The sequence below is a fragment of the Polaromonas sp. P1_G1 genome, from assembly GCF_056405595.1.
Genome location: NZ_JBFUBU010000041.1, coordinates 1 through 45,117 on the forward strand (window position 1 = coordinate 1; position 45,117 = coordinate 45,117).

General features: G+C 59.3%; 52 protein-coding genes. 17 read left to right on the forward strand and 35 right to left on the reverse strand.

The genetic code is table 11. The annotated features are described in order from the left end of the window. Positions 1-412 (forward strand): hypothetical protein (locus AC1D1Y_RS19570; RefSeq protein ID WP_477683795.1); only part of this gene is annotated, 412 nt, incomplete at its 5' end. Here the strand turns inward: AC1D1Y_RS19570 and urtD are convergent. The 7 genes from urtD to AC1D1Y_RS19605 all read right to left on the reverse strand — a co-directional run bounded on the left by urtD (position 364) and on the right by AC1D1Y_RS19605 (position 9,507). Further along, positions 364-1,248, reverse strand: coding sequence for an urea ABC transporter ATP-binding protein UrtD (gene urtD, locus AC1D1Y_RS19575; protein ID WP_477683796.1), 885 nt, complete (start codon positions 1,246-1,248; stop codon positions 364-366). The two genes, AC1D1Y_RS19570 and urtD, sit on opposite strands and share 49 nt — an antisense overlap. Beyond that, a complete protein-coding gene (urtC, locus tag AC1D1Y_RS19580; protein ID WP_477683797.1) occupies positions 1,245-2,384 on the reverse strand; it encodes an urea ABC transporter permease subunit UrtC in 1,140 nt (379 codons plus the stop codon). The genes urtD and urtC overlap by 4 nt, the downstream gene beginning before the upstream one ends. Positions 2,385-2,386: 2 nt before the next feature. Continuing rightward, positions 2,387-3,964, reverse strand: coding sequence for an urea ABC transporter permease subunit UrtB (urtB, locus tag AC1D1Y_RS19585; protein ID WP_477683798.1), 1,578 nt, complete (start codon positions 3,962-3,964; stop codon positions 2,387-2,389). A gap of 257 nt (positions 3,965-4,221) precedes the next feature. After that, positions 4,222-5,484 carry an urea ABC transporter substrate-binding protein gene (gene urtA / locus AC1D1Y_RS19590; RefSeq protein ID WP_477683799.1) on the reverse strand — a complete coding sequence of 421 codons (1,263 nt, stop codon included), beginning with the start codon at positions 5,482-5,484 and terminating at the stop codon, positions 4,222-4,224. A 266-nt stretch (positions 5,485-5,750) separates the two neighbouring features. Continuing rightward, positions 5,751-8,063 (reverse strand): NACHT domain-containing protein, encoded by a 2,313-nt coding sequence (locus tag AC1D1Y_RS19595; RefSeq protein WP_477683800.1) that lies wholly within the window; start codon positions 8,061-8,063, stop codon positions 5,751-5,753. Between the two features lie 7 nt (positions 8,064-8,070). Continuing rightward, the gene (locus tag AC1D1Y_RS19600; protein ID WP_477683801.1) at positions 8,071-8,646 is read right to left on the reverse strand and encodes a hypothetical protein; all 576 of its coding nucleotides are present in this window, start codon (positions 8,644-8,646) and stop codon (positions 8,071-8,073) included. 39 nt (positions 8,647-8,685) lie between these two features. Continuing rightward, positions 8,686-9,507 (reverse strand): type I restriction enzyme HsdR N-terminal domain-containing protein, encoded by an 822-nt coding sequence (locus AC1D1Y_RS19605; protein ID WP_477683802.1) that lies wholly within the window; start codon positions 9,505-9,507, stop codon positions 8,686-8,688. Positions 9,508-9,871: 364 nt separating this feature from the next. On the opposite strand from AC1D1Y_RS19605, the gene AC1D1Y_RS19610 reads away from it, so the two are divergent. Then, positions 9,872-11,374, forward strand: coding sequence for a hypothetical protein (locus AC1D1Y_RS19610; RefSeq protein WP_477683803.1), 1,503 nt, complete (start codon positions 9,872-9,874; stop codon positions 11,372-11,374). A 179-nt stretch (positions 11,375-11,553) separates the two neighbouring features. Here AC1D1Y_RS19610 and AC1D1Y_RS19615 read toward each other — a convergent pair whose 3' ends face one another. Then, entirely contained in the window at positions 11,554-12,429 is an 876-nt protein-coding gene (locus tag AC1D1Y_RS19615; protein ID WP_477683804.1) for a LysR substrate-binding domain-containing protein, read from the reverse strand. 151 nt (positions 12,430-12,580) lie between these two features. On the opposite strand from AC1D1Y_RS19615, the gene AC1D1Y_RS19620 reads away from it, so the two are divergent. The 4 genes from AC1D1Y_RS19620 (at position 12,581) to AC1D1Y_RS19635 (ending at position 15,264) form a co-directional block, all read left to right on the forward strand. Beyond that, entirely contained in the window at positions 12,581-12,997 is a 417-nt protein-coding gene (locus AC1D1Y_RS19620; RefSeq protein WP_477683805.1) for a nuclear transport factor 2 family protein, read from the forward strand. 63 nt (positions 12,998-13,060) lie between these two features. Next, positions 13,061-13,711 carry a dihydrofolate reductase family protein gene (locus AC1D1Y_RS19625; RefSeq protein WP_477683806.1) on the forward strand — a complete coding sequence of 217 codons (651 nt, stop codon included), beginning with the start codon at positions 13,061-13,063 and terminating at the stop codon, positions 13,709-13,711. A gap of 61 nt (positions 13,712-13,772) precedes the next feature. Next, positions 13,773-14,186, forward strand: a complete 414-nt coding sequence (locus AC1D1Y_RS19630; RefSeq protein WP_477683807.1) for a VOC family protein — start codon at positions 13,773-13,775, stop codon at positions 14,184-14,186. A gap of 148 nt (positions 14,187-14,334) precedes the next feature. Next, positions 14,335-15,264 (forward strand): alpha/beta fold hydrolase, encoded by a 930-nt coding sequence (locus AC1D1Y_RS19635; protein ID WP_477683808.1) that lies wholly within the window; start codon positions 14,335-14,337, stop codon positions 15,262-15,264. A 51-nt stretch (positions 15,265-15,315) separates the two neighbouring features. Here the strand turns inward: AC1D1Y_RS19635 and AC1D1Y_RS19640 are convergent, their stop codons facing one another. The 4 genes from AC1D1Y_RS19640 to AC1D1Y_RS19655 form a co-directional block, all read right to left on the reverse strand. Then, positions 15,316-16,101, reverse strand: a complete 786-nt coding sequence (locus AC1D1Y_RS19640) for a hypothetical protein (protein ID WP_477683809.1) — start codon at positions 16,099-16,101, stop codon at positions 15,316-15,318. Between the two features lie 36 nt (positions 16,102-16,137). Beyond that, positions 16,138-16,764 (reverse strand): hypothetical protein, encoded by a 627-nt coding sequence (locus tag AC1D1Y_RS19645; protein WP_477683810.1) that lies wholly within the window; start codon positions 16,762-16,764, stop codon positions 16,138-16,140. 110 nt (positions 16,765-16,874) lie between these two features. Then, positions 16,875-17,666 (reverse strand): type I methionyl aminopeptidase, encoded by a 792-nt coding sequence (gene map, locus AC1D1Y_RS19650; protein WP_477683811.1) that lies wholly within the window; start codon positions 17,664-17,666, stop codon positions 16,875-16,877. Beyond that, positions 17,666-17,920: a ParD-like family protein gene (locus AC1D1Y_RS19655; protein ID WP_477676250.1), complete on the reverse strand. Its 255-nt coding sequence runs from the start codon at positions 17,918-17,920 to the stop codon at positions 17,666-17,668. The genes map and AC1D1Y_RS19655 overlap by 1 nt, the downstream gene beginning before the upstream one ends. Positions 17,921-18,163: 243 nt before the next feature. On the opposite strand from AC1D1Y_RS19655, the gene AC1D1Y_RS19660 reads away from it, so the two are divergent. Together AC1D1Y_RS19660 and AC1D1Y_RS19665 are read left to right on the forward strand one after the other, a co-directional pair. Continuing rightward, a complete protein-coding gene (locus AC1D1Y_RS19660) occupies positions 18,164-18,838 on the forward strand; it encodes a glutathione S-transferase family protein (protein WP_477683812.1) in 675 nt (224 codons plus the stop codon). A 214-nt stretch (positions 18,839-19,052) separates the two neighbouring features. Then, positions 19,053-20,324, forward strand: a complete 1,272-nt coding sequence (locus tag AC1D1Y_RS19665) for an acyl-CoA thioesterase/bile acid-CoA:amino acid N-acyltransferase family protein (RefSeq protein ID WP_477683813.1) — start codon at positions 19,053-19,055, stop codon at positions 20,322-20,324. A gap of 184 nt (positions 20,325-20,508) precedes the next feature. Here AC1D1Y_RS19665 and AC1D1Y_RS19670 read toward each other — a convergent pair whose 3' ends face one another. The 3 genes from AC1D1Y_RS19670 to AC1D1Y_RS19680 all read right to left on the reverse strand — a co-directional run bounded on the left by AC1D1Y_RS19670 (position 20,509) and on the right by AC1D1Y_RS19680 (position 23,246). Next, on the reverse strand, positions 20,509-21,111 hold the full coding sequence (locus AC1D1Y_RS19670; RefSeq protein ID WP_477683814.1) for a cytochrome c oxidase assembly factor Coa1 family protein: 603 nt from the start codon (positions 21,109-21,111) through the stop codon (positions 20,509-20,511). A 539-nt stretch (positions 21,112-21,650) separates the two neighbouring features. Next, on the reverse strand, positions 21,651-21,959 hold the full coding sequence (locus AC1D1Y_RS19675; RefSeq protein WP_477683815.1) for a hypothetical protein: 309 nt from the start codon (positions 21,957-21,959) through the stop codon (positions 21,651-21,653). A gap of 390 nt (positions 21,960-22,349) precedes the next feature. Then, positions 22,350-23,246, reverse strand: coding sequence for a LysR family transcriptional regulator (locus AC1D1Y_RS19680; RefSeq protein ID WP_477683816.1), 897 nt, complete (start codon positions 23,244-23,246; stop codon positions 22,350-22,352). Positions 23,247-23,347: 101 nt separating this feature from the next. Between AC1D1Y_RS19680 and AC1D1Y_RS19685 the strand changes: the two genes are divergently transcribed. The 5 genes from AC1D1Y_RS19685 to AC1D1Y_RS19705 all read left to right on the forward strand — a co-directional run bounded on the left by AC1D1Y_RS19685 (position 23,348) and on the right by AC1D1Y_RS19705 (position 26,662). Then, complete coding sequence (locus AC1D1Y_RS19685; RefSeq protein ID WP_477683817.1) at positions 23,348-24,217, forward strand: SDR family oxidoreductase; 870 nt, start codon at positions 23,348-23,350, stop codon at positions 24,215-24,217. A gap of 36 nt (positions 24,218-24,253) precedes the next feature. After that, positions 24,254-24,748, forward strand: coding sequence for an SRPBCC family protein (locus AC1D1Y_RS19690; protein WP_477683818.1), 495 nt, complete (start codon positions 24,254-24,256; stop codon positions 24,746-24,748). Next, positions 24,745-25,413 (forward strand): NAD(P)-dependent oxidoreductase, encoded by a 669-nt coding sequence (locus tag AC1D1Y_RS19695; RefSeq protein ID WP_477683819.1) that lies wholly within the window; start codon positions 24,745-24,747, stop codon positions 25,411-25,413. The genes AC1D1Y_RS19690 and AC1D1Y_RS19695 overlap by 4 nt, the downstream gene beginning before the upstream one ends. Positions 25,414-25,442: 29 nt before the next feature. Then, positions 25,443-25,937, forward strand: a complete 495-nt coding sequence (locus AC1D1Y_RS19700) for an SRPBCC family protein (protein ID WP_477683820.1) — start codon at positions 25,443-25,445, stop codon at positions 25,935-25,937. A gap of 242 nt (positions 25,938-26,179) precedes the next feature. Next, complete coding sequence (locus tag AC1D1Y_RS19705) at positions 26,180-26,662, forward strand: GreA/GreB family elongation factor (protein ID WP_477653268.1); 483 nt, start codon at positions 26,180-26,182, stop codon at positions 26,660-26,662. 184 nt (positions 26,663-26,846) lie between these two features. Here AC1D1Y_RS19705 and AC1D1Y_RS19710 read toward each other — a convergent pair whose 3' ends face one another. Continuing rightward, complete coding sequence (locus tag AC1D1Y_RS19710) at positions 26,847-27,230, reverse strand: winged helix-turn-helix transcriptional regulator (protein WP_477683821.1); 384 nt, start codon at positions 27,228-27,230, stop codon at positions 26,847-26,849. Between the two features lie 111 nt (positions 27,231-27,341). On the opposite strand from AC1D1Y_RS19710, the gene AC1D1Y_RS19715 reads away from it, so the two are divergent. Both AC1D1Y_RS19715 and AC1D1Y_RS19720 read left to right on the forward strand, forming a co-directional pair. Further along, positions 27,342-28,076 (forward strand): SDR family NAD(P)-dependent oxidoreductase, encoded by a 735-nt coding sequence (locus tag AC1D1Y_RS19715; protein WP_477683822.1) that lies wholly within the window; start codon positions 27,342-27,344, stop codon positions 28,074-28,076. Positions 28,077-28,099: 23 nt separating this feature from the next. Further along, positions 28,100-28,699, forward strand: coding sequence for an NADPH-dependent F420 reductase (locus AC1D1Y_RS19720; RefSeq protein ID WP_477683823.1), 600 nt, complete (start codon positions 28,100-28,102; stop codon positions 28,697-28,699). 751 nt (positions 28,700-29,450) lie between these two features. Here AC1D1Y_RS19720 and AC1D1Y_RS19725 read toward each other — a convergent pair. The 9 genes from AC1D1Y_RS19725 to AC1D1Y_RS19765 all read right to left on the reverse strand — a co-directional run bounded on the left by AC1D1Y_RS19725 (position 29,451) and on the right by AC1D1Y_RS19765 (position 36,118). Continuing rightward, a complete protein-coding gene (locus AC1D1Y_RS19725) occupies positions 29,451-29,972 on the reverse strand; it encodes an NUDIX hydrolase (protein ID WP_477683842.1) in 522 nt (173 codons plus the stop codon). A 41-nt stretch (positions 29,973-30,013) separates the two neighbouring features. After that, positions 30,014-31,015, reverse strand: coding sequence for a phosphotransferase enzyme family protein (locus tag AC1D1Y_RS19730; protein WP_477683824.1), 1,002 nt, complete (start codon positions 31,013-31,015; stop codon positions 30,014-30,016). A gap of 88 nt (positions 31,016-31,103) precedes the next feature. Then, entirely contained in the window at positions 31,104-31,307 is a 204-nt protein-coding gene (locus AC1D1Y_RS19735; RefSeq protein WP_477676000.1) for a hypothetical protein, read from the reverse strand. Between the two features lie 49 nt (positions 31,308-31,356). After that, positions 31,357-31,911, reverse strand: a complete 555-nt coding sequence (locus AC1D1Y_RS19740) for a hypothetical protein (protein ID WP_477683825.1) — start codon at positions 31,909-31,911, stop codon at positions 31,357-31,359. A gap of 74 nt (positions 31,912-31,985) precedes the next feature. Beyond that, on the reverse strand, positions 31,986-32,375 hold the full coding sequence (locus tag AC1D1Y_RS19745; RefSeq protein WP_477683826.1) for a hypothetical protein: 390 nt from the start codon (positions 32,373-32,375) through the stop codon (positions 31,986-31,988). A 184-nt stretch (positions 32,376-32,559) separates the two neighbouring features. Further along, entirely contained in the window at positions 32,560-32,868 is a 309-nt protein-coding gene (locus AC1D1Y_RS19750; RefSeq protein WP_477683827.1) for a hypothetical protein, read from the reverse strand. A gap of 105 nt (positions 32,869-32,973) precedes the next feature. Further along, a complete protein-coding gene (locus AC1D1Y_RS19755) occupies positions 32,974-33,402 on the reverse strand; it encodes a hypothetical protein (protein WP_477683828.1) in 429 nt (142 codons plus the stop codon). 394 nt (positions 33,403-33,796) lie between these two features. After that, positions 33,797-34,771, reverse strand: coding sequence for a tripartite tricarboxylate transporter substrate-binding protein (locus tag AC1D1Y_RS19760; RefSeq protein ID WP_477683843.1), 975 nt, complete (start codon positions 34,769-34,771; stop codon positions 33,797-33,799). A gap of 183 nt (positions 34,772-34,954) precedes the next feature. Continuing rightward, complete coding sequence (locus tag AC1D1Y_RS19765; protein WP_477683829.1) at positions 34,955-36,118, reverse strand: mandelate racemase/muconate lactonizing enzyme family protein; 1,164 nt, start codon at positions 36,116-36,118, stop codon at positions 34,955-34,957. 105 nt (positions 36,119-36,223) lie between these two features. Between AC1D1Y_RS19765 and AC1D1Y_RS19770 the strand changes: the two genes are divergently transcribed. Continuing rightward, positions 36,224-37,135: a LysR family transcriptional regulator gene (locus AC1D1Y_RS19770; protein WP_477683830.1), complete on the forward strand. Its 912-nt coding sequence runs from the start codon at positions 36,224-36,226 to the stop codon at positions 37,133-37,135. A 34-nt stretch (positions 37,136-37,169) separates the two neighbouring features. On the opposite strand, the gene AC1D1Y_RS19775 is transcribed toward AC1D1Y_RS19770, so the two are convergent. From AC1D1Y_RS19775 to AC1D1Y_RS19820, 10 genes are all read right to left on the reverse strand, one after another. Further along, positions 37,170-37,736, reverse strand: coding sequence for a hypothetical protein (locus tag AC1D1Y_RS19775; protein ID WP_477683831.1), 567 nt, complete (start codon positions 37,734-37,736; stop codon positions 37,170-37,172). Between the two features lie 90 nt (positions 37,737-37,826). After that, positions 37,827-38,402, reverse strand: coding sequence for a hypothetical protein (locus AC1D1Y_RS19780; RefSeq protein ID WP_477683832.1), 576 nt, complete (start codon positions 38,400-38,402; stop codon positions 37,827-37,829). A 103-nt stretch (positions 38,403-38,505) separates the two neighbouring features. Next, positions 38,506-38,994, reverse strand: a complete 489-nt coding sequence (locus AC1D1Y_RS19785; RefSeq protein WP_477683833.1) for a hypothetical protein — start codon at positions 38,992-38,994, stop codon at positions 38,506-38,508. Positions 38,995-39,058: 64 nt separating this feature from the next. Continuing rightward, on the reverse strand, positions 39,059-39,475 hold the full coding sequence (locus tag AC1D1Y_RS19790) for a hypothetical protein (RefSeq protein ID WP_477683834.1): 417 nt from the start codon (positions 39,473-39,475) through the stop codon (positions 39,059-39,061). Between the two features lie 66 nt (positions 39,476-39,541). Then, positions 39,542-39,973, reverse strand: coding sequence for a GNAT family N-acetyltransferase (locus tag AC1D1Y_RS19795; protein WP_477683835.1), 432 nt, complete (start codon positions 39,971-39,973; stop codon positions 39,542-39,544). A gap of 62 nt (positions 39,974-40,035) precedes the next feature. Next, entirely contained in the window at positions 40,036-40,410 is a 375-nt protein-coding gene (locus tag AC1D1Y_RS19800) for a hypothetical protein (RefSeq protein ID WP_477683836.1), read from the reverse strand. 59 nt (positions 40,411-40,469) lie between these two features. After that, complete coding sequence (locus tag AC1D1Y_RS19805) at positions 40,470-40,757, reverse strand: DUF6881 domain-containing protein (protein ID WP_477683837.1); 288 nt, start codon at positions 40,755-40,757, stop codon at positions 40,470-40,472. 72 nt (positions 40,758-40,829) lie between these two features. Next, a complete protein-coding gene (locus AC1D1Y_RS19810; protein ID WP_477683838.1) occupies positions 40,830-41,078 on the reverse strand; it encodes a hypothetical protein in 249 nt (82 codons plus the stop codon). Between the two features lie 100 nt (positions 41,079-41,178). Next, positions 41,179-41,706, reverse strand: coding sequence for a hypothetical protein (locus AC1D1Y_RS19815; protein ID WP_477683839.1), 528 nt, complete (start codon positions 41,704-41,706; stop codon positions 41,179-41,181). Positions 41,707-41,861: 155 nt separating this feature from the next. Beyond that, positions 41,862-42,821 (reverse strand): Lcl C-terminal domain-containing protein, encoded by a 960-nt coding sequence (locus tag AC1D1Y_RS19820; protein WP_477683840.1) that lies wholly within the window; start codon positions 42,819-42,821, stop codon positions 41,862-41,864. A 683-nt stretch (positions 42,822-43,504) separates the two neighbouring features. Here AC1D1Y_RS19820 and AC1D1Y_RS19825 point away from each other — a divergent pair. After that, positions 43,505-44,848, forward strand: a complete 1,344-nt coding sequence (locus AC1D1Y_RS19825; protein WP_477683841.1) for a sensor histidine kinase — start codon at positions 43,505-43,507, stop codon at positions 44,846-44,848. Positions 44,849-45,117 lie beyond the last annotated feature (269 nt).

Consider the following 45,117-nt stretch of genomic DNA (forward strand, 5'->3'; position numbering starts at 1 on the left):
GAAGAAAGATACCAAAGAACAAACCAAGACAAACAAGGACTCGCCTTGGCGAGTCCTTGTTTCTTCAAGTATTTGGTATTTGTATTCCTGGTCTCCACCCCTTGTGGATGCGCCGAGGAGCGCAGGTTCAGGCGGATCAGGGATCGCGTTGTTTGAGCCGAAGGCGAGTTTAGCGAGACCCCGCCTGGACCGAGCACCGCAGGTTGCCCGTAGCGCAGCGGAGGGACGCAGCAACCAGGGTCGCCTTTTCTTTGCTTACTTTCTTTTGGCGAAGCAAAAGAAAGTGAGTCGCATGCCGGGCGACCCCGGCCAGCAGAACTCAGAAGAGCGCGCCTCGCCGGAGCAAGACCCGGAAAAACAAACTCAGCGCCCAAGGTACACCTCAATAACCCGTTCATCCGCCTGCACCTGATCAAGCGTCCCCTGCGCAAGCACAGCTCCGTCACAGAGCACCGTGACAATCTCCGAAATAGTCTTGATAAAACTCATATCGTGCTCCACCACCATCAAGGAGTGCTGCCCCTTGAGCGTAAGAAAGAGCTCAGCCGTCCGCGCCGTCTCCTCATCGGTCATGCCCGCCACCGGCTCGTCGAGCAGCAAGAGCTTCGGATCCTGCATCAGCAGCATCCCAATCTCCAGCCACTGCTTCTGCCCATGGCTCAGGTTGCCGGCCAGCCGCCCCACACTGTCGGCCAGGTGAATCGTCACCAGGATTTCGGCCAGGCGGTCGCTTTGGGCGGAGTCAAGCCGGAAGAACATCGAGTGCTTCACGCCCTTGTTGGTCTTCAGGGCCAGCTCCAGGTTTTCAAACACCGTCAGCTGCTCAAACACCGTGGGCTTCTGGAACTTGCGGCCTATGCCCAACTGGGCGATTTCGGCTTCCTTGTGGCGCAGCAAATCGATCGTGCTGCCGAAAAACACCGTGCCTTCGTCGGGCCGGGTCTTGCCGGTGATGATGTCCATCATCGTGGTCTTGCCGGCGCCGTTGGGGCCGATGATGCAGCGCAGCTCGCCGGGCGCGATGTCCAGGCTCAGCTTGTTGATGGCCTTGAAGCCGTCAAAGCTCACGCTCACGTCTTCGAGATACAGAATGCGGCCGTGGGTGACGTCGACTTCGCCGGCGGGATGGGCCACACGGCTGCCGCTGGCGCTGCGGCCGCCTGATTCGGTATTGGATTTGCCGGCTTCGAGCGCGGCCAGGCGCTCTTCCACGCGGCGCGCGCCTTGTTCGAGCAGGTCGGGGGTCATTTGGCACCGCCTTTGCGCAGCTTTTTCACCAGGCCCACCACGCCATCGGGCAGGAAGAGCGTGACGCTGATGAACAGCGCGCCCAGAAAGTACAGCCAGAACTCGGGATAAGCCACCGTCAGCCAGCTCTTGGCGCCGTTGACGATAAAGGCGCCGACTATCGGTCCAATCAGGCTGGCGCGGCCGCCAACTGCTGCCCAGATCGCGATCTCGATCGAATTGGCCGGGCTCATCTCGCTCGGGTTGATGATGCCGACCTGCGGCACATACAGCGCCCCGGCCACGCCGCACATCACGGCCGAGATCACCCAGATCGTGAGCTTGTAGCCCAGCGGGTTGTAGCCCGAGAACATCACCCGCGTTTCCGCGTCGCGTATCGCCTGCAGCACCCGGCCGAACTTGCTGCCCACCAGCCATTTGGCAAACAAAAAGAAGCCCAGCAGCGTCAGGCCCGTCAGCACAAACAGCGTCATGCGCATCGAGGGCGTGGCCAGCGGGATGTTCAAAATGCGCTTGAAGTCGGTAAAACCGTTGTTGCCGCCGAAGCCCGTCTCGTTGCGGAAGAACAGCAGCATGGCCGCAAAGGTCATGGCCTGGGTGATGATCGAAAAATACACGCCCTTGATGCGCGAGCGAAACGCGAAGAAGCCGAACACAAAGGCCACGATGCCGGGCACCGCGACGATCAGGAACAGCGTGGCCGCAAAGCTGTCGCTGAAGGTCCAGTGCCAGGGCAGCACCTTCCAGTCCAGGAAGACCATGAAGTCCGGCAGGTCGCTTTTGTAATTGCCGTCGCGGCCGATCTGCCGCATCAAATACATGCCCATGGTGTAGCCGCCCAGCGCGAAGAACACGCCGTGGCCCAGCGAGAGGATGCCGGTGTAGCCCCAGATCAGGTCCATGGCCAGCGCGCAGATCGCGTAGCACATGATCTTGCCCAGCAGCGCCACCGCATAGGTGCTCATGTGGAACATGCTGCCCTCGGGCACCCAGAGGTTGAGCACCGGCGCGATAGCGCAGACGGCGATCAGCGCCATCATGAAGGCGCTCCAGCCGCCGCGCGTCAGCAGCGGGCCCTTGGCGGGAAGATGCACGCGAGAGGCCGCGGTGTTGGGGGTTGCCATGGGGGTGCTCATGATCAGGCTTCTGCGCTACGGCCCTTCATCGCGAAGATGCCCTGCGGCCGCTTCTGGATGAAGATGATGATGAAGACCAGCACGGCGATCTTGGCCAGCACGGCGCCCGTCCAGCCCTCGAGGAATTTGTTGAGGATGCCCAGGCCCAGCGCGGCATACACCGTGCCCGCCAGCTGGCCCACGCCGCCCAGCACCACGACCATGAAGGAGTCGACGATGTAGCCCTGGCCCAGGTCGGGGCCCACGTTGCCCACCTGGCTCAACGCGCAGCCGGCCAGGCCCGCGATGCCGGAGCCCAGCGCGAAGGCGTAGGTGTCGACACGCGCGGTGTTCACGCCCATGCAGGCGGCAATCGGCCGGTTCTGCGTGACGCCGCGCACAAACAGGCCCAGGCGTGTGCGGCTGATCAGCCAGGCCACGCCCAGCAGCACCGCCACCGCAAAGACAATGATCACCAGGCGGTTGTATGGCAAAGAGAGGTTGCCCAGCACCTGCACGCCGCCGCTCATCCACACCGGGTTTTCCACACCGACGTTCTGCGCGCCGAAAATCGAGCGCACCAGCTGCTGCAGCATCAGGCTGATGCCCCAGGTGGCCAGCAAGGTCTCCAGCGGCCGGCCGTAGAGGAAGCGGATCACCCCGCGCTCCAGCGCCGCGCCCATCAGCGCCGAGGCCATAAAGGCCACAGGCACGGCGGCCAGCAGGTACCAGTCAAACAGGCCCGGCAAGTAACGCTGGAACAGGCCCTGCACCACATAGGTCGCGTAGGCGCCGATCATCATCAGCTCGCCATGCGCCATGTTGATGACGCCCATCAGCCCGTAGGTGATGGCCAGGCCCAGCGCCACCAGCAGCAAAATGCTGCCCAGGCTGATGCCGCTGAAAATCGCGCCCAGCTTGTTGCCCCATTCGAGCGAAGCTTCCACCTTGGCCAGCGCCGCCTGCAGCGCCACCTTGACGTCGGCATCGGTTTCGGTACCCAGGCGTTCTATCAGCACGGTCTTGGTATTGGGGTTTTTGCTGCCGGCCAGCTGCGCGGCGGCGGCCAGGCGCTTGGCCTTGTCGCTGCTGCCCAGCAGGATGGCCGAACGCATCAGCTCCAGCTGGTTCTTGAGCTCGGGCACGGTCTCGGCCGCGTAGGCTTTTTCGATCAGCGGCAGGCGCGCCTCGTCGTTGTCGCCGCCCAGGGTCTTGATCGCGTCGCGCCGTTGTTTTTCGTCTTTGGAAAAGAGCTTCAGCGCCGCCAGCGCGTTGTCAATCTCGCTGCGCATCAGGTTGGGGTTGATCACATCCTCGGCATCGGCCGGCAGCGGCGTCTCGGCGCCCGTGAGCGGGTCGTAGGCCTTGTCGTCCTTCACGACAAACACCTTGTCGCCTTTGGTCTTCACCGCGTCGTCCGACAGCGCCTGGATAAACGCCGCCGTCTTGTCATCCGCCACAGCCGCGGCTTTGGCCAAAGCCGCCACCCGCGCCTCCGTCTCGCCCAGGGCCATGCCCTTGACCTCGTCGGCGGTCAAGGCGTGGGCATGGGCTGCTAGAAGGAGCGTGAGGGAGAGAGAGAAAAAGTGGCGTAGCAGCATGTGGAAAGAACCTGTAGGTTGGGCGCGCACCAGCTTATCGGTGGGGCGCCCAGACTGCAACTTCCTTGTGGGCGCCGGTCTTGCTATCTCAGCAAGAACCGGGCCGAACCGTGTTGGGCTAAGGCCGTCGGGCCCCCATCCCAACCTTCCCCCAGCGGGGGAAGGAGCAAGAAAGAATGACTTGGGGTATTGATCCCCTCCCCCACTGGGGGAGGGTTAGGGTGGGGGCCAACCGGCCTCACCCGAACCCCAGCCTCTTACTTCTTCACAGGCTCATCAGGCTTCTTGTCGTTGCCTTCAATATAGGGAGACCATGGCTTAGCCTTCACAGGACCAGGCGTCTTCCACACCACATTGAACTGCCCATCCGCCTTGATCTCGCCGATAAACACCGACTTGTGCAGGTGGTGGTTCTTCTCGTCCATCTTGCTCACGATGCCCGAGGGTGCGTTGAAGGTCTGGCCGGCCATGGCGGCGATCACCTTGTCGGTGTCGGTGGACTTGGCCTTCTCGACGGCCTGCTTCCACATGTTGATGCCGATGTAGGTGGCTTCCATCGGGTCGTTGGTCAAAGGCTTGTCGGCGCCCGGGAGCTTCTTGGCCTTGGCGTAAGCAGACCACTTCTTGATGAACTCGGTGTTGGCCGGGCTCTTGATGGACTGGAAGTAGTTCCAGGCGGCCAGGTGGCCGACCAGGGGCTTGGTGTCCACGCCGCGCAGCTCTTCTTCACCGACCGAGAAGGCCACCACGGGCACGTCTTTGGCCTTCAGTCCGGCATTGCCCAGCTCTTTGTAGAAAGGCACGTTGGAGTCGCCGTTGATGGTCGACACCACGGCCGTCTTGCCGCCTTGCGAGAACTTCTTCACGTCAGCCACGATGGTTTGATAGTCGCTGTGGCCAAACGGGGTGTATTTCTCGTCGATGTCCTTGTCGGCCACGCCCTTGCTCTTCAGGTAAGCGCGCAGGATCTTGTTGGTCGTGCGGGGGTAGACATAGTCGGTACCCAGCAGCACCCAGCGCTTGGCGCCGCCGCCGGCCTTGCTCATCAAATAGTCGACAGCAGGAATCGCTTGCTGGTTAGGCGCCGCACCCGTGTAGAACACGTTCTTGGACAGCTCTTCACCCTCGTACTGCACGGGGTAGAACAGCAGGCCGTTCATTTCTTCGACAACCGGCAGCACCGACTTGCGCGACACAGAGGTCCAGCAGCCGAAAATCACGGCAACCTTGTCCTGGCCCAGCAGTTGTTTGGTCTTTTCAGCGAAGAGCGGCCAGTTGGAGGCCGGGTCCACCACCACGGGCTCGAGCTTCTTGCCCATCACGCCGCCCTTGGCATTGATCTCTTCGATCGCCATCAGCACGGTGTCTTTGAGCGTGGTTTCAGAAATCGCCATGGTGCCCGACAGGCTGTGCAGCACGCCGACCTTGATCGTGTCCTGGGCAAAAGCGGGCACGGCGCCCAAGGCGGCCAGTGCGACGGCGGCGGTCATCGCCTTGAGGGTAAATCGACGTTCTTGCATGTGATCCTCTCCGGTAGTAGATAGGTATGGGGGTAACTGAATCGCGTTTCGCTGCGCAAAAGCCTGTGAAACAAGGCTTTAGGGCAACGATGAGTGGATTCTGGGGACCGGAGGGGGATTGGGGAATACGCCGGGTGGCGTATGTGGGGCCAGATTAGGCAAGAAAAGCCCTTACCACGGGTGAGCATGATGAAGGCGGCTTGCTCACCAGACGTATGCGCGCGCCTATCTTGAACTATATGTATCTCTTCACCGAGCACGTGCTCCTATTGAACAGGTGCATCTTTCTTTGGGAACCTTAGTTCGAGCTCGTCCCACAACGACGATATTCTTGGATCATCCGTCACGCCGGGAAGTTGCCCTTGAAGGACAGACCAGATATCTACATGCCTTCGAAGAAAGACCTTCTGCGAACCTTTAGTATCTCGGCCCTCTCTCGACAAGATTCCATGCTTAACGAGAGCGCTTTCCAGATCGTGCCAAATGTCAGATCGCTTCAGCGCGATAAGTTTGTTATTTTCAGTGGTCACTGGATTGCTGCGGAGATACGCCCGAGCAAGCACGTCAAGCAAATGAATAACCTCGCTAGAAACCTGCTTAAGCTGAGGGCGCAACTGGTCTGGCAAAGCTCCTGTTTTAGCCAACGCACTTTGAATCTCTTCCGGCTCGTATGTTAGTTTTGAACTGTTTCCGCTATATACCCAGAGCCCTCGAAAATTCTCTAAGGCAACAGTATTCTGTAAATCGAGGTTAGTCCCCGCATCAATTGCGATTTCCACGAAGTTAGTTTGTGCAGCACTGCAACCCGTGAGGCGAGCCCCACAAAAATCCACGCGCCTAAACTCAACATTGTCGAAGGCAATATTCTCCAATTGACAATTAGCTAGTGATCCGCCAGGAACCACCACCTCAGAGAGAGCAAAGGCGTCGCCAGATCGGAATTGAGGTAACGCATGAAGCATCGACAAAGCAATGACGCCGCCACTCTCTCGCACTACTTGTTGATTGAACACTGCATTTCGGATAGCGGTGGAAAATCGGCTGAAGACTTGCTGCACAGCCTTTGACGAAGAGGCGGAAAGTGATTCGGCTGTCAAATCAGAAACTTCCTCAGGAATCACCGCTCGCCCGAGAAGCCTTTCCAATGGATAGGCATCCGAAATCAAACGCTCGGTGAGGCGAGCGCTTAGAAAGTAACTGAAGAATGTTTCATGCTCGAAGGCAACACTTCCTCGCCTAGCCCCATTGGATAAAAAAGCCATTGTCGGCATCCGCTGCACTACCGTTTGCAAGCTTCCATCTGGTGCATTCTCTGAAAGCAATACGAGCTCGGCCAATTCCCGGACACTTCGAGCATCAAGCTGTCGAGTTTCCTGATTCCACATCTCCTCTGCAAGTTCGACATAAAGCTGTCGAAGCTGACTCATAGAAAGCAGCGGCTTGCCATTTCTATCGAGCAATTTGCTCGCATGCTCACGTACGAGGTACGCATCCACCAGCCTCTCGAGCACGGAGCCGGAATCCTGAAAGCTTGTTCCGTTCATTACCAGATCGGTAACTCGCGAAACAAAGAAAGGTTTTGCTCTTAGCTCGGGATAACCTTTGAATAGCTCCCGGATCTTGTGAATCACCTCTTCTTTTGTATTCTCATCTAAACCGCTGCAAGCTTCTCCAATGTAGCTTTCAAATTGATCTTCGGACCAAGCGGATATCTCAATGGGATGCTGTGTCCAAGCATGCGCACCCAAACTAGATACGCGATTTGCGCGAAAGACGAATTCATGCTCGTAGTAACTACTACGCGCTGACGCGACAATTGCCCCCAAGCCATCTAGCTCTTCGAGAAAATCGGATAAAGAGCTAAACGCATCTTCATAGCCACCAGTACCCAGCAATTCATCAAATCCGTCCACAATCGGAACCACGAGCCCCAATCGAACCAACGTCGACACTGCGTGATATGTCAGCAGAGATCGGAGGTCTTGCAGTTCAGTTGCCAGCGCTTCATTAAATCGCGCAAGCGCTCGACCTTGAGCGTTTATATACAAGAACAAATGCGTCGATTTTCCCTCTAGAAAATCAGTTGCTGTTGATTTGACGACCTCCTCGAGTACCCTGGTTTTTCCCGCGCCTGGCTCACCAGTAATAACAAGCAGTCGAGTTCCATCATCTTCTTCGTTATGCAGAGTCTGAGTTTTGATAAGTGTGACAGCGTCAATTTCACCCGCTGAACTTTCGATCGATTGGTCTTTTATTTTCGCAAGGGTGCGGATATACAGTCGATCCTTTGCTTGTGCTTGGAGCATCATCTTGGCCAACCCCGTTAGGTCTCCCATTGATGGGCCGGCAAAGAATCCCGCATAAGAATCCGTCCGGTCTTCGGCTTGTATTCGGAGTGACCCTTCAAGCGCGCCCAACGCGGTCAGTTGTCTCGCCGAACCACGTTGTACCCAGTTCGCCACCAAATTCCGCCCAACCATTTCAACCTTCAGCTCTGTCCCCGGATCTGCAAAAGGATGCAAATCTCGAAGAAGACGGTCACGCCAAGTAGTTAACAACCGTTCAGGAAATGCCGACATATTGGTCCTAAGGAATTTGAAAAATCTTGATGCCTTTCTCAAGGCAAATAGAGTCATTCAGCGCCGTACCTGAAGCTCGTCTTCGAAGGAGATGTATGCTCTGCGTCGTTTCCGTAGACGCTGCAAGGCTACCGATCATCACATCATCGTCGTCAGACATCAATAAGATGGCTGCGCCACGAGCAAGGTAGACGGCATCGCAGCACATCACGGTGTCTACCATTTTTTGCTCAGCCGCTGAGCCATTTCGTCGGAACAGTCCTTTCAGCGTGTAACCGCCTACTGACGCAAGTGAAATTGCCAACTCAGGCAGAACCCGTACACGCCGTCGTAACCCTCGGATCTGCTGGCATCCAGTAAGTACCCATTCGGCCTGCTGAGTGTATCGACCGCCGCGATCCGTCCATCCACCATAAAGGCGCAACACTACCTCCGTAGCTCCTGTATTTGTGGACATATGAAGCACTGCTTGCTCCGCAATAGACTCTAAATTTTGTGCTACATCACCTAAATTTCGTTCAGGTCGTATGCTGCGCACATTGTCGTAGTCAATAAGCGCTATCAGAAGAGATTCGTTGGACATCGGCCTCTAGTGTTGAGATTTTTTTGCATGGCTACCGTACTACGTCTCAATAGGAGTAGGAGCCACTTCTGCTATTCCCGAAAGCTTGCTCAGTTGTTCCGCGATAGCTTGTTTCTCAATCACCTTTGCTAACTTATTTGTGACCTTCTTTATCTTGGCTTGCGTATCTTTGGCTTTGTCACCTTCAATAACCTCGCGCTTGAGGATTTCATTGCTGAGCATCTCAAAGATATGCTCTTGATCGACCTTTAGTTCCGGGAAAAGACGTCTCATCTCTCGTCGTATGGCGCCCACCACAGGCTCCGCCAGCACGATCTGCGCGACCACAAATTTGTTGAGTATTTGGGTGTGCTGGTGATACACATCCATCGCATCAGTCGTGATCCCCTCGCGACATAGCAAGAACAGCTTCTTGCAGTCGTCTTCATTCTTGAGATTGATGTCGGGTACTTTGAAAGAAGAAATTTCCTCAAAGTCGATGGGCTGGGCGAACTTGATGCGATAGAGCCGCCAATCAATTGCGTTGGTCAGGACGACCCATTCAATCCCTTGGTGCGCACCATAGTTCACCGCCTGGCGAAGATGCGAGTCATTCAGCTCTGTGCCGGCAGCCTTGACTTCAATCAAGTAATTGACCTTGCCCTCGATCTTCACGGCTAGATCGCAGTACGTACCGCGTATCTGGTGTTCACTCGTGAGTTCCTGGTATTTGTCGAACCCAAAGACATCGGCAAGCATGTCCTTGACCAAGGTCACGGTGTCTGCCTCGGAGACATCACGCGCTCTGTGTGAAACACCAATCGCCTGGAAGCCTTTCAGCGTTGCAGAGAAACGGTCCAGCACCTTCTTTGAAATCTTCATCCCATGCCCCTTTGTTCTACCTGTTACAGACTGTAGTGAGCGAAGCAGTTTCTGAGAAGGAGGTCCTGGATAGGTAAACCCTGAGTACCCGGATTTTTCTTAGTGGCCCGCCCTTTGCATCTACTACAAATAGATGAGGAAATTGCCGCCTCGGCCACGCCAAACTACGCTTCGTACATATCTCGGCCAAAACGCGAGTACTCTTAAATTTCGCCTTCTCACGCACAATTTCTAGAAGAAAAATTCACACTGCAGTGATTTGAGTGAGGAGCAGGTGAAAATCGTCAAGCAGATACATCGACGATTCAACATCGCCTTCACGACAAAGAATGTTTTTATCTTGCTGGGAGACTGAGAGATGACAATGGACGAAATTGGAGCGGAGGATGCCGTCAAGCTATGCGAATCCTGGGCTCAGAAAATCAGCTTAGAGACCAGTTGCTCTATCTACCTTTTTGGGAGCGCCATTAATGATGAAGGCGACCAGTTTGACAGCACCTTAAGCGATCTGGATATCTTGATAGTGGTTCCTGATTCGCTCGCAGCAGTTGAACGTTCCGCTATCGTCAGGAGATTCCGGAAGGCTAAGCATGATCTTGAAATGGCTGCAATATCGGATCTGGGACGCTCCGGCGCCGCAGATTCCGCGGCGAGCGTGGTTGTCGCTACGGCGTTTGAGATCCGAACAAACATTCACAAAAGCGCCGTCAGAACTTTTTTCACTAGAAATTTTTTCTACGACTTAGTAGCCAAGAAGCACACCTTTGGCGTACCAGGTGCAGGCACCCATACCCTTCCCGACGAACAACGACATGCGGCAGAATTTGTTCAAGGGATCAGAAATAAGTATCTGGCCATTGCAGCAAATAGGACTGGGGGTATCGATGAATACTACGGCCCTGATCCCATTCCAAAAGCATTTTTGCGAGTAGCAGCGCAGCTTCTGCCCGATTCGCCAGCCGGCAAGTGGTATGACGTAGGTTTTGGTCTTGAGGCAATGGAGGCTTGGATTCGTAAGCGTAAGGGCGAATGTACCGAATATGCGGCCCTTCACAAAAAGATTTCGACACGCAGGGGTGCTCRCGGGAGAAAACAGCCGTTGAGTGCCGAGGATCAACTCCTTCTTGCAGAGACAATCTTTGATATTGCGAAAGATATAACGCTTGAAGAGATGGCGATCTTCGAAGTAAGAATCAGCGACCCAGCTGTGACCTCACAGGATGTTGACGCAGCTTTCCGAATGATCAAATGGTTGATCCCCTCAGCGCTTCTTGTCGATCATCGTACGGGAAGCTTAATACTTCGCGTTAGGGGTCCGAAATCAGGTTATTTGCTTCTGGCAAGGCTGCAGGAGCTCGATGTGTTGGCGAAATTATTGGGCTACCTCAGATGTGAAATTTCAAGCCTCAATAGTGATGAGCGCTTAGCCTTTCAGTCCGAAAGTCTGCAAGACCTGATTGTTCACCGTATCGCCTCGTGGCAACCCGCCTCCCAACTGACGCCTGAGGGATATGAAGCAGCCCTAGCCAATTTTCTACAGAACGACCCCCACCTTTTTCACAGTGATTCGACTCGAAATATCGTTAAAAACTATAAGTTTTCAAATCGCTATCTCGGATTCAGAGACGTTGATCTGCTTATTCGAGAGAGAGACGGCGAAAAAGAACAGGAAGTTTGGATCGAAGTTTCAGTGGTACGTGAATCTTCGCAGTTCTACCGGAAACTCGAGCGGCTCCTGTCTCTCCCTGTTCCAGTGATTTTCGCGGTCATTGCGTCAAAGTCTATTTTGAGCAGTGTGAAGGATGACATTCGACGTGCCGAGCTTTCAAGCGGGCGGGTGCGCATAGTGGAAATTCCACTGACCTGATATTAGAACTCGCTCGCTAGACATCAGGCGAACGGATCGCCTGCGTTTTCCACGCCCAAGCCGAGCCTCAAACCGCCGCATAAGCCACGCCCGGCCAAGCCGGCAGCACCTCCGTTCCCTTGAAACCGCATGCAGGCAACAGATCAGACATGAGTCGGTGCTGCACAGCCAAACCGCCCTCACCCCCGCAGCACACCCAGCATCCACTCCTCAAACAGCCGAATACTCCGCTGCTCCCGCCGCTGAAGCGGATAAGTCAAAAAGTAGCCATTCCCGCTATCGACCTCGATGTCAAAGGGCCTCACCACCTTGCCCGACGCGATCAGGTCGGTAAACAGCGCAGCATCCGCAATCGCAACCCCCAAACCGCGCTCGGCACTCTGGACGCACATGTCCACCGTGTCAAAGAGTTGCTCACGCGCGCCCTGCAGGTCGGGCACACCTGCGCCGCGCAACCAGGTCAGCCATTCATGCCGGCTGGCCGTGGCATGCAGCAGGGTTGCGCTGGCCAGGTCGACCGGTTCGCGCAGGCCGGCGGCCAGCTGGGGGGTGCACAGGGGGACCAGGCGCTCGCGCATCAGCGGCACTTCGACCAGGTGCGGCCAGCCGCCCTTGCCGTGGGCAATGATGACGTCGGCATCGGTGTTGCTGAAATCGGGCGCGTCCGTCCAGTGGGTGGCGACGCGGATCTCGAGGCCGGGCAGCGCGGCCTGCAGTGCCGGCAGGCGCGGCAGAAACCACCTGACAGCCATGGTGGGCGGGAACTGGACGCGGAGGACATCTGCTGTGCCGCGCCGCACGCGGGCGCTGGCTTGGGCCAAAGTCTCCAGCGCCTGCCGCACGGGCGCCAGCAGTTGCTGGCCTTCGGCGGTGAGTGTGAGGCCGCGGGCCACGCGCACAAACAGCGGGCATCCGTAATATTCCTCGAGCAGTTGGACTTGCCGGCTCACCGCGCCCTGCGTCAGGTTGAGCCGGGTGGCCGCACCCGTGAAGCTGCCGCAATCGGCGGCGGCCAGGAAGGCCTGCAGGGCATAGAGGGGCGGCAAAGCGGGCATGCGCGCAGTTTATCGTGGCGGCCCCGTGGCGGCGGCAGTCAGCCATGCGCGCCGCACATGGCTGACCCCAAAATCTTTCGTTGGTGCTGGGGCGCGGGCGCTCCTACGATGGCGCCCTGTTCATTCATTTATTCCAACACGCCCCCACACCATGGTCATCAGCTCGAACGCACTTGCCTATATCGACACCATCCACAAGTACCTGGCCCTGCTGGCCGCGGGGGATATGCCCGGCGTCGTGTCGCTGTTCAGCCCCCAGGGCATGGTGAGCTCGCCCTTTCTGGGCATGCAGCCGGCGGGGGAGTTTTTTGACCAATTGAAGGCTGCCACGCGGCGCAGCGTGCTGGAGGATCCCGAGGTGTTTGTGAGCGCGGCCGGCTCGCGCCGGGCTACCGTCTGCTTTACCTACCAGTGGGAGCTGGCTGACGGCTCGCACGTGAGCTTTCGCTGCGTGGACCTGTTTGATTTCGACGAGCAGGGCCTGATAGCGACCATGACCATCATCTACGATACGGCGCCGATACGCGCGGAAGTGGGCGACAAATACCGCCGCGTGGGAGCTTCATGATCCTTCCTGATTGACTCTTGATTCATTCACCCCAACCCTTCAACCTGAGCAAAGGAGCACCCCATGTCACTTGTTCGCGTACAACACGTCACTATCTCGCTCGACGGTTTTGGAACCGGCGAGGGCCAATCCCTGGCTGCCCCGTTCGGCCATGCGGGCGAACGGCTGCACGAATGGATGTTTGAAACCCAGTGGGGCCGCCGGATGATAGGCAAGACGGGCGGCACGTCGGGCGTCGATGACGCCTTTCTCCGGCTTTTTTCGGTGGACATTGGCGCGGAGATCATGGGCGCCGGCAAATACGGCTACCCGGGCTGGCACAAGGACCCGGCGTGGAAGGGCCACTGGGGCCCCAACCCGATATTCCATACGCCGGTCTTTGTTTTGACCCATCACACCCGCCCGCCTATCGAGATGGAGGGCGGCACCACCTACCACTTCATCGACGCGTCGCCGGCAGAGGCGGTGGAGGCGGCGCGCAAGGCGGCGGGCGGCAAAGACATACGCCTGGGCGGAGGCCCGACCATGCTGCGCGAGTTCCTCAAGGCCGGGCTGGTGGACCACATGCACGTCGTGGTGGTGCCCATCCTGCTGGGCCGCGGTGTGCGGCTGTGGGATGGCCTGGAGGGCCTTGAGAAGGACTACGACATCGAGTCCGTCTCGACACCTGTCGGCGTCACGCACATGACCTTTACCCGTTCCCCAAGCCACTGAACTATTGAGCCACTGATCACCCATTGACCCCAACCTAACCAAAACCCCAAGGAGAACCCCCATGCCCAAGATGATTTTTGTGAACCTGCCCGTGAAGGACCTGAGCGCCGCCTTGCGCTTTTACAAGGCGATAGGCTGCGAACAGAACATGCAGTTCAGCAACGAGCAGGCCGCGATGATGGTCTGGTCGGAGGCGATCAGCTTCATGCTGCTGACGCACGAGTACTTCGGGACCTTTACCGCCAAGCGCATCGCCGACGCGCAGCAGACTTGCGAAGTGTTGCTGGCCCTGTCGCGCGACAGCCGCGAAGAAGTGGACAGCATCACGCAGGCCGCGGCGGCCGCCGGTGGCAAGGCCGATGTTCGCCCGCCCCAGGACATGGGCTTTATGTATTCGCGCGCCTTCCAGGACCCGGACGGCCATGTGTTCGAGCCCGTGTGGATGGACATGGCGGCGGCGCAGGCGACTGCCTAGGTCTCACGTTCCTCACGTATAGGCCTACGTAGCCGGGCTTTGTCGAATTCTCCAGACCTGATCGTCGTAACAGGGAAGCAAGCGAAAAAGCCCGATGGGCTATTTGCTTGTTTTACCTGGTTCGCTTTTTTAACCCAAGGAGAAATCGATGAAGTTCCTGCACACTCTTTTTGCCCCGCTGCTCAGCGCCGCGGTGGCCGTTGCCACCATCGTCCCGGTCGCTGCCCACGCCCAGGAAAGCAAGCCTGCCAAGACCGGCTACCTCAGCGTCAACGGCGTCAACTACCACTACCAGGTGCACGGCAAGGGCGAGCCGCTGCTGCTCTTGCATGGCGGCCTGGGCGACTTCGACATGTTCGGCCCGGTGCTGGCGGAGCTGGTCAAAACCCGCCAGGTGATTGGCGTGGATCTGTACGGCCATGGCCGGACGGCGCTGACGGATCGGCCCATGAGCGTGGTCGACATGGGCGACGACATGGCGCAGATCGTCAAGCAGCTCGGCTACGACAAAGTAGACGTGATGGGCTATTCGCTGGGCGGCGGTGTCGGCTTTCGCATGGCGGTGCAGCACCCTGAGCGCGTGCGGCGCCTGGCGCTGGTGTCGGCCGGCTATGCGCAAGACGGCTTCTTCCCGGAGATGCTGCCCATGCAGGCGCAGGTCGGCGCGGCGATGGCCGACATGATGAAGGACAGCCCGATGTACAAGTCCTATGCCGCGGTGGCGCCGCGCCCGCAGGATTTCCCCAAGCTGCTGGACCAGATGGGCGCCTTCATGCGCAAGCCTTATGACTATGCGGAGGACGTGAAGAAGCTGGCGATGCCGGTGATGCTGGTCTTCGGCGACAGCGACATGTACCGCCCCGAGCACATCATGAAGTTCTACCAGCTGCTGGGCGGCGGGCTGAGGGACGCGGGCTGGGGCCGCGAGCACATGGCCAAGAACCGGCTGGCGATACTGCCGGGCTTCACGCACTACGACCTCTTCCTGGCGCCGGCCCTGGTGCCGACGGTGCTGCCTTTCCTGGATGGCAAGAGCAACACGGCCAGCTGGGCGCAGCAGGTGGAGGGGAAGAAATAGCGAGGTAGTGGGAAAAAGCCGGATCTCTTTATCGGGATGCCGGCCTTCCGCTCATTTCGGAACTGCCTGCTGCTGCAACTGGGCCATCAGGCGATCCAGCGCGACGGGTATCAGGCGGTCCAGCGCGGCGTCGAATTCAACGATACGGGCCGTCGCCGCCTCCAGGCCGGGGAAGGTGGTCATCCCTTCGGGGAAAGGGCCTGAACGGGGAACAGGCAAACCCACCGAGGCACCCCGGTATTTTTGCTGGGGCCCGGGAGCGCTGACCACGCCGGTGGAGTTCAGGGTGGCCAGGATGCTGGGGGTGATGGTGCCCACGGTGGCGGTTCCCAGGTCGAGGTTCAGGTACAGCGAGGGCTTGTCGGCGGGGAGGGCCTTCACTTCCTGCAGCGTCGGCTTGAAGAAGTAGCGGGAGCCGCCCAGCGTGCCCTTCTCATACGTCGCCGGCACCACGGTGACGGCAATGCCTTTTTCGCGCAGCCGCTCCACAAAACCCTCGACAAAGCGCTGGCGCTGCGCGCTGTTCAAGCCCTGGCTGGTTGCAGCCTGGTTGAGCGCGGCGTGGGCCTTGTCGAGCAGGTAGTCATCCGAGAACCCGGCGAATCCACCGAGGAGCGCACTTGCCAGGCCACCGCTTATCCGCGCCGACTCGAGGTAGGCCGGCACTGTGTAGCGCGGCGTTTCGCGCTCCACCACCAGGGTCATGGTGGTGATTTTTTCCTGCTCGAGCTGGACGAGCAGCGGGGGCTTGACGGCGCAGCCCGCAAGCGCCATGACGCCCACGACCAAAGCCAGTGTGAGTGTCGCGGTGCGAACCATGGGGGTGGAAATTTTCATGCGAGCTCCCTTGTTGTTGTCTCTGGAATGCCCCCGCTATTCTGATTGAAATGCAACATCGATCTTCGGAGGCTGATTCGCAATTCTGCGGGAGCGCAGGGCAAGGTAGGTGCCACTCATGGCGAAGATCGCCAGGAATATCCAGGCACACAACACGGCCTTGTTTAAAACCCATTTGAGCTCTACTTCCTCTCTCGTCGCTGGAGAATGGATAAGCCGGTCAAACTCGACACTTCGCAGATGCTGGGAAACATCATTTTTCATGGCGCCATACGCGAGTTTTTCGATGAGTTCATTGACTCGTTCCGGAAGCCCCTGTGTAGATGTTTTTTTGTACTGCGCGATGGCCTCGCTGCAATACCAGGCATGCAGCTTTGGCTCGGTTTTCTCAGAGTCCAGGCAAAGGGTGATCGCGTCCAAGGTGACTTTGTACTGGATCTCTTTGCCGAGAAATGCCATTTCCTGTATGCGACTTTCACTATTTCGCCCTACTTCCGCGAGCAATTTGTACGTATGCACGGCTTGCGTTCCAACAAAGGCAAGGCCAATCAATGACATGGCAAGCATTCCTCGCACCATCGAAACGGATGCCCAATCAAAGATCACGCGAAGCTTCTGAATCGCGAGGCTGACATCATCCGCCATGTTCTTGATCACTCCCATTGCGCCTCACTCCTATGGTTCATAAAGTATGCAGGTCGAAAATTCTGGAAAAACGGTACTGACGGAATAGCTTGGGCGCGGAACACAGTGAACCGGCAACAAGCCAAACGTCAAACCGGCGCGTAAGCCCCGGTGCCTCCCGGCCAAGCCGTCAGCACCTCATAACCCTCTGGCGTGACAGCCACCATGTGTTCCCACTGGGCGGACAGGGAGCTGTCCTTGGTCACGACGGTCCAGCCGTCGGCCAGTTGCCGGGTTTCGCGTTTGCCGGCATTGAGCATGGGTTCGATGGTGAACACCATGCCGGGCTCGAGCCTGATCCCCTCCCCGGGCCGGCCGTAGTGCAGCACCTGCAGGTCCTCATGGTAGACCTGGCCTATGCCGTGGCCGCAGTATTCGCGCACCACGCTGAAATTCTCGCGATGGGCGACGGACTGGATGGCATGGCCGACGTCGCCCAGGGTGGCGCCGGGCCTGACCTGCTTGATCCCGGCCAGCATGGCTTCGTAGGTGGTCTCAACCAGGCGCCGGGCTAGCACGCTGGGGGCGCCGACAAAAAACATGCGGCTGGTGTCGCCGAACCAGCCGTCTTTGATGACGGCGACGTCGATGTTGACGATGTCGCCTTGTTTCAGGATCTTGTCGGGCGAGGGGATGCCGTGGCACACCACCTGGTTGACGGAGGTCAGTATGGTCTTGGGATAACCGAGGTAGCCCACATTGGCGGGGATGGCGCCCTGGACGTTCACGATGTGCTGGTGGCAGATGGCGTCCAGCGCCTCGGTGCTGACCCCGGGCACGACGTGCGGCTCAATCATGCTGAGAACCTCTGCGGCCAGCTGGCCGGCCCGCCGCGCCATCGCGATCTGCTCGGGGGACTTGATGATGACGCCGCGGGCCATCAGCGTTTACCGGCAGAGGCCGGCCGCGCTTTGCCGGCCTGGGCTGTGGCGGCGGTGACGATGTCCAGGCCGCCGGCGAGTTCAGCCTGGACCAGCAGCTGGCAAATCTCCCGGTAATCCAGGTCCGGGTGCATCTCGGTCAGCATGCCGACCCGCATCCAGTGCTCGGCCTGCGAATTAATGGACCGGCTCAGGGCGTTGCCCGCCACGCGCAGGTTCTCGTGCATCAGGTCTGAAATTTTGACAATACCCATGGTTGGCCTTTATATCCTCTACATTCTTTACATGAAACGTATATGGATTATATATATTTCATATGGTCGAGCTTTTTCCGGTCGACGGGGGTCGGCGGACTCGATGAGGCAATCTTTGGGAAACCGCGAAAAATTTATTGGAAGATGTCGATCTGGGCCTGCCCCGAACGTCGTCAGAGAGAAGATGAGCGAAAACCCGCCCGTCCGGCACCCAAGCAGACATCCAGCCAAGGAGAAAGCACCATGACCCAGACAAACACCCTGCCCCTCCCCACCATCACGGCCTTTGAACGCTCGCCCGACCGCGGCAAGGGCCTGGCGCGCGACTCACGCGTGCGCTGGGCGCTTGAAGAGGTGGGCCAGGCCTACGAGGTTCGCCTGGTGTCTTTTGCAGCCATGAAGCAGCCCGCGCACAAAGCGCTCCATCCCTTCGGGCAGATCCCGACCTATGAAGAAGGCGAGCTAACGCTGTTCGAGTCGGGCGCCATCGTGCTCCACATCGCGGAGCGCCATGCCGGCCTGCTGCCCAGCGACGCGAATGCCCGCGCCCGCGCGATCGCCTGGATGTTTGCCGCGCTGAACACGGTGGAGCCGCCCATCATCGAGCGCACCATGGCCATGCTCTTCGAGCAGGACAAGCCCTGGTATGCGGAGCGCCTGCCCCTGCTCGACGAGCGCGTGCATGCGCGGCTGGGCGACCTCTCGAGCCGGCTGGGTGATGCCGACTGGCTGGACGGCACCTTCAGCGCCGGCGACCTGCTGATGGTGACGGTGCTGCGCAGGCTGGAGAGTTCGGGCCTGCTGGATCAATACCCGACGCTGTCGGCCTATATCGCGCGCGGCGTGGCGCGGCCGGCTTACCAGCGGGCTTTTGAGGCGCAGCTGGCGGTGTTTACGGGGAAGGCGGTGGGCGGCTGACGGGGTCGCTCAGGACTGGCGTGAGTTCTGCCGCCGCGAACTGATGTTTTGCGGCGCTCATGTCTGCTGTGGGTCGCAGCCGCGGCTAAGATGACTGTTGTCGGCCATTTACGGGCGTTCGTTGTTGACCAACCACCAAGCAAAGTCAAGTGCGTGCTTATCGGCAGCTCCCAGGTCCAAAATTGCCCAAACCAATACGTCCAGGCCCTGCTTCATGAAGTTCGACACGCTGCCTCATCAATGTCTTGTGGACGAGATGCTCCAGATTCGGTTGCTGGGGCTTCGTGCCGGCGAACGATTGCCCCTGAAGCTGTGGAGCTGGTTCAATGATGTCGTGTGGCTGGCCGAGGCGGTCTTCATTGCAGACTCCCACGGCGTCGTGGACCTGAGCACTCAAGCGCCTGTTTCCGGCTCATACACGGGCGCCGACTCCATGGGGCTCTTCTGGTCTCGTGCCCCAGTGCCTCCCGAGGTCACCAAAGGCTATGAAGGCAAAAGTACGGACCCGCTCACGGTAACGCTCACAGCAGAAAGGGACGACGGTGCGTCGCGAATCTCCCATGTTGTCAGGCGTGTCTACATGGATGACCGGGTTGTGATGCGGGAGGTCCGGGAAAGGGGCCTTGTTGGCAAGATGTTTGAACCCAATAGACCCGGCCCTCACAGCGCAGTCCTTGTGGTTGGCGGTTCCAACGGGGGATTGGCCTGGTCCCAGGAGATGGCGGCGCTGCTGGCATCTCGGGGCTACGCGGCACTTGCCCTCGCTTACTTCGGCGCCGAAGGCCTGCCGCCAACGCTCGACCGCATTCCGCTCGAATACTTTGGCACGGCCTTGGAATGGCTGGCAGCGCAGCCCGCCGTCGCGGCTGAACAGGTCGCAGCGGTTGGTGTGTCGCGAGGCGGAGAGCTGGCCTTGCTTCTCGGCGCAACGTTCCCTGAAATACGGGCTGTGGTCGCGTATGCGCCCAGCGGCATCCTCTGGCCCGCGTACCCCGAAAGCGGAAATGGAGCCTGGACTTTTAGGGGGGAGGAGCTTCCCTACGCCAGGACGCTGACGCATGCGCAGTGGGATGAGGCGCTCGCGACCGGCAACGCACGTGAAGGTAGCTTCGATTGGTACTTCATCCCGTTGCAGGATGCGGCGTACGCAAGCAGGGCATCCATCCGCGTGGAGAACATCAATGGACCGGTGCTGATGATTAGCGGCGTTGACGACAAGGTCTGGCCGTCCACCGAACTTTCGGAACTCGCTTTAGAGCGCTTCAAACGACAGGGCTTTCGCCATCCGGTCAAGCATCTGGCCTATGCAGGCGCGGGACACAGCATCGCTTGGCCAAACGGTCCAACGACGATGCTCAAGTCGAAGCATCCCGTATCGGGCGAAGAAATGGATATGGGTGGAACGCCGGAGGGGACTGCACGTGCGAGACAGGATTCGTGGCCTCGAATGCTTGAGTTCCTGAGTGGTGCACTCGGCGGCGGCTAGGCCTTTCTCCAGTCTATTTGCATCGAGGAACCTATCGCATTTCAATGACCGCTTCGGAGTAGGCCCGATGACCGCTTAGGGCCCAAAGCGGTCGTCTATGCTCTAGAAAAGCAGTTACCCAACGTTTGAGATGAGAGGCGTGACCCGGCCCGCCGTGGAACGTCCTCTCGATTGAAGGGTTAGGTCACTGGTTGATCTCGGTACGGCGGCCAGTTCCTTCTTGCTCTAGGACCAGACGATCGATCTTCCATTGCCCCATGTCTTTCGTGGCTTCTACAAACACTGTTCCCTTCCCGTTTGGACCGCTAACGCTGTAGGAGAGACTTGCGTTTCCTCGCGGACCCGAAACCTGCATGCTCCCCATAGGAAAACCGGTCTCCACTGGGCGGCCGATCTGTTGAAGGCCTTCCGGGCTTGCTTGCAGCCTAGACAGAGACAGCTGAAATGCATCACTGCTCTTCATCGATGCTGCGATTACAAAGAAGAGAGTGATGAACAAAGCGATGAAGGCGACAAAGGCTATGGCGCCCCACTTAGCCCACTTTCTTTGTGTTGCCTTGAAGTGTTCGATGCTCTCCCAACGCTTGTTTCGCCACGCCCAGGAACTGCCTTTGGCGCCAAGTACAAAGAGCATGACGAAGCCTACAAACGGAACGAACACCAGCAACGCGATGAATGTGTTGTTTCCTATACCCCAGATCCAATTCAGCAGGAATGCTCCCCAGTTCCAGCGATCGATCTCTGCGGGAACGTTCGCTAACGCTCCCTGGCCTGATGTGTTTTCCATTTGGCGCCTCCTCGCGCATCGAGTGATCTAACGGTTGAGCTGAGCGGCGCGCGCGCCGACGTTTGGGCTTGGCACTTTATCTTTCACGCGTCCGCTCCAGCGAAGGGTTAGGCAGCACTCGAAGGGTACCTCGGTTGTGCGACAAGTTTTAGAGAGACCTCGGGACGCAGGCGAAGCTCCACCGCAACATCGGGATGCCGCTAATGCCGTCAATGACTAGCGCTTCCTCACCGCCCGAACGCACGACGTTTACGGAGCGGACCCACTTTAGAGCTACCTCTACCTTCGAAACGCCGCCCTCAAACCACTGGACTGAGACAGAGCCCACGTCCATTTCCAAATGACACCGAATTTTATGAGCGCCGCGAAGTGACTCAAACGTAACTCCGTTGTACGCCCACGGAGCCCCCGGAATACGAAGGGTCGGCTCCACCTCAAAGAAGCCGACAAGCTCAAAATCTGGCGGAAGGTTCATGCTGCCTAACGCCCAAGACAAGCGGCGCCGCAGGCGTCCGCATTGGGCGTAGTGTTAAGTTGCATTAGTACGCGCCTCCTTCGGGCACATCACCATTTTCGTTTGGCACTTTGCCCTCCGCGAGAAGCGATTTCTGGTCGGTCGGAAATGGCCATACGTCAATAGCGTCTCCAGGTTCCGTTCCGGATTTTAGGAACTCCAAGAATTCATCAAAATCCCCGAAACCGTGAGGCGTGGGAGCCCGAGCGCCGCAGTAGTGCCAATGTAGAACCGCAATGTTACCTACTGAATACAGGTGCTGGCGGACCGCATCCAATCTTTCTGGCGTCATGATGTTGGCCCCAACCTTCGACCAGTTTGCGAACTCGTTCATTGCAACTTAACTTTGATATATCCCGCAAAACTGCGGAATAACATGGCCACCAGTCAGATAACACCGGTGACTCTGGTTCAAAAAATTGTTTGAAAGCATGGGCTTATCTCACTATTCTGTATAAATGGACAGGTATAACAACCCTGACAAGGTCGCCGCACCAGCTTTGCAGTCCACGCGGTTGTGCTGGACCAGGTGCGTGTCTGCTTTGCGGTGAGGCAGTCGTAGGGCCGCTTCTGGCCGAAAACAGTCATCTTACTGATAACCGCTTTGGGCCCATAGCAGAGATCAACAAGCAGCGTGAGCGAACATCCAGCCGGCTGGGTAATGTCGACTGGCTGGACGGCGCGTTCAGCGCCGGTGACGGGGGAGCCGGCGTTTTAAATGGCATCACCGGATGTACGCCGCCAATTCCTCAGGGCTCCCTTCGGGGAAGGCCTCCTTGAGAAAATTCAGGAAAGCGGAAACCCGGCCGCTCAGCAGGCGGCGGGACGGGTAGAGCGCCCATAGCGCGACCTCGGGCCCGGTGACGTCTCCCCATTGCACCAACGTTCCGGCCGCCAGGTCGGGGATGACCAGCGACAAAGGCAGGCGCGCCGCGCCGACATTCGCACGGACCGCATCGCGGACCATGAAGAGCGACGACAAGCTCAGGACAGGCTGGACCGTCAGGCGCCTCTTCTTTCCCTTCTCTGTCAGTTCCCAGGCATCCATTTTTTCGGCGATTGCGCCTCCCCGCAGCACGACCGGGATGGGCGCCCCGCCCGCGGGCCGGGGAAGCCCGGGGTGGGCCACCATCACGACCCGGTCTCTCAGGAAGATCCGGCCCACCAGGCTTTCGTCCGGGTCCGGATTCACCCGGATCACCAGGTCGTAGCCCTCTTCCACCATGTCCACGGAGCGGTCTTCCGTGGTGACCTCCAGACGGATCTCGCGGTGCTTCATGGCGAACTGGGCCGCAAGCTTCCCCATCGCGGCTTGCGAGAAGAGCAGCGGCGCGCTCACCCTCAGCCTTCCTCGCGGCTCATCCCCACCGGCGGAAATCGCCGCCGTTGCCTCGTCGAGCTCGGTGAGCAGCACGGAGGTCTTCTCAAACAACGCCCGCCCTTCTTCGGTGAGCTTCAATGCGCGCGCTCCCCGCTCGAAGAGCCGCAGGTTGAGGCCGCTTTCCAGGTCGGCCACCCGGCGGGACAGGGTGGCCTTGGGGCGGCCCGATTCGCGGGAGGCCCGCCCGACGCCGCCATGCCGGGCGACAAGCGTGAAGTCAGCGAGTGCAAGTAAGTCCATGTGTTCCACCAGTGAGACAGATAGTCCAAATATAACGGCTATCGGACATTCCACGAAACGATGAAGATCAAGGCTCTTTCAAACCAAACGGAGTAATTTTCATGACCATCCTTATCACCGGCGCAACCGGCAACATCGGCCGCCAAGTTGTCCAGCAACTCGTCAACCGGGGCGCGGACGTGCGGGCTCTCGTGCGTGACCCCTCAAAAGCCAACTTTCCAGCGGGTGTGGACGTCGTGCAAGGCGACCTGCTCGACGTGGACTCCCTGCGTCTCGCCTTCAAAGGCGTTTCCACCCTGTTCCTGCTCAACGCGGTGGTGCCCGATGAATTCACCCAGGCCTTGATTTCGCTCAACCTGGCACGCGAGGCGGGCATAGACCGCATCGTCTACCTGTCGGTGATTCACAGCGACAAGTACCTGAACGTTCCCCACTTCGCGGGCAAGTTCGGCGTCGAGCGGATGCTGGAGCAGATGGGCTTCGGCGCCACCATCCTGCGGCCGGCCTACTTTATGGACAACGAGCACACCATCAAGGACGTGGTGACGGGCTACGGCGTGTACCCCATGCCTATCGGAAGCAAGGGCCTGGCCATGATCGATGCGCGCGACATCGGCGAGATCGCAGCCATCGAGTTGCTGCGCCGCGAACGCGCATCCGGGCCACTGCCGCTGGAGCGGATCAACCTGGTCGGCCCGGACACGCTGACCGGAGACGCTGTCGCCGCGATCTGGTCTGGCGTTYTGAATCGCCCTATCACCTACGGCGGCGACGACACGGCAGCCTTCGAGAAGAACCTGCGCAACTTCATGCCGGCCTGGATGGCGTATGACATGCGCCTGATGAGCGAGCGCTTTCTGACGGAGGGCATGGTTCCCGAAGCCGGCGACGTCGAGCGCCTGACCAAACTGCTGGGCCGCCCGCTGCGCTCCTACCGCGACTTCGCCGCCGAAATTTCGGCACCGGCCTGAGCGCCGGCCTTCAAAACTTCAATCAAGGAAACCATCATGATCTATTCGACCGCCACCGTTCAGGTCAACCCACAGGGCGAGGTGCCGCTCACACGATCCCAGGTATGGGCCGGCCTAGTCCTCAAGGCGCGCGATGCGCGGCTTTTCCTGCCGCCTGGCCTCTGCACTTACTGCGAGGTCGTGGAAGAGAGCAAGACCCACATCGTGCGCGAAGCCACCATCGCCGGCACGGACCTGCGTGAAATCATCACCTTTGAGCCGGAAAGCAAGGTGACTTTCTTCCAGGCTTCCGGCCCGCGCGAAGGTGCAATCATCAACGAACTGTTTGAAGATGAGTCGGGAAACCTCCAGCTTCGCTTCTATTGCTACGTCGGCCTGCGCGGCAAGGCGCCCGGCGGCCCTGAGGAGCAAGCCGAGCAGGCCTGGATGGACGGCGACAAGGGCTACAAAACCGCCCTGGCATCGACACTGAAACGCACGCGCGAACTGCTCGCGCAAGGCAAACTGTCACTGCCAGGAGATGCGCAATGAACTCCGTCAACACTGCGCATTCCGATCTTTCGCGCCAGAAAATCCTGGTGATCGGCGCCACAGGCGGCACGGGCCGGCTGATCGTGAAGCAAGCCCTCGCACGGGGGTTTGCGGTTCGGGTGCTCGTACGCTCGCCCGCCAAGGCAAACGGCCTGGAGGGTGCCGAGGTCTTCATTGGTGACGCCCGCGACGAAGCGGCCTTGCGCAAAGCGCTGGAAGGCATGGATGCCGTCGTGAGCGCCCTGGGCACGCCGGTCAGCCCTTTTAAAGAGGTGACGCTTTTGTCGTCGGCAACGAAGGCGCTTGTGAACGCCATGAAAGCCGCCGGGGTCTCGCGCCTCGTGTGCATCACCGGCATGGGGGCCGGCGACAGTGCCGGCCACGGAGGCTTTGTTTTTGATCGCTTGATTCACCCGGCCCTTTTGCGCAAGGTGTATGTCGACAAAAACCGGCAAGAAGCGATCATCAGGGACAGCGGATTGGACTGGGTGCTGGTGCGTCCTTCGGTGCTGAATGACAAACCCGCCAGGCGCGAGATGCGGGCACTCACGGATCTCTCCGGTTTCCACGGCGGGACGATCGCCAGGGCCGACGTCGCGAGCTTTGTCCTGGACCAGGTGCACAGCAACACCTGGCTGGGCCGGTCACCGCTCATCAGCTGGTGAACCGCAAAACTCCAAACAAGGAAGCAATCATGAAATCCGCCGCAGCAACAACATCAGCATCAGCAACGGTCATCACGACGGTCGAAGCATCCAGGGAAAAGACCTTCCTGCATATCGTCCCCATTGACCTCACATCGATCTTTACCGGTTACGGCCCGCTCCCATCGGTTACGAAGACGCTGAACCAGACCGGCCCGTGGGACGCCGCGGGCCGGACCCGAAACGTGGTCTTCTCTGACGGGAGTACCGCCCGGGAGACACTGACAAGCTACGAATACCCGAGCCGCTTCGCCTACCGCATCACGGAGCTCACGGGGGTGCTGCGGCTTCTTGCCAGCGAGGCACGCGGTGAGTGGTGGTTCGAAGAAGTGCCGGGCCGTTCCGCCACGTCGGTTCGCTGGCGCTACGAGTTCATCAGCCGATCGGTCATGCTGAAGCCTCTGGTCAGCCTTTTTACGCGGAGCTTGTGGCGGGGGTATATGGTTAAAGCGCTGCGTTTATCCAAGGCGCAGGTGGAGGGCTAGCAAGGCGGACTGTTTGTGCGTGCGCGCAGGAATAGCCGGGGCAGCCGCCGGTAAGATGACCGTTTCGGCCAGAAGCAGACATCAGAACCCGCAGGGCGCATTTGTAGTGCTTCGGCGCAGTACGGTAGGCGGCAAGAATAAATGCTGACGGCGCACTGCCGAAAGTGCAATCGGGTCGACGGCTGGAGGAGCCTTCATAATTAAGGCCTTCCCCCGCTTGTTTGAGATGCCTACCTTCCGTCATGAATAAATTCTCGCTGCAACAGCAGGTGCTGAAACGGCTCGCCGAAGACCTGCTGCAAGCCGAAGATGCAGTGCGGGTGGCACACGAAACGGCGACCCACGCAGAAAATATCGCCGAAAACAAATACGACACATTGGGACTCGAAGCCGCCTACCTGGCCACCGGCCAAGTTCGGCGCGCCGAAGCCATCCGCCAGGCGATGGCCAAGTGGCGCCAATTCCGCCCGCGTCCCTACGACGCCAGCAAAGGGATACAGCTCGGCGCGCTGGTCTGCCTGGTCGATTCCGACGACAAGCAGCAACAGCTCTTTCTCGGCCCGGATGGGGGCAGCATGCAGTTGGGCAGCGGCACTCAGCTGGTTCAGGTCATCAGCATGGAAGCCCCTTTGGGCAGGGCCATGCTGGGCAAATGCGAGGGTGATGATGTGTCGATACAGGTCGCTGCAATCCGACAGCAGTTTGAGGTGCTGCGGGTTCATTGAGCCGTAAACGACTCCTCTGGGCCCAAAGCGGTCTTTGCACATCCTTCCACGCAAACCTTCATTTCAGGCGGCAGGCTGGAGAGCTCGGGCCTGCTGGAGCAATATCCGACGCTGTCGGCCTATATCGCGCGCGGCGTGGCGCGGCCGGCTTACCGGCGGGCCTTTGAGGCGCAACTGGCGGTGTTTACGGTCGCGTCGGCGGGGCTGGTGTGGATTTGCTGCGGGCTGCGAAGATGCTGGTCACTTCCGCGAAGTTCTCGCTTCCCCAGCTGCACAGCGGGATGATCGCGTCGGCCAGGCTGCGGCCTAGCGGGGTCAGCATGTAGTCGACCCGCGGCGGCACCTCCTGGTAGTCGGTCCGCGCCAGCACCCGGTCGGCCTCCAGGTCCTTCAATTGCTGGATCAGCACCTTGTGGCTGACGCCCGGGATCAAGCGCTTGAGCTCGCCGTAGCGCTTGGCGCCGTCGCGCAGGAAAAACAGGACCAGCGGTTTCCACTTGCCCGAGATGATGCGGAGCGTGGTGTTGAGCCCGCAGCCGGGATCGCAGGTTTCGGAAGGCGTCGTCATTTTTTGGTACTTACCTGAAAGTGCATACTTGTCCGCAGGTTAGCAGAACTGCATGTGTCCTTCAGCAAGCGAATCCCCGCTTGTTTACAACTTCAAACGAAGGACACATACATGAACAGACTGAATGGAAAGACCGCCGTGGTCACCGGCGGCGCGACCGGCATCGGCTTCGCCGCTGCAAAGCGCTTTATCGAGGAAGGCGCCTTCGTCTTCATCTTCGGCCGTCGGCAGGAAGCGCTGGACGCTGCGGTGGCTGACCTGGGGCCCAACGCCCGCGCGGTGAAGGGCTCGGTCTCCGATATGGCCGACCTGGACCGGCTCTACGCGGCGGTGAAGGCCGAGCGCGGAAGCCTCGACATCGTCTTCGCCAATGCCGGGACGGGAGGCCCGCTTCCGCTCGGCAAGCTCACCGCCGGGCACATTGACGAAACCTTTGACACCAATGTGAAGGGCACGATCTTCACGGTCCAGAAGGCGTTGCCGCTGATGGACCAGGGCGGCTCGATCATCCTGACCGGATCGAGCGCCGGCACCACGGGCGCCCCGGCATTCAGCGTCTACAGCGCGAGCAAGGCGGCGGTGCGCAACCTCGCGCGGACCTGGGCGGAGGACCTGAAGGGCACAGGCATCCGGGTCAACGTGCTGTCGCCCGGGCCGACGGCAACCGAACTCGCGAAGGCCGCGCTGGGCGCGGAAGGCATGAAGGTCTTCGCCGCCATGAATCCGCTGCAGCGCATGGCCGACCCGGCGGAGATCGGGGCGGCGGCGGCCTTTCTCGCGTCGCCGGACAGCAGCTTCATGACCGCCAGCGAAGTCGCCGTCGACGGCGGCCTGGCGCAAATCTGACACAAACCCCAAAGGAAAAATATATGAGCTACGCAATTATTGGCTTCGGCAAACTCGGCCAGGCCCTCGCCAAGGCATTTGCCCGAAGCGGCATCGAAGTATCCGTTGCCACCACCCGCGACCCGGAAAGCTTTGCCTCCGCCGCGGCCGCGATCGGGCCCAAGGTCATTCCCACCACACTGGCGCAAGCCCTCAAGGCGGACACCCTCTTTCTGGCCGTCCGTTTCGAGTCGCACCGGGACGTCGCGAAGGCGCTGCCGAGCTGGAAGGGAAAGACCGTCATCGACGTGACCAACGCCTATGGCGTGTCCCCTGAGGAACTGGGAGGACAGCCTTCTTCCACGGTCGTCGCGCAGGCCTTCACCGGCGCAAGACTGGTCAAGGGCTTCAACCACCTGGTCGCTGGTGTCCTTGAGCAGGATCCGGCTGTACAGGGTGGCAGGCGAGTCGTGTTCCTGGCGAGCGACGATGACGGCGCAGCGGCGGAGATCGGCGCGCTTGCGGAAAAGCTCGGTTCCTCGCCGATCCAGCTTGGCGGGCTTTCGGAAGGTGGGCTGCTGGTGCATGCGCGCGGAAATAGCTGGGGCCGGCTGATCTTCAAGGACCTGGTCAAGTTCGACTGATGGGTCATCGGGGTCGCACATTCGGTGCGATCCTGTATTCCGCCGTGCAGCATGGAATGATAAGCAGGTGCGGCGCCCGCCTTGGACCCAAAGCGGGCGCCGGTAAGATGACTGTTTTCGATCAAAAGCGGATATTCCGACGCGCTATGCAACATCAACTCTTTTACTGCAAGTCATGGTTTGCGGCCAAACGGATTCCAATTGAGATATGGACAGCCGAGCAAGCTGAGGCTGCGCACGCCGCTGGGAAAACCTATGCAGTTCTGGTGGGCTCGAGTGCTAAGCCTTCTCATGTTTTGGATGTCGCTAGCGATTGGGTCGGAGTCGATTTTCTCGACGAACACCTGCGTGAAGCTCTTACCTATCACTTCAGGAAGTGGCCAGCGGAAGGTTTTTTGTCACGATGGCCGTCTACCGCGAATTTCGGGATCAATCCGACCAAGTGGTTCGCGGGACAAGGTACATGTTCTCCGAAGATGGAATAGTAAAGATCCACCGTGAGGTCTTCTATCCCGTCTACAGCGCAGAAAAGGCGGAGTCTCAAGCTGATGTCACAGCGAACTATGCCGTTGCACCCATGTTCGGAAGATATGAGGACTTCATTCAGAGAGAGCGAACGGCGGAATTTCTCTAGCCACCTGCTTGAGGTCATGGTGTCTGGCAGTGCGAGACTGCAGTTAGCCCAAAGCCGCCCACGCAACATCCTTCCACGCATACCTTCAGAAGACGAATCCGCCGCAGGCAATCAAAATCAGCTGCGCTGCCACCAACCGGCAGATATGAGCATTTCCGGAATGTCGACAGGCCACACGATCTCATCAGTCGACTTGAGTTCGAGCGCACTCCACCATTTGTGGTCCTTTATCACCTCGACTTCCTCGGCGGTCCAGCGGTCTTGCAGGACTGCCTGGTGGTCTTCCACGGTGACCACAAAAAACCGTTCATCCGCCATGACCTCTTCGCCATCCGCCAACCGCAGGACGAACTCTCGTTGCGCAATGGGGTCGCCTGCGTCGGCGACAAGGATGCCTGTCTCCTCTTCCAGCTCGCGCACTGCCGCCTCGGCGAAGGTTTCACCGGCCTCGACCCCGCCACCAGGAGTCGCCCAGTAGTCTTTCCCTTCCAATGCGCCGGCCTCATGCACAAAGCGAAAGAGCAACAGGTTCCTCGTACGGTTGAGAACGAGCAATCGGGATGAGGGGCATCGTCGCAAGATAAGGTTCCGTTGAAAGTAATGAAATATCCGCTGTCGGCCGACAATAGCCGCTGCCATGCCCGGCACAAAGAGGCCATTGCGACTGTTGGAATGGGCTGCTAAGTTGGCAATTCCAACGTCTCCCATTGGCGTAGCAATTCGATCTGTCGGCGGAGTTGGCCAGTCGTCATGGTTTGGGAACCCCAAACCGGCACTCGTCCTGCGTACTCTCCCAGTAACCAGAATTGCCGCACCGCCATGAAGCGTGCGATGGCGGCAAGGTCGGCATCTGCGACCGGGCGTCTGTCCCGGTAGGCGGAGATGTAATTTTTCCACTGCATTTGCACCTTGCTGCTCGCCTCATCGCCAGGCACGCGCGGATACAGGTTCCATGGGTAGACCGCAAGCTCATACGCCAGGTAGCCCGGGCCCGCCTCGTCGAAGTCAAAGAATATGGCCTGGCGTTGCCCTTGGGCGTCGGTCGTGATGAAGTTGTTTTGACCGTGTGCGTCGCCATGGCATAGCACGCGGCTCAGTTCGCCCATGGCCAGGATTTCATCGTGCAGCCGCAAGCCCAGCTCCTCGAATTTCGGGCGCAATTCGCTAGTCATGGACGGCGCGCGAAGCAGTCCCTCCAGCGGCCTGAGGAGAAGGTAGTTCAGGTCAAGCACATAGGTGCTCCCCGGCCCCTGGTAGCTTTCGCCCCCTTGGTGCAAGGCGGCCAATCCGTGCGCAAAGGCCTGCACGTCAGCTGCGGCTTCACCGGTGAACTCCCCGTCCAGATATTCGAAGAGCATCAGCATCCGGGCGCCTTCCGGTAGCGGCACCTGTATGGCTATCTCGCCGGTCGCCGTTGTCACGCAGCGAGAGACCCGGCAGCCGACGTGGGCCCAGTGCTCCAGTGCCGCAGCTTCGAACAACGCATTGGGACCACCCCGCGGCCGCTCAGCACAGAGACGTGCCACAACACGCCGCCCGTCGGCAAAACCCAGTCGATAGACCTGATTGAAACTTCGCCGCAGGAACTCACTCTCGACGACCTCGCCGAGTCCATAGCGAGCCTGCACAAGGGCGGCGATGCTGCTTGCCGTTGGCGTCGATTGCGCGATTTCCAGTTGCATGCTTACCCCGCGGGAAAAAGGGCGCGATTATGGCACGGCGGCGCGCAGACTCGAACGTTTGCTTCTGGCCGAATGTCGTCATCCTGGCTCAGTCGCCAGGCTGCTGGTCGAGAGAAAAGCCAATTTTTCTTGCCTCGCGGAATTCAATTTCAAACAACCCCGCGACGATGAATGCGCAATCAATCGCTTTGTAGCCGTCGCTCCTCGCTTTTTGAAACACATCCTCAGCACTCGCGCCACTCGTGCGCATTGCAATGTATTTTTCGGGAGTTTTGCTCGGTACTTCGTTCATTTGAAATTGGCTCCAATGTCCGCCCTTGGCCGATAGGGAACCTAGTAGTTCAGTCGCTCAGTGGAGTCCTCCGACGTGTCACAACGAACAACACTATTGAGGTCGCGGCCACCAGCAGGGCTGCCATCATCCAAATGTTGCGGCGTTGCTCGATCTTCTCAGCGTAATCCTGGTACGTGAAAACTGGGCCCGAAGGGCTGTCTGCGGTAATGATTGCCCCTTGAAACAGGCCGACCCGAAGGAAAGGGCCAGCCTTCTCAATGACCGAAGCCTGCTCGCGCCCCACGTCGAGGACAGGGGCAAAGGGTACATAAAGCACAGGCCGCAGCTTCTTCATGAGGTCGTCGCGGGCGATGTCATTGTCGATACCGATGCCGAAACCGGCATCGAGATGGGTGCTGCCGTGGTTCACTCCTGTGCGACTGACTATCGCCTCGAGCGGCCCCACGTATTTCACCGTTACGTCACGTGCGCTGAGTGCACTCTCGAGAACAACTTTAGTTTCAGATCGCTGCATCCACATCAGCCCCGCGACAATTAGGAGCGCAATGCAGCAATGCACTCTGTATTCCTGGAGCCAGAGAAAAATCTTGGCCACTTTCATCCTCATTCCGCCTCCCAGTATCCGTTTATGGCCGATAGCAGCCCTTTAGCCATTCTTCAAGAGCTCATTGCCCTTCATAACAAGTCAATGTGACATGAAGACCGTAGCTCTTGGTGACAAACTGAACCACCTGCCACCTGTACCTGCATTTGGACTTTTGCCGACAACTCATATCGCCCCGAAGTGAACTCGCTCGGTTCGTTCTCGTACTCCAGCGCATCGACCGCTAGAACCAGTTCTCTTTCAGATGGGATAGCCAACTTCACACCAGGCAGAGCAAAGATATTTTTTGTGTATCCGATACAAACATCGTCGTTTTCATCATTGGTGAGCAGGCACGCCGTCACGTGGATAGGGCCGTGTAGCACAACGGCACTCTCAAATTTCACCCGATAGAGGAACGGCAGTGACGATCCAACCGACGTGTACGGGAAGTCTTCCAAAAGCAAGATCGACAGTTCCATGGTTCGATTGTTAACCAAACTGAATGTAGGCATCAAGACCATTCGACCGTCACTTGGCGGGAGTGGACCTATAGAGTGAAAGAAAGTATTCCCGCGCCAGCCTTCTCTCGCGCTTCTACGCTTCGTTTTTCCCGTAAGGACATATTGGTTGAATGTCCGCTATGGATTCAAAGCAGACTTCACGCTAGTCGGGCATCTCATCGAGTTGAGACGCCAGAACATCGAAGACGCTGACGCCTGAAGTTGATTCAACTCCCCAAGGTTTTTGGGTATTGACACGGACCAACGTCAGCCCTGAGCTATCAACCCATTCGGACTCGACCTCGCAGGCAAATTTGCTCTCTATAGGGAATTCGCTTTCGGTCGTAATGTGCTCGACGGACAAGACAGGTACTTTCTCGATGAACTCATGACGTTTTCCGCGGGCATCGACAAGAATGCACTCGACAAATGTCGGATATCCACTGTCGTCAATCACCTTTGTGATCTGCATGGAAATAGCTTTCAACAAAATAGTCCCCCGTTGGATCTAAGGTTCGCTTCTGGATGAAAGTGGCCGCTTTGGGCTAAAAGTGGAGGCATGCATGGCGGCACCGGTTTAGTCAGCCGACAGGGGATAGGCCTGTTCGAACCGCTCACTGCTCTCGCGAATTGCACGTCCCTCTGTCCGGCGAACGGCGACAGTTGAGCGCAAGAGTTGCACAACCTCGGCAAGATCTACGGATTCAGGCAAAAGTCCCACATCAGTGGTGACCTCGCCAACCATCTCAGCCAGGATCGCCTGATCGCAGGTTAGAGAGTTCTCGGCGATGTATTGAAAGGCAACGTCGCGGGAAGTCCGATACAACATGTAGAACGCAAAGGCCTGCAGATGGACATCCCCGGCTTGTTCGGTAAGGATTCTCAACGCCAGACTGCTCGCGGTAGTGGGGGATAAGCGAGACAGCTGCAGCAAAGCCTCGGAGCTTTCTTCATAGTCCTCAAGGGCTTCGATCTGCCTCACAAGTTCAATGACGTTTGGTTTCACCACAATCCCCAAAGAAATAAAAGTGCGGGCATTCAGCCTGCGTGGCTGACGCCCGCTCCTAGCCAATGGTCCGTCATCGTAACTGCAGCGGGATCGGGCCCAACGCGGGCCTTCGCAACCCGGTGCTCAGGCCGCCGGTTCAATCCAGTCTGGACGTAGGCCCTGAGCGGCTTCTGCGCGAACGCGCAAGAGCGCTTCCTCATCACCCATTTCAGCTTCAATCTCACCGACACAGCCCCAGCAGTCGCCGCCGCAGTTGGTGGACAGAGGATCAATCGCTTGATCGAGAATTCGTCCGCAAATTTGACAATTCATGGTTTATTCTGTGCGGCAGATGTCCGCTTCCGGCCGATTATCGCCATCCAAACGCAGCCGTCGTGTGCACTGTTGAAATTTACTCAGCCGTCTCGCCCGAATCCTTGATCACCTTTCCCCAGCGCGCCATTTCGGCCTGAACATAGGCTTTGTGGCCGGATGCGCTGAGCCTGGCGTCGGTCACCAGGCGCAAGCCCAGCGCTTCCTGGCGCTTGATCAGGTCGGGGTCTTTGAGGGCTTCGCGCAGCGCGGCATTCAGCCTGGCGAGAACCTCTGGCGGCGTGCCGCGCGGCGCATACACGCCATGCCATACCGTGACGTTAAAGTCCGCAAGGCCGGCCTCGGCCAATGTCGGCGTTTGCGCAAGTAAGGGCAGGCTCAGGCGCTCCTTGCTGCTGACGCCATACACCTTCACTTTTTTGCCCTCGATTTGCGGCACGGCGTTGGTGGCCTGTTCGCACATCAGGTCTACCTGCCCGCCTATCAGGTCTGTCATGGCCGGGCCGGTTCCCTTGTAGGGGACTGCCACCATTTTGGATTTGAGCGCACTTTGCAGCATCAAGCCGCAAAGGTGCGAAGCCGACCCGACACCCGCGTTGGCCAGGTTCACGCGGCCCTCGGAATCCGCGATCCACTTCCGCAGTTCGGCAAGGTTGTTGGCCGCGAGGGTTGTCCGGCCGATCAGCACGGACGGCGCTTCGTTGATCAGGCCCAGGTACTCGAAGTCCTTCAGGGTGTCATAGGGCAGTTTTTTATAAAGAGCCGGCGCGGTTGCCAGGCCGATGTGATGCACCAGCAGCGTATAGCCGTCGGCCTTGGCGCGCGCAACGCGCGCCGCACCAATGGTCCCGCCTGCGCCGGCCGTGTTGTCGACGATGACGGTCTGGCCCAGCGGCTTGCGCAGTGCCTCGGCCAGGTCGCGGGCGATTTTGTCGCTGGGCCCACCGGCGGCGAAGGGCACCACCAGGGTCACCGGCTTGTCGGGGTACTGCGCCCAGGCTGCCGGCAGTGCCGACAGGCTGAGCAACACCGAAACCAGAACCCGTTTGAACATTCGCTTAGAGCCGCTCACAAAACCCTCCTGGCGTTGTTGCGCCGCCTTGCCGTGCTGTAGCACTGTCTGCGGCGGCGCGCCTAGCCAGGACCGCTTCGCTGGGTTTTGTGAGCAGCTCTGATGCTTTTTCATGCTTTGTCTCCTTTGTCGTTGCCAACAGAATCAAGAATCCAGAATGAAGAATCAGGCGGAAAGGGCTTGCATCTGGGCGTAAAGGTCGGCCTTGCCTTCAAACCCAATGCCCGGCAGCTCAGGCAAGCTTACATGGCCGTCGATCACCTTGACGCCATCGGGGAAACCGCCGTAGGGCTGGAACAGGTCGGGATAACTTTCATTCCCGCCCAGGCCGAGGCCGGCTGCGATGTTGAGGGACATCTGGTGCCCGCCGTGGGGAATGCAGCGCGAAGGCGACCATCCGAACTGCTTGAGCACCTCCAGCGTGCGCAGGTATTCCACGAGGCCATAGGACAGCGCGCAGTCGAACTGCAGCCAGTCGCGGTCGGGACGCATGCCGCCATAACGCAGGAGGTTGCGGGCGTCCTGGTGCGAGAACAAGTTCTCGCCGGTGGCCATGGGGCCGGGATAGAACTCTGAAATCGCCGCCTGCAAGGCGTAGTCGAGCGGGTCGCCGATCTCTTCGTACCAAAACAGCGGAAACTCGCGGAGCATCTTGGCGTACGCGATGCCGGTTTCCAGGTCGAAGCGGCCGTTCGCATCCACCGCGAGCTGGGCCTCTGAACCGATCTCTTTCAAGACCGCCTCGATGCGCGCCCGGTCTTCATCGATGGAAGCGCCGCCGATCTTCATCTTGACCACGTTGTAGCCGCGATCCAGGTAGCTGCGCATCTCCGCGCAGAGCGCCTCGTTGCCTTTGCCCGGGTAGTAATAGCCACCGGCGGCGTAGACAAAGACACGCGGATTGGCCTCGCGCCCATGGCGTTCGGCCAGCATGCGGAACAGGGGTTTACCCTCAATCTTGGCGACGGCATCCCATACGGCCATGTCAATGGTGCCCACGGCAACAGAGCGTTCGCCATGGCCACCGGGTTTTTCGTTGCTCATGGCCGCCGCCCAGACCTTGGCGGGGTCTATGTTCGTGCCCTTGGCGTCGACCAGGCTTTCGGGCGCCGCGTCAAGAATGCGGTCGAGGAAGCGTTCGCGGATCAGCCCGCCCTGCCCGTAACGGCCATTGGAGTTAAACCCGTAGCCCACGACCGGCTTGCCGTCCCGGACCACGTCGGTGATGACGGCCACCAGGCTCAAGGTCATCTTGCTGAAGTCGATGTAGGCGTTGCGGATGGGTGAACTGATGGGGAGGGTCTTCTCCCGGATTTCAACGATTTTCATGCTTGTCTCTGTGACAGGTTGTGAGGATGATCGTTATGATCGCCAAGGCTGCCGCATTTGACCAATGCTGTTTTTCTTCTCTTCAATGCTTTCAAAGCACCGGGCATGAATTTCTCCTGGCTCGAAGACTTTTCCGCGCTGGCGACAACGGGCAACTTCTCCCGCGCGGCCGAAGAGCGCCACATGACGCAGCCGGCTTTCGGGCGTCGGGTGCGCGCCCTGGAAGAATGGATAGGCACGGAGCTTTTTGACAGAAGCTCGCAGCCGGTCCGGCTGACCGAAGCCGGCCAGTGGTTCCAGGGCGTTGCCAATGATCTGACGGCCCAGGTGGCCCGCATACCAGGCGAGGCCAGGATCATTGCCGAAGCAAGTTCGCATTCCCTGCGGTTTGCCGCAACCCACGCCCTGTCGTTTACCTTCATGCCGGGCTGGCTGCGGAGCTTTGAAGCGCACACCATGGCCGGCACCATGCACCTGGAGTCCGACGTGCTGGCGCGCTGCGAGGCGCTGATGGAGCAAAGCAAGGTGCAGTTTGTGGTGTGCCATGCCCACCCTGACGCGCCGGGGCGCCTTGACGCCGACGATTTTCTCTCGATTCAGATTGGCGCCGACAGCCTCGTGCCGGTGACGGCGGTTGACGCTTCAGGCCAGCCCCTGCACACACTGCAAGCGGGCAAGACGCCGCTCTCCCTTCTGGGCTACAGCGCCGAATCCGGGCTGGGCCGCATCCTGCGCGAAACAAGGTTCGAGGCCATGGAGAATGTCTCGACACAAACGGTGTTCACCGCGCATCTGGCCTCGGTGTTGAGAACCATGGTCCTTGAAGGCCGCGGCGTGGCATGGCTGCCGCAGACGCTGATTCATGAGGACCTGGCAAGCGGCCGTGTGGTCGAAGCGGGTGTGCCTGCGTTGCGCGTTCCACTGCAGATCAGGCTCTTCCGGTCCCGCAATTCGATGGGGCGAGCTGCGGAGGCGCTTTGGGATGCTGTGACCAGGGCGGCGGGCGTGACCTCCTGACGCCCCTTTGACGCTCCCTCTTCGCCGGGGCCGGTCATCTTGCCGGTGGCTTCAGACCCAAGACAGCCAGGCCGATGCGGCGCCGGCGTATCAAGACAAATGCGGAGGCGAGCAAAGGGCCCGACAGCGCGAGCATGGCGATGGGTACCTCATCCAACCGCATCCATGACCCCCTTGGACGCGGAGGCTGGAGCTGTCCCCCCATGTGAATGTTGGTGAGCTCAACCTGCATGTACTGCCTGTACACAAAGAACGCCGCGCTGCTCACCAGAACAGAAGCCACAAAAAGGAGTACGACCGTTCGCAGGTACTGCCAGTAGCCGGTCGATGCAAACCAGGCGGCTGTGAAAGGAATGCCTATGAACAGGCTGCCCGCGCAAAAGAGCCCGAACCGAAAGTGGTAAATCCCGACAGGACTCGCCAAGCCAGCCCCGTAGAAGGTATCGCGCCCAGGATTCAGCAGCTGGGCCAGGATCACAAGGCTGATTTCCCCGTCAAAAAAGACGAGTGTTCCGCCTGCCAGACAGGAAGCCGCAACGATTGCGAAGACCAGTGCGATGGGTGGTTCTGGAGTCCCTTCCGGGCGTGCAGTTTCAGGCATGGGACTTCTCTGGTTTAAGGTTGAAGGCAAACGGAACACAGCATTGGCGGTGAGGCCAAAATCGAACATCGGCTCAGCGCTGCCGCGAGTTCAATCGACGGAAATGCGTACATCCGTGATGCAAGCGCGATCTGGCGCGTAAAACTTCGCATTGACATCGCGCCCCTGTTGGATGGGGCACGCCATCCCGTGCGGCCCAGGTGTACGCACCGCAAGTGTGTTCGGTGCGGTATATGGCTCCGACTTCCCGCACGAAGCGTGCGCCGCTGCCTCAGCCAAAGAAACGCAGGTTCCGCCTTCCGCGATGGCGACATTCAAGGAGGTCCGCCAGCCGCCATCGACAGGAATGCTGTAGAGGAAGGTCTTCTCGCCCATCAGGGAAGGACCCTTTGCCAGCCGCGTCATCCGCGTGGAATAGCCGGCACCGCCAAGCTCGCGCTGCGGCTGCAGAACGATGCCGAGCTTGCGACTGAGCGAGGGATAGAGCGGACTTTCTTGCAAGTCGGCTGCGGTGATGGTTAGCAAGCGGCGGGTGAGCTCCTTGCCCGAGAAATTCTCCTGCGCATGTGGAATAAGCGGCGGAAGAACGATGAGCGCTACGCACGCGATGCGAAACATCGTGAGCCTGTTTTTTGGCCGTGAGCGCTTGGTTGTTGCACCTTTCATCAAATCCCTCCAGACCACATTAAAGTCTCATCTATCCGCAACCAACGTCCGCTTCCGGTCGAGTCCGACACGATTACCTTGGTGCCAGCATCTTCCTGGAAAATCATTGTGGTGGTCCGCGACGCATGGCCGCTATGTGCCCCGCAAACGATGTCTCCAGGTCCCATTGCGGCAAGGCGGTCATATCACCGTACGCGTTGCAACGGGCTCGGAACGTCGCCGCTCCATCCGCCGCCAGGGCGCGTCTCTGGTTTGTTTTAAACGTGAGATTCCGGTTGTACAGATCGCGTTTGTATTGAGCCCCCAGAACAGGATTCTCCAGAATTTTGGTCCGATGCCGCTCGACTTCCTCTAAAAGATCCAGCTGACTGGTGCGCCAGAGCTGGTAATGCTTTTCATTGTCATCGCTGGTCTCTGGAAACTCTTCCGAACAGATGTCGGCGATTTCCCGGACGGCTTCGATGATGCCAAAAATGACGCCCAGGTCACGGTAATACTCACCGGTGGACCGGGGTCCCTGTTGAGCGGACAGGTTGCCGTGCATTGCCAGCGCGGACAGGGCCATGCAGGCGAGTGCGATCATTTTTTTCATGGTCCTCCTCCGATATTTGCGTGCATCCACGGCAACTGTGACTGGAACGGCCCCAAAGCAAAATCTAGCCTTTAAGCCCGGCGCCAATGATTTGGCGCAGTTCCGTCAAGTCGGGTGCAGCCGAATCAATGTCAAAGAGATCCTCGGTTAATCCTGTTTTGGTGTCGGCAATACCAATCACGAAATCTCGATCAAATAGAGCATGAAGTTGCCCGGCGATGCCCGCGATGCGTTCAACATCCGAGAACCATCCGTCGGGCTCTTGCCCCACATCCGGCAGATCAAAGTTAAGCCCGATATCCCACAACGGCAGGTCACCCTCTTGAAGGCCAGCCGCTGCCTTTCGTTGATTTACGACTCGCGGAATACCGCATTTCCAGGACGTACGCTTAACGAGGTCGTCCAGTTTTTTCTCGAGCGCTATTTCGATCTCCAGCAGATCAGATCCATCGACGTAGGCATACAGCGTGTGTTTTGGCATATTTTGAATGTCCGCTTCTGGCCAAAAACGGTCATCTTACCGGTGGCCGCTCGGGGCCCAAAGCGATCATCTGGCAGCCCCCCGACGCACGCGTTCCATCGCATCCGCAGACGCCGTGAAGCCCATTTTGGAAAAAAACTCCTGCGCTCCTTCGCGCCCCGCGCGAAGCACCCACGTCACGTGAGGCTCGTCACCGACGATGCGCTCAACCAGCTGGGTGCCGATGCCTTGGCCCCGGCAAGATTCTTGCACCACAACCATGGAAAGATAGCCATTGGACAAGCCGTCCGTAATGGCCCGCGCGAATCCGACGATTTGGCTCCCGTCCACAGCGACGATGACTCTCTGCGACGCGGCGACCAGTTCCTGCAGATAGTCCACTGAAGGAATTCGATGTTGCCAACCATTTGCCGTTAAAAGTCGATACGCGTCTGAAGCATCGGCGTGCTGAAAGGGTCTGATCTGCATAAATTTCGCTTTTTGGCCGATTGATGCCATGGTCACCGTGACTTGATGGGCCGAAGCAGGCCCCCAATGAGCAAGAAAAGAGTGCGGCCCCATCAGCGGGATGGCTGAATGAGCGGCGCGAAATTCGTGTCGGCGATCATCTTTGCAAACTGGATCGGGTGAAGCTCGACAGCTTCCCGGCGGGCAGTGTCCTTGTTGGTATGCCATAGCCGCACCAGGTTTTCCTCGATCGAATCTCCAAGCTTGAGCTCATGCTTTAGTGTCTCCACCCATGACTCGCCTCCTCCGTACGCCTTTTGCACGACCTTCGCCATCAGGGCGTCCTTCTCCGGCGATAACTCGCCGATGCTGTGCAAAACGAAGTTTTCCAGCAGGACCAGCAGCGGCTTGCCAACGTAACGCTCAGGCTCGGCCTCTTTGCTGTATGGGTGCGTCGGCCTGGACTTGGGTTTGAAGAATCCGAACATTTTTTCTCCTCGCGTTCGCGCTACAGCACTGTCCACATCTGGCCGAATTCCGCCTTGTGTCAATGTGCGGAGGGGCGCGCATACTCAAGCCACAAGGCCTCGAAATCGGCTGCACTGATTGTCACCGCTTCAAACTCGGGGTCTTGATTTATCTCGACCACGGTAGGCACCGCAGCCGTCCCAAGCCCGGTTCGCAAGGTCTCACGCGTGCCGTCAACAACATCCACAGTGCCATCCCTGAAAAACTCCAGCTTCCGAAGTTCATAACGATCTTCCCCGAGCTCCGATACCAGTCGAACCGGATATTCATCGAACAAGTGTTTCCAGATTGCGTCTATGTATTCCATTGGGGATTGTGAGAATGTTCGATTCTGGCCGATAGCGGCCATCGCGCAGGTAGTCGCGACAAGTTGCGAGTGCTACGAATAAATCAATGTAAGAGCCACGAAAAAAACCATCAAAAGGATGAATGCACCATGCCTAAAACGTTTTTCCGCGAGTTCGGGATTGGCTTTGAGCCAACGCATAAATGACTCAACTTCCTGACGCAGTCGATTTCCAGGCGGCAGCATTTTGACGAGCATAGCCATAGACGCGACCACCAGGATGGCCAGTGCCAGCAGAGCCAACATCAAGAACGGGCCAGGATAAGAAGATATGAATTGCATGCGCGGCAAATATAAATGCTTCAGTAGTCACTCAAAGGGCCGAAGCGGATCCACTTACTGAATCCATCTTGAAATTCAGGGCTCCCATGTTGTCCGCATCTCACTTCGTCGAATCCGCGCTCGCCTTCCCGGGTCCGACCTGCCACAGCACACCGAACGAAATCAGTCCCCCAAGCACCGGCAACAGAAGCGGCAGGAGACCGAACACGGCCCAACTGCGACCCATCGATGCAGCGGCGCGGCCCAGCTGAAGGTGAAAGACGATGAAGAGCACAAGCAACACAGCCAATCGATAGAGCGCGTACTCTTTGCCTACGGACTCAGGGAACAGGAAAACGCAAGCCAGCATCAGCACGAAAGTCCAACGTGCCCAGTGGAGGCTGTGGTCCGCGGTGGCGCCCGGAACCGGTGCGGCGGCGGGATCGGGTGCAGCAGCCGAGGAGACCGCTTGGTCGGGGCCGGTTCCACCCGTCAACTTCTCACGCCGTTCCTTCATGTGACTGTGGATAAACACCGTCCCGATGAACGCTAACAACAAGCCCCACGTAATTCCGCCTACACCTCCGATTGCGGTCGCCAGGACCCCAAAGAGGACGATGAAAACAAGGATACGTGCGAGCATGTTCATAAAGAGTCCCCCTCGGTGAATAGAGTGATCATGAAGCCGCACCGGCGTGCGAGGCTTCTGCCGGATTCTGGCCGGCCGCGGTCATCGCAACTGCAGCTGCACCAAGCTCGGGCGCACATACACGGGCGCGCGGCGCAAGCCCGCCTCGCACGACATCAGCGGACGAGCCGAACATAGCCCGGTGTCATGCGCGATGTCGCCCGGGCCCCGCCCAAGGCAAGATTCAATATTCTGGCCGACGTGGGGAACGTGGGATATGCCTCGGACGTCCAGTAGAAGAACTGTGTGGGTGTATTGGGGAACCACGCCGGGTCAAGCATTGGCGGCGTTGCCCTGCCGAAACTCACGAGATCATGCAGTTCAGCCATTGATGGCAGGCGCCAGTCGGAACGCCCGCACAGCTTTGCCGCATTCACCGCCTTGACGTAAGCAAGGGCGTTGCTTGCCGCCGTTATCTGATCCGGCGAGGGATGCGACGGTGCATTGGAAATCATCACCTGCGCCTTGTCCGGATTGTCGAAGTTGGTGTACCTGTTGGCCTTGTCCCTGAAACTGCCGTCCGCAGGCTTGCCTTCCCAGGTCAACCCTGTGACGGCGTCGAGAACGCATTCGGTTCGGGCATAGGCTTGCCCGTCCGGACCGGTGACCGTTCTGAAACTCACGCCCCTGTCGTTCGGCGACTTTTCGCTGGTGGCCGGCGATGCGTCAGAGCGAACCATCCGTACGGGATTGCTTGCGCCTCTCAGGGATGGCAAGGTCGTCGCCGAGCCCAGATCGACAATCCAGGCGGTCATCTGGGGCGCGGCGGCCTGCGGTGTCGATGTCCAGAAGGCCAGGCCCGGTTTTTCGGACAGGGGATTCACCTCGGGCACTTGCCCTGCATCGCCCGCCCCCGCGATGCTGAAGAGTTCCTTGGCGCCGGGAACGCGCCACGCTGAGGGATCGGCCGTCACGGCCGTTGCCGCATCAAATGTGAACTTGCTGGCGGGGCCCGCGCACGCCGATCCGTTCCAGCCCTGGCCCTCGGCGCACCGTTTCCAGACCAGGTTCGTTTGCCGGTCCAGCACCTGGTGTCCATCGGCGGAAACTTCGAAGCGACTTTGGGCGATGCTCATCAGCGGCAAAGCGAGAGCCATTGCGAACAAATACGGCGATAGGGTCATCGTTAGCCTCCCGAGCTAATTTTTTAATAGTTAAATGATTCCAGCCAGGCCGATGATTCCCACAAGGATTTCTGAAGCGCAGGCGTCCGCTTCTGGCCGACAAGCCACATCTTATCCAGGACATCCAGCGGCTCATACCTCAAAAGTTCCGAGCCGCCCGTACCAAGGTATCAGAGGACCACAATCACCCCTCATTTGCCGGATCGCCAGGAATAAAAAGGTATGCATTCCACCGCTGTAGCCCCCGGCCAATGACTACCAAAGGCAGCTCGTTCAAGCGCGCCTACACTGGCAAGATCAGGGTGGCGTCAACGGGCAGACAACACTTTCGCACCCCGGCTGCCGTTAAACCCATGGACCACGGCGCGCCGGCAAGGGCCGCGCGCCGCACGCCTGAAACCTCGCAAAAAATGTCTCCAGGAAGACTTTCCCCGGCGGAGGCCGGGGCGGATGTCCGTAAGCTGGATAAGTAGAACCCCCACCCCCGCCCTCTTCTGCCCACCCGGCGCACAAGGGAAAATCGTTGATAGTGTGGTTGCACACGCCTCTACCGCCCCTACCGTCTCTACCCGCCCACGGAAAAATTTTCTCTCCATGACGCCCACCCCGCCAGCCGCTTCCGGAAGCGCCCTTCGATGAGCCCGCGCGAGGCCTGGGTCAACGTGCAGCTGGCCCACACCTTCATGCGCCATGCGCAGCCGACGCTGCATGCGGCCGTGCTGGTGATCATGGTGGTGGTGGTCACGCTGTACCCGCATGTGGAGCCCTGGGGCCTCTGGGTGTGGACGCTGGCCGCGGGCTCGATAACGATGCTGCGTTACATCATCCTGCATGCCTACCGCCAACGGCTGGCGGAGGCCGACGGCGTGGCGCTGCGGGAGTTCATGTCGCTGCATGGATGGGCCTGGCCCCTGAGCGCGGTGGTCTGGGGTTCGCTGATGTTTGTGGTCTACCACCGGGCGCCTGTCGAGGAGCAGTTCATCTGCATGTTGATCCTGTCGGCTATCGCGGCGACCGCGGTGTCTTCGTCGCCGCCGTGCTTGCGGACTTTCTCGGCCTACTGCAACGGCCTGGGCGCCTCGGTGCTGGCGGCCCTGGTCTGGCGCATGGACCTGCAGGGCGGCGTACCGTCGGTGCTGGACACCGGCGCGGAGATGATGGTGGTGCTGGTCTTCCTGTGGGTGGCGCATGTGACGGGCCGCCGCATGTACCAGGCCCTGCGCATCAGCCTGGAGCTGCAGTTCGACCGCCAGCAGCTGATCAAGGCGCTGGAGGACCGCAAACGCTCGGTGGCGGACGCGGAGACGGTGAGGACGCGCTTTATCGCGAGCGCCGCGCATGAGCTGCGCCTGCCGGTGCATGCGCTGGGCCTGTATGCCGACTGGCTGACGAGGGAGCCGGAGTTCGCGGTGCAGATCGCGCGCAAGATCGGCGATTCGACGCACAAGATCGACGAGCTGTTCGAGTCGCTGTTCAGCCTGGCGGGGCTGGACCCGGCTTCGCTGAACGTGCAGTTGCAGCCGGTGGACCTGGCCGCCTTGATCCACACGCTGGCCGAAGAGCACATGCCACTGGCGCGCGAAAAAGGCCTGCGCCTGCGCACGCGCACCGCTGCGGGGCGCGCGCTGTCGGACCCAGTGCTGCTGGCGCGGCTGGTGGGCAGCCTGCTGTCGAATGCCTTGCGCAACACGCACGGCGGCGGCGTGCTGCTGGCGGCGCGGCAACGCCAGGGCCGCTGGCGCATAGAACTCTGGGACACGGGCACCGGCATCGCGCATGAACGGCAGCAAACCTTTGTGCAGGGCATTCCGCAGCAAGGCACGGCCGAGGGCTTCGGCCTGGAGCTGGCGGCCATCTACCGGCTGAGCCAGGCGCTGGGGCATCCTGTTGGGATGGCTGCGCGCCAAGGCGGGGGGAGTGTTTTTTGGGTTGAGTTGGCGAGGTATGAAGGCGACCTGCCGGGGAGCGGCTCGACGTAGCCGGGGCTTACTCCCGGCGGCGCGCCCTCTGCATAGGATTGCTGGCCGGGAGTCGCCCGGCATGCGACTCACTTTTCTTTGCTTCGCCAAAGAAAAGTAAGCAAAAGAAAGGCGACCCGCAGTCTGGGTCCCTACGCTGCGCTTCGGGCAACCTGCGGTGCTCGAGCCAAGCGGGGTCTGGCTAAACTCGCCTTCGGCTCAAACAACGCCAGCCCTGATCCGCTTGTCTCTGCGCTCCTCGGCCCAGCCAGGACGGGGCAATCGGGAGC

What these genes read in the sequence shown, in the direction of transcription:
- urtD (WP_477683796.1), bottom strand. Translation starts at nt 1,248, where the DNA reads ATGACCCCCGACCTGCTCGAACAAGGCGCGCGCCGCGTGGAAGAGCGC.
- urtC (WP_477683797.1), bottom strand. Translation starts at nt 2,384, where the DNA reads ATGAGCACCCCCATGGCAACCCCCAACACCGCGGCCTCTCGCGTGCAT.
- urtB (WP_477683798.1), bottom strand. Translation starts at nt 3,964, where the DNA reads ATGCTGCTACGCCACTTTTTCTCTCTCTCCCTCACGCTCCTTCTAGCA.
- urtA (WP_477683799.1), bottom strand. Translation starts at nt 5,484, where the DNA reads ATGCAAGAACGTCGATTTACCCTCAAGGCGATGACCGCCGCCGTCGCA.
- AC1D1Y_RS19595 (WP_477683800.1), bottom strand. Translation starts at nt 8,063, where the DNA reads ATGTCGGCATTTCCTGAACGGTTGTTAACTACTTGGCGTGACCGTCTT.
- AC1D1Y_RS19600 (WP_477683801.1), bottom strand. Translation starts at nt 8,646, where the DNA reads ATGTCCAACGAATCTCTTCTGATAGCGCTTATTGACTACGACAATGTG.
- AC1D1Y_RS19605 (WP_477683802.1), bottom strand. Translation starts at nt 9,507, where the DNA reads ATGAAGATTTCAAAGAAGGTGCTGGACCGTTTCTCTGCAACGCTGAAA.
- AC1D1Y_RS19615 (WP_477683804.1), bottom strand. Translation starts at nt 12,429, where the DNA reads ATGCCCGCTTTGCCGCCCCTCTATGCCCTGCAGGCCTTCCTGGCCGCC.
- AC1D1Y_RS19620 (WP_477683805.1), top strand. Translation starts at nt 12,581, where the DNA reads ATGGTCATCAGCTCGAACGCACTTGCCTATATCGACACCATCCACAAG.
- AC1D1Y_RS19625 (WP_477683806.1), top strand. Translation starts at nt 13,061, where the DNA reads ATGTCACTTGTTCGCGTACAACACGTCACTATCTCGCTCGACGGTTTT.
- AC1D1Y_RS19630 (WP_477683807.1), top strand. Translation starts at nt 13,773, where the DNA reads ATGCCCAAGATGATTTTTGTGAACCTGCCCGTGAAGGACCTGAGCGCC.
- AC1D1Y_RS19635 (WP_477683808.1), top strand. Translation starts at nt 14,335, where the DNA reads ATGAAGTTCCTGCACACTCTTTTTGCCCCGCTGCTCAGCGCCGCGGTG.
- AC1D1Y_RS19640 (WP_477683809.1), bottom strand. Translation starts at nt 16,101, where the DNA reads ATGAAAATTTCCACCCCCATGGTTCGCACCGCGACACTCACACTGGCT.
- AC1D1Y_RS19645 (WP_477683810.1), bottom strand. Translation starts at nt 16,764, where the DNA reads ATGGGAGTGATCAAGAACATGGCGGATGATGTCAGCCTCGCGATTCAG.
- map (WP_477683811.1), bottom strand. Translation starts at nt 17,666, where the DNA reads ATGGCCCGCGGCGTCATCATCAAGTCCCCCGAGCAGATCGCGATGGCG.
- AC1D1Y_RS19655 (WP_477676250.1), bottom strand. Translation starts at nt 17,920, where the DNA reads ATGGGTATTGTCAAAATTTCAGACCTGATGCACGAGAACCTGCGCGTG.
- AC1D1Y_RS19660 (WP_477683812.1), top strand. Translation starts at nt 18,164, where the DNA reads ATGACCCAGACAAACACCCTGCCCCTCCCCACCATCACGGCCTTTGAA.
- AC1D1Y_RS19665 (WP_477683813.1), top strand. Translation starts at nt 19,053, where the DNA reads ATGAAGTTCGACACGCTGCCTCATCAATGTCTTGTGGACGAGATGCTC.
- AC1D1Y_RS19670 (WP_477683814.1), bottom strand. Translation starts at nt 21,111, where the DNA reads ATGGAAAACACATCAGGCCAGGGAGCGTTAGCGAACGTTCCCGCAGAG.
- AC1D1Y_RS19675 (WP_477683815.1), bottom strand. Translation starts at nt 21,959, where the DNA reads ATGAACGAGTTCGCAAACTGGTCGAAGGTTGGGGCCAACATCATGACG.
- AC1D1Y_RS19680 (WP_477683816.1), bottom strand. Translation starts at nt 23,246, where the DNA reads ATGGACTTACTTGCACTCGCTGACTTCACGCTTGTCGCCCGGCATGGC.
- AC1D1Y_RS19690 (WP_477683818.1), top strand. Translation starts at nt 24,254, where the DNA reads ATGATCTATTCGACCGCCACCGTTCAGGTCAACCCACAGGGCGAGGTG.
- AC1D1Y_RS19695 (WP_477683819.1), top strand. Translation starts at nt 24,745, where the DNA reads ATGAACTCCGTCAACACTGCGCATTCCGATCTTTCGCGCCAGAAAATC.
- AC1D1Y_RS19700 (WP_477683820.1), top strand. Translation starts at nt 25,443, where the DNA reads ATGAAATCCGCCGCAGCAACAACATCAGCATCAGCAACGGTCATCACG.
- AC1D1Y_RS19705 (WP_477653268.1), top strand. Translation starts at nt 26,180, where the DNA reads ATGAATAAATTCTCGCTGCAACAGCAGGTGCTGAAACGGCTCGCCGAA.
- AC1D1Y_RS19710 (WP_477683821.1), bottom strand. Translation starts at nt 27,230, where the DNA reads ATGACGACGCCTTCCGAAACCTGCGATCCCGGCTGCGGGCTCAACACC.
- AC1D1Y_RS19715 (WP_477683822.1), top strand. Translation starts at nt 27,342, where the DNA reads ATGAACAGACTGAATGGAAAGACCGCCGTGGTCACCGGCGGCGCGACC.
- AC1D1Y_RS19720 (WP_477683823.1), top strand. Translation starts at nt 28,100, where the DNA reads ATGAGCTACGCAATTATTGGCTTCGGCAAACTCGGCCAGGCCCTCGCC.
- AC1D1Y_RS19725 (WP_477683842.1), bottom strand. Translation starts at nt 29,972, where the DNA reads ATGGCAGCGGCTATTGTCGGCCGACAGCGGATATTTCATTACTTTCAA.
- AC1D1Y_RS19730 (WP_477683824.1), bottom strand. Translation starts at nt 31,015, where the DNA reads ATGCAACTGGAAATCGCGCAATCGACGCCAACGGCAAGCAGCATCGCC.
- AC1D1Y_RS19735 (WP_477676000.1), bottom strand. Translation starts at nt 31,307, where the DNA reads ATGAACGAAGTACCGAGCAAAACTCCCGAAAAATACATTGCAATGCGC.
- AC1D1Y_RS19740 (WP_477683825.1), bottom strand. Translation starts at nt 31,911, where the DNA reads ATGAAAGTGGCCAAGATTTTTCTCTGGCTCCAGGAATACAGAGTGCAT.
- AC1D1Y_RS19745 (WP_477683826.1), bottom strand. Translation starts at nt 32,375, where the DNA reads ATGGAACTGTCGATCTTGCTTTTGGAAGACTTCCCGTACACGTCGGTT.
- AC1D1Y_RS19750 (WP_477683827.1), bottom strand. Translation starts at nt 32,868, where the DNA reads ATGCAGATCACAAAGGTGATTGACGACAGTGGATATCCGACATTTGTC.
- AC1D1Y_RS19760 (WP_477683843.1), bottom strand. Translation starts at nt 34,771, where the DNA reads ATGTTCAAACGGGTTCTGGTTTCGGTGTTGCTCAGCCTGTCGGCACTG.
- AC1D1Y_RS19765 (WP_477683829.1), bottom strand. Translation starts at nt 36,118, where the DNA reads ATGAAAATCGTTGAAATCCGGGAGAAGACCCTCCCCATCAGTTCACCC.
- AC1D1Y_RS19770 (WP_477683830.1), top strand. Translation starts at nt 36,224, where the DNA reads ATGAATTTCTCCTGGCTCGAAGACTTTTCCGCGCTGGCGACAACGGGC.
- AC1D1Y_RS19775 (WP_477683831.1), bottom strand. Translation starts at nt 37,736, where the DNA reads ATGCCTGAAACTGCACGCCCGGAAGGGACTCCAGAACCACCCATCGCA.
- AC1D1Y_RS19780 (WP_477683832.1), bottom strand. Translation starts at nt 38,402, where the DNA reads ATGAAAGGTGCAACAACCAAGCGCTCACGGCCAAAAAACAGGCTCACG.
- AC1D1Y_RS19785 (WP_477683833.1), bottom strand. Translation starts at nt 38,994, where the DNA reads ATGAAAAAAATGATCGCACTCGCCTGCATGGCCCTGTCCGCGCTGGCA.
- AC1D1Y_RS19790 (WP_477683834.1), bottom strand. Translation starts at nt 39,475, where the DNA reads ATGCCAAAACACACGCTGTATGCCTACGTCGATGGATCTGATCTGCTG.
- AC1D1Y_RS19795 (WP_477683835.1), bottom strand. Translation starts at nt 39,973, where the DNA reads ATGGCATCAATCGGCCAAAAAGCGAAATTTATGCAGATCAGACCCTTT.
- AC1D1Y_RS19800 (WP_477683836.1), bottom strand. Translation starts at nt 40,410, where the DNA reads ATGTTCGGATTCTTCAAACCCAAGTCCAGGCCGACGCACCCATACAGC.
- AC1D1Y_RS19805 (WP_477683837.1), bottom strand. Translation starts at nt 40,757, where the DNA reads ATGGAATACATAGACGCAATCTGGAAACACTTGTTCGATGAATATCCG.
- AC1D1Y_RS19810 (WP_477683838.1), bottom strand. Translation starts at nt 41,078, where the DNA reads ATGCAATTCATATCTTCTTATCCTGGCCCGTTCTTGATGTTGGCTCTG.
- AC1D1Y_RS19815 (WP_477683839.1), bottom strand. Translation starts at nt 41,706, where the DNA reads ATGAACATGCTCGCACGTATCCTTGTTTTCATCGTCCTCTTTGGGGTC.
- AC1D1Y_RS19820 (WP_477683840.1), bottom strand. Translation starts at nt 42,821, where the DNA reads ATGAGCATCGCCCAAAGTCGCTTCGAAGTTTCCGCCGATGGACACCAG.
- AC1D1Y_RS19825 (WP_477683841.1), top strand. Translation starts at nt 43,505, where the DNA reads ATGAGCCCGCGCGAGGCCTGGGTCAACGTGCAGCTGGCCCACACCTTC.